Genomic DNA, 57,671 nt, shown 5'->3' on the forward strand with positions numbered 1-57,671 from the left:
GACGCGGTCGAGGAAATTCCCAATGAACTGCCGATTAACTAACCAATTTCCTAAAGACACTTAAAAGTTTTGCTCAAAGCGGCGTGCCGCCGCTGTCAAGACGCGGTGCGTGACCGCACAGGACAAGACACGGAATCGCTCGACAAGTCTCGCTCGTAGTTGATTAGATAAAATAGTTGACGCGGTCGAGGAAATTCCCAATGAACTGCCGATTAACTAACCAATTTCCTAAAAACAGCTAAAAGTTTTGCTCAAGCTTTTTCAAAAGCTTGCAGGGTCGAGGGACGGAGTCCCTCGTGGGTTTTAAGGGCAACGCCCTTAACATTCTTTGCTCTTTGAACGGCGGATAAAATCCGCCGTTTTTCTTTTGTTAGCAATATTATTAAAAAGAGTGAACCTCTTAATTGTTTTAGGGAAATTTATCAATTTATCACATAGGATTTTGGCGAAAATCAAACTTTTGTTTGACACTTTCTCGAACATATGTTATAATTTTAAGGCAATATTGTGCTTATGTATGGTATTGCCTTAATTTATATTTAGGGGTGGCTCTTGAAATGAAGATAAATCACATTATTGTTAATGACTATCTTACTAAATCAAATCTCCCCGAAAGTGACTACGTTATAAATCCATATGTGGGTTGTCCTCATGCGTGTGCATACTGCTATGCCTGTTTTATGAAGCGTTTTACAAATCATAATGAAGACTGGGGAAGCTTTCTTGATGTTAAAGAATGTGAAAAGCCAATCAGCCTATCGAGAATAAAAGGCAAATCTGTATTTTTATCATCAGTTACAGATTGCTATAATCCTTATGAGGAGGATTTTCGTATAACAAGAAAAATTCTCGAACAGCTTATAAACGCTGATTGTCAACTTACGATTTCTACAAAATCAAAACTTATTTTGCGTGATACATATTTGCTCAAACAATGCAAAAATCTCAAAGTAGATATGTCAATTAACACGCTTGATGAAAAATTTCAATCAGATATGGATAATGCAAGCAGTATCTCAGACAGACTTAAAACCTTAAAAGCTCTGCACGAAAACGGAATTTATACTGTTTTGTTTATGTCGCCTATCTTCCCTTATATTACAGACTTTAAGGCTATAATTGAGAAATCTAAGAATTTTATTGACGAATACTGGTTTGAAAATCTTAATCTCAGAGGCAACTACAAATATACTATTCTTAACTACATAAAAAGAAATTATTCTGAATATTATCCTTATTATGAGCAGATTTACATAAAAAATGATTCTTCATATTGGCAAAAGCTTGCTCTTGAAATCAATCAATATTGTGAAGGTCAAGGACTTAATTTTAAAAACTATTTCTATCACGATAAATTGGTTGCTAATAAAAAACAAAAATAAGGTGTGATGTTTATGAAAAAACTTACTAAAAGTCAAGCAAAAGTTTTCGACTTTTTAAAGGAAAGCATAGCAGACGGAATTACTCCTTCTGTGCGCGAAATCTGTTTGGCAACAGGTCTTAGCTCTACTTCAACGGTTCATTCTCATCTTAAATCTCTTGAGGAACTTGGTTATATAACCCGAACAACAGGTCTGAACCGCTCAATTCGCATTGTTGGCGAGGAAAAAGCATCACAGGTTCCGATTCTTGGCAAAGTTACTGCGGGTATTCCTATTCTTGCTTTTGAAGATATTTCCGGATATGTGCCATTTCCTGAAAGTAAACGCAAAGGACGAGAACTTTTTGCACTTAATGTTGTTGGCGAAAGTATGCGAGATATTGGCATACTCGATGGTGATATTGTCATATGTGAAAAAACTCCTGTCGCGGAGAATGGCGAAATCGTAGTTGCAATGATAGACGATGAGGCAACTGTAAAATCTTTTTATAAGGAAAATAATTATATAAGATTGCAGCCACATAATCCTGATTTTGAACCGATTATTACAAATAATGTCACTATCTTGGGCAAAGTTATTGCACTTTCAAGAGATTATGATGCGTAAAACTTTTAATAACTTTTTAAATCTATCAAATTCACATTAAATATATACTCTGGGCGAAATACTTTCGCCCTTTTGTTTTTTGATAATCAGTTAAATTCGACAGAAAAAATTACTTTATTGCCAAAATATTTTTAGAAGTATCAAAATTAAAAAGAAAAAATTGCCTTGATGTATTTAATTCTGAATGATATAATAAAAATGTATGTATCACGACTAAATTTGATAAACTAATCAAAGGAGGTCTGATATAATGAAAAAAAATCAAAAAAATGATGAGCAATATATAAAAAATCCTTCAGAGCCTGACGAAAAGGCTGATGAACTTAATGAAAATGGTCCTACAAGCGAAAAACGTACTGATTCTATCATTGAAACCGGAAGTATAATTGCTTCTAACGGCAAATATACTATCCACTGTCTGACTATTATCGGGCAAATTGAAGGACATTATATTCTCTCATCACAAAACAAAACTACAAAGTATGAGCATGTTATCCCTCAGATTGTTGCTGTTGAAGAAGAACCTCGCATAGACGGACTTCTCATTCTGCTTAATACTGTTGGCGGTGATGTAGAGGCTGGACTTGCTATTGCTGAGCTTCTTGCAGGAATCCGCAAACCAACAGTTTCTATGGTGCTTGGCGGAGGTCATTCAATAGGCGTTCCGCTTGCAGTTGCTGCAAAAAAATCTTTTATAGCAAAATCTGCGTCTATGACTATTCATCCTGTGAGAATGACTGGACTTACTCTTGGAGTTCCTCAAACCTTTGAATATTTTCAGCGTATGCAGGCAAGAATCACAAGATTTGTATGCGAAAACTCAAATATCAAACCCGAAAGGTATAACGAACTTGCTATGAATACCGGAGAACTTGTACTCGATGTTGGAACGGTGCTTGACGGCGAGGACGCAGTTAAAGAGGGATTGATTGATAATCTTGGCAATTTTTCTGACGCTCTTGATGCTCTTTACGCTATGATTGATAAAGAAAAAAAAGCTAAAAAGAAAACTTCTAAAAAAAGTAAAGCCTAAGTAAGCCTGGGCGGACGGAGTTCGCCCTACATATATATTTAAGTTAAATAAACGGAGGTACATAATGAACATATTTGAAGCCATTGTGCTTGGTGCGGTTCAGGGACTTACAGAATTTCTTCCTGTTTCAAGCAGCGGACACCTTGCTATATTTCAGCACTTTTTTGGTTTGAACGACAACAACCTTTTCTTTAATGTTATGCTCCATGTCGGAACACTTACGGCTGTTTGTGCTGTATATTGGAGATTATTTTTAAGGCTTATCAAAAGCTTCTTTATAATATTGAAAAAAATCTTTACGGGAAAGTTCAAATGGGGCGAAATGGACGCTGATGAAAACCTCGTTATGATGCTTATAATCGGTCTATTGCCACTTTTCTTACTTTTCTTACCTATCGGCGGAGGCATGAAAGTTAAAGACCTCGCTGATAAATGGAGTTCTGACGGATATCTGATAATTACAGCTATTTCACTTTTAGTAACAAGTTTCCTTCTTGTTATCGGAATTAACGCAAACCGCAAAACTACCATTCTTTATAAGAGTCATGGAAAACTTCGTGCAGATGGCGCAGGAAGAAGAAAGCTAAACCCTATTGATGCAATTTTTATTGGTCTTTTCCAAGCGGTAGCCGCTATCTTCCCTGGCATATCTCGTTCAGGTTCTACTCTTACTGCCGGTGAACTTAGAAAATTAAACAAACAACGCGCTTTGGATTATTCGTTCGTGCTTGGAACTCCTGCAATTATTGCGGCTGCAATTCTTGAAGGAAAAGATGCTCTCTTCCCTGCTGATGGTTCAGCGGTTGCAATCGAATTTTTCCCTACTTTAATCGGAATTATTACATCTGCGATTGTAGGTTTTCTTGCTATTCGCCTTTTTAAATGGTTGCTTTCTACAAACAGAATGTATTATTTTGTTCTCTATACGGCAGGTGCCGGTATAATTTGCCTTGTTATCAGCATTATAGAGCTTATTTCAGGAGTAAATCTCTTTACACAACAGCCACTTACATTCTGATTATTAAATACTTGTTCTTAAAAATGTCACCGATTTCATCAGTCGGTGACATTGATTTTCAATAGGAGGTATGAATTTTGGCAAATGATTCTAAAAAAAATCCGACTAAAAAAGCTTCATCGAGCAATAAAAATACAAATGCAAAAGCAACTCAAACCACGAAATCCAAAACTAAAAGAATGACCAAGGCTGAAAAAGAAAAAATCCAAGCTGAACTTGAAGCCGACGACAGACGACGTAGGCGTATAAGGTCTATCATAATATCAGGTATTGCTATTTTAATATTCTGCTTATTCATAATTCGCGGTGATATGTTCTGGACAACTATACATTCATTTATCTGGGGACTTTTCGGTATATGCGGAATATTTATTCCCATTGTTATAATATATATTGCATACCAAAGCGGAAAAACTGCTCTCCCATATAGAATGAAATTAAGATTTTTTATTGCAATATCAATAGCTGTACTTTTCACAACTGCTGTATATCTTTTCTCGCACGGCAATGTTGAAAAAAATGTCTTTTTCGCAATGGGCGACGCTTATACAGAGGGTATGAATTATCGTGGAGGTGGACTTCTCAGCTCTCTCCTTGGTGCTCCTATGATGGCATTTCTTGGTGCAACAGGTTCTCGAATTATAATAGCCGTTTTACTTTTTATAGATATTATGATTGCCTCCGGTGCGACAATTATAGGTTTTGTTGATTTCTTCAAAAAGCCTGTGGAGAAAGTTTCTTCCAAGGTTTCATCTAAGGTTTCTGAAAAGAAACAGGAAATCAGTAAACAAAGGGCTGTCCGTCAAGAATATCAACAAGCACAAAAGCAAGAAAAACACTCATTCTATATTTATGGAAGAAGAGCTGATGAATCGAAAAAAAATCATATAGATATACCTCTTGGAAATGATTCGGGAAAACCTAATATGTTACCTGATGATTTTATCAGTGAGCAGTATATCCCTAAACGCTCTAATAACTTTAATGCAAATGATTATGATACTCCACCGATAACATCTCAAAAGCGTAAAAAACGCAAAAAGTCTAATCCTAATATAGAAAATCAAAATAACTCAGAGCCTATTATTTATGAACCTACTCAAAAAGAAGTATATAATACAACATCAGAACCAACTACTGATGAAAACTATGAATCAGGCTCTTTTGAAGAATTAGACGGTATTCTTTCAGAAAATGATAACAAAACTATCGCTGATGCTTTAAAACAGATTGAAAAGAAAAAAGGTAAGAAAAGAACTGATGAAGAAGCTATAAGCTTTGATATACAAAATGATTCTTCTGAATATTTATCAAATGATAGTGTTTATCTCAAACCGCCTATAACCCTTCTGAAACCAACCCCATTTACAAATGAGGGCGATATTGCAACGGAACTAAACCAAAATGGTTCTATGCTTATAGAAACTCTTGCGAGCTTTGGCGTTAAGGCAAGTATAGTAAACATCTGTCGCGGTCCTGCTGTAACAAGATATGAACTTCAGCCTGCCGCTGGTGTTAAAATCAGTAAAATCACAAATCTTGCTGATGACATTGCTATGAATCTTGCCGCTGTCGGTGTAAGAATTGAAGCACCTATCCCAGGAAAAGCCGCCGTTGGTGTTGAGGTTGCTAACAAGGTAGTAAGCGTTGTTAAAATGCGTGAATTGATAGAATCGCCTGAATTTAACAATGCTAAAAGTAAGCTTACTGTTGTGCTTGGCAGAGATATTGAGGGGAATATTACTATTGCTGACCTCGCTAAAATGCCTCATCTGCTTATAGCCGGTTCTACCGGTTCGGGTAAATCGGTATGTATAAACTCTATGCTTATAAGCTTAATTTATAAATCAACTCCGGATGAGGTTAAATTGCTTATGATTGACCCTAAGGTTGTTGAGCTTGGAGTTTATAATGGTATTCCGCACTTACTTGTACCGGTTGTTACTGACCCAAGAAAAGCGGCGGGTGCATTGAACTGGGCTGTAAATCATATGCTTGAAAGATATAAGCTCTTTGCTGAAAATAATGTTCGTGATATAAGAGGTTATAATGCACTTGTTGAAAGAACGAACGCTGAAATCGACAAAGAGGAAACTCAAATAAACGATGATGAAAATTCAGACGAATTTGAAATGCCGCAAACTCCTGAAGAACGACAAATTATGGACGCTGCTATTTCAGAAACAGAAAATAGCGGAAAAGCTCCTAAGAAAGAAAAGCTTAAAAAGCTTGAGCAAATTGTTATAATTATTGATGAGCTTGCTGACCTTATGATGGCTGCTCCTAATGATGTAGAAAACGCTATCTGCCGACTTGCACAAATGGCTCGTGCCGCCGGTATGCACCTTGTCATTGCGACACAAAGACCATCTGTCGATGTCATTACCGGTATTATTAAAGCTAACATTCCAAGCCGAATTGCTTTTGCAGTTAAATCACAGATAGACTCAAGAACTATTCTCGATTCAGGCGGTGCCGATAAGCTTCTCGGCAGAGGTGATATGCTTTTTGCACCTATCGGAGCTTCAAAGCCAAAGCGTGTTCAAGGCTGTTTTGTAGATGACGAAGAAGTCGAAAAAGTTGTAGAGTTTATCAAAAATAACAGAGCTTGTGAATATGATGAAAGCATTGCTCAAGAAATTGAAAACAATGCCATAATTGAAAATAACAATACCAAACCTATTTCAAATGAGGATTCTGACCAAGACCCTATGCTTGAAGAGGCAATTAAGTGTGTAGTTGAAGCCGGACAGGCCTCAACCTCACTTTTGCAAAGAAGGCTTCGTCTTGGATATGCGAGAGCCGGACGACTTATTGATGAAATGGAAACAATGGGAATTGTCGGCCCTCATGAGGGTTCAAAGCCAAGACAGGTACTTCTTACGCAACAACAATATATGGAGCGACAAATGAATAAACCTGATGAAAATTGATTTTAAAAATTATACATAGCATTACAGGCAACCATATTACTAATGGTTGCCTGTTTATTTTGAGTTAGGTATAAAGACATACTGTGTTTGTTCACTTGGCAGTTGGTTGCTAACAAAAGTATTAAGCGATGGATTTCGTCCACCGCTTGAGAAGAAAAGAGATATTGCCCTTAAAAACCACCAAAGGCTCCGCCGTAGGTGACTACCTTTGAAAACCGCAAGCTTTTAAAAAAAGTTTGTGCAAAACTTTTATCTGTCTTAGAAAAGTCTGTTAGCTTATCGGTAGTTTCACCAACCATCTTATGTTACAATAATTTTATATCTGTAAAATTAGCTATAACATTTATTTCAGGAATTTCTATTTTTCTTATTATACCTGTTTTACTCTCTGCATAAATCGTAAAATTTCCTGATTTGCTTGTACCTGTAAATATAGCGTTATCTTTCTCGGATTTCTGATATACTGCACCGTTCTCTTCAGACGCTTTATCGAGAACATTAGTTATAGCCTGTGCAAAACAAGAACTTGGCAAAAATGATTCTTCTGTTTCGCAGATAAGCTCGTTGTATGATATTGCGTATTTACCGCCAAAATTTTTAAAAGACATACCCTTTAGGTTTTCGGGACTTGATAAAGTAATTGAGGACACACCCTTTTCTGTATGCGAAACACTGCATTTAAATTTTGTTTCGCCAAGTTCTATATTGGCATTTCCCGAAAATCCTGTCACAATTTCAGGTATCTTAGGAACTTTTTCTGTACAAGAGCTTATTGAAAGAATAAGTACAATCGCAGCAACAGCAGTAAACATTACTTTAAGAATTCTACGCAATAATATCACCCTCAGTTTCAGAAGCTAATATCCTCAATCATATCAGTAGGAAGCATTGTCGTTTCTGAAAGCCTTTTCGCTGTCCTGTCCCCTGCCAATCCATGTGCATATACTCCGCAAACGGCGGCCCTGAATGGATTCATTCCCTGTGCGGCAAGCGAACCTATCATTCCTGCAAGTACATCACCACTTCCACCTCGTGCCATTCCTGCGTTTCCTGTTCTATTTACGAGCAAAATATTACCATCAGATATAATCGTATTCGCACCTTTAAGAATTAATATTACATTATGTTCTTTGGCAAAATTCAAAGCAATTTCAGTTCGGTTATGCTGAACCTCGGCAACCGTACAACCGAGAAGCCTTGCCATTTCACCTGGGTGAGGAGTAAGTATAATAGGAGCTTTGGCTTTCTTTAATAAATGTATATGCGGAACTACTGAATTTATTCCATCTGCATCAAGAATAATTGGTTTTTCGCAATTTTTAAGTATTTCACAGACTATTTTTTCGGTATCTTCATTATGTCCCATACCACAGCCGAGAACGACCGCATTAGCTTTATTTGCAAGAGAAACAAGCTTATCGCAATTTTCAACGGACGAAATGCCGTCTTTCTCTGATAATGGCGTAAAAACAGCCTCTATCAACTTTCCTGCGACTATAGGATATATTGACTTAGGCAAAGCCATATTTACCAAGCCTGCACCACTTCTTTGTGCCGCTTTTCCACACATAACAGCCGCACCTGCCATACCGTAACTACCCACAACAGCAAGCAAAGTTCCGAAAGTTCCTTTATTTGATGATATTCTACGCTCAGGTAAGAGCCTTTCGCCGAGAAATTCATCTGTTGTTTGCATAATATATTTAGATGAATTTATCAGTTCATCTGAAATTCCAACACTTGCTACTTCTGTTTTTCCGCAATAATCCATTGACGGATATAAAATATGTGCGGGCTTTAATGTTGTGAATGTAACAGTTAAATTAGCTTTAAAACACTCTCCATTTACTGAACCATCATTACAGCCGGCACCACTTGGGACATCAACTGACATTACAAAAGCTTTAGAATCATTGACAGCTTTTGCAATTTCTGCCGTAGTTTCATCTAAAGCTCCACGAAATCCTATACCATAAACTGCATCAACAATATAATCTGCTTTTTTGATAAGTTCAAAAGCAGTTTTTTTATTTTCCGGAAAGTTTATCATGGCTATATTAAGTTCAGCAGCTTTTTCTGCATTAAGCTTAGAATCGGCTGTCCTTGGTTCTCCAAGTTTGATTATATCAACTATACAGTTATATTTTTTTAAAATCCTTGCTATAACATAACCGTCACCGCCATTATTGCCCTTACCACAAATTATTACAACTCTCTTACTCTCTGCACCATAACTGATAAGTGCTTCTGCGGCGGCTGTACCAGCTCTTTCCATAAGTTCGATATAAGTTTCTCCATTATCAACGGCAGCTTGCTCTAAATCTCTCATTTGTTGTGCGGATAAAACCTTCATAAATAAACATCTCCTTACAAAAAAGCCGTCCATATATTCGGACGGCTAAATTTATTATTTACCAAAAATCTTAACCTTGAGTTCTCTCTTAAGAAAAGGTTTCATTGTTTCAAGAGTTTTCTCATTAGGTGCAAAATATAAAAGACAATGTTTTTTCGAGTAAATATCATGCAAAGCTGCATAATATGTATTCTCACTTTCGGTATAATCAGTTGCATGATATACGCAATCTTTGAATTGCTTCTCATCAAAATCAGCAGGCCTTTCACTGAGTTTGCCAAGCATATCAACGCTTTTTACATCGAATTTCAACATTCTCTTACGCTTTTTCATACCGATAATCTTATCAACGGTCATTTCTCCCTGAACTACGATATATTCATACTCAATGCCCTTGTGTGACCAAAGATACCAACCACCATAACAACCAAAGCAAATAATAAGCAAAGCTACTGGAATCATCCAATCAAAGAACTGGGAAAGGTACACTGTAAGAAGTATAAATATAAAAGCAAATACGAAATAAAGTATTAGAAAAGTAAATTTTGCAGGATTTACTCTTTTTTTGACAATCTGTTCGCTATAATTATCCATCATAAAAAATCAACCTCTTTTTCGAACGATTATTGTTATTATAGCACAAACAAATAATAAATTCAAGTTGGAAAGCTTTAATTTGAAAAAATTTCATACCGATTTTTGGTGAAAATAACGATAGAGCATATATGGCTATTTTCTGTTTTGGAATAATTCCGTTTTAACAGATTTTTGCCATTTATGCTCTATTATATAAAATATTATTTATCCTGAGAATAGTCTGCTGTTGATGCAAGAACCTGAACCATATCCTTAGATACTGTCAGAACTCCACCTATGCAGTTCATTTTTTTAATCTCGTTATCGCTTAGATATATCTTAATTTCTCCGTCCTCTAAAGCTGTAACAAAAGGTATATGTCCTGCCATAATTGCAAGGTCACCCATTACGCCCCTTACCGAAAGTCGAACGGCATCTCCATCAAAAATATTTCCCGCAGGAGTTGTTATACGAAGGTGATAGTTTTTCATTATTCACCCACCATTTTTGCCTTTTCTATAGCCTCATCTATTGTTCCTACAAACAGGAAGGCTGATTCCGGCAAATCATCGTGCTTGCCGTCAATGATTTCCGCAAAGCCTCTGATTGTTTCTTTAAGCGGAACATATTTTCCGGGCAAACCTGTAAACTGTTCTGCAACTGAAAATGACTGCGAAAGGAAACGCTGTACCTTTCTTGCTCTTGATACGGTCAGCTTATCTTCTTCGCTGAGTTCATCAATACCCATAATTGCGATAATATCTTGAAGTTCATTATATCTTTGAAGTATCTGTTGAACCGCTCTCGCAACTCTGTAATGTTCCTTGCCAACAACATCAGGCGTGAGTATACGGCTTGTTGATTCAAGCGGGTCAACCGCCGGATAAATACCCTGAGATGCAATATTTCTGCTCAAAACCGTAGTTGCGTCAAGGTGTGCAAAGGTCGTTGCAGGCGCGGGGTCTGTAAGGTCATCAGCAGGAACATAAACAGCCTGAACCGATGTAATCGAACCATGATTTGTAGAAGTAATTCTCTCCTGCAAAGCACCCATTTCTGTTGCAAGTGTCGGCTGGTAACCAACGGCCGACGGCATTCTTCCCAAAAGTGCGGAAACCTCACTACCGGCCTGAGTAAATCTGAATATATTATCTATGAATAAAAGAACATCTTGTCCCTCTTTATCACGGAAATATTCTGCCATTGTCAAGCCTGAAAGTCCTACTCTCATTCTTGCTCCGGGCGGCTCATTCATCTGACCATAGACAAGTGCGGTCTTATTTATAACGCCGGATTCTTTCATCTCGTTATAAAGGTCGTTACCCTCACGGGTTCTCTCGCCTACGCCCGTAAAAACAGATATACCACCATGCTCTTTTGCAATATTGTTGATAAGCTCCATAATGAGAACTGTCTTACCAACACCGGCACCACCAAACAAGCCTATCTTACCACCCTTTGCGTATGGGCAGATAAGGTCAACGACCTTTATGCCTGTTTCGAGAATCTCTGTTGTTGAAGATTGTTCCTCATAGCTTGGCGGGTCACGATGAATATCCCAACGCTCACAATCCTTCGGCGCTGGAAGTTCGTCAATAGGTTCGCCAAGAACATTAAATATTCTGCCAAGTGTTGCATTTCCGACAGGAACATTTATCGCTCTGCCTGTATCAACAACTTCCATACCTCTTACAAGTCCGTCTGTACTACTCATAGCTATACAACGAGCGTCATTGTTTCCTATATGCTGAAAAACTTCTACAACAAGAATTTTATCTCCGTTTTGAATCTCGAGCGCATTAAGGATTTTAGGAAGTTTTCCCTCGCCAAAGCGAACATCAACAACAGGCCCTATAACCTGTATTATTTTTCCGATATTTTTTTCATTTGCCAAGTAAATTTACCTCGCTCTCCGTATGTTGCATTTATGCCTCTGCACCTGCAACAATTTCGGTAATTTCCTGAGTAATTGTGCTTTGTCTTGCACGATTGTATTCTATACTCAGCTTATCCATCATCTCTTCTGCATTTTTAGTTGCACTATCCATAGCGTTTCTTCTCGCTGAAAGCTCACTTGTGAAGCTTTCTCTTGTAGACGCATAAACCATACCCGAAATATAACTTGGAATAATTGAATTAAGAACCGTAATACTATCTGGTTCAAACATAATATATCCGTCAGATTTTTTATTCTCTGATTGCGGAATCGGCAAAAGCTGTGTTTCATGCGGAACCTGAGCCAGCATTGAAACATACTTCGTGGAAATAAGCTCAACCTTATCAAACTCGCACCTTTTAAAGCGTTCTGTAATATCTCTGCCAAGCTCTGCACAATCTGAAAGAGTAAGCTTTTCTGTACTGATATACTTATCTGAAAGAATTTCATATTTATGAGCAATCATATGCTCAACGGTACGCTTTCCTATCGGCAAGATACAGACAGATTTTCCCTCAGCTACTGCATCAGTCTTTTTATAGATATTGCCGTTATAACCGCCCGCAAGTCCCCTATCGCCTGCTATGACAATAAGACAGGTTTTCTTAACCTCACGAGGTTTGATAAATTTCGAGTTTTTGGTTTCGTTAGAGATGAGGTTAGAAACTGTTGCCATAAGTGCGTCAAGATAGCAACGGCTCTGTTCCATAGCCTCTGTTGCACTCTTCATCTTAGATGATGCAACAAGCTGCATAGCCTTAGTAAGATGCATAGTTGAATCTATACTTTTTATACGGGTTTTTATTGCTTTAATATTAGTACCCAAAGCCTTTCGCCCTCCTTAGCTATGCAGACTAATAAATCTTTCAGTAAAGCTTCTGACAGCTTCATCAAGCTCCATTTGGTCGCTTTCCTCATAATAACCGTCCGCAATACGCTTCATAAGATTGTTATGCTCTAAGGTCATATGAGAATACAGCTCTTTTTCGTATTCCTTGATATTCTCAAGTTCTATATCTTTCATAAGGTTGTGAACAGCGGCATATATAATTGCTACCTGACAGCCTACTATAACAGGTGTGTTTTTATCCTGTTTCAGAATTTCAACAATTCTCTCGCCCTGTGCAAGTCTTGCCTTGGTATCTGCATCAAGGTCTGAGCCAAACTGAGAGAAGTTCTGAAGTTCACGATATTGTGAATAAAGAAGCTTCAGCGTACCTGCAACCTTTTTCATAGCCTTAACCTGAGCATTACCTCCAACACGAGAAACCGATATACCAGGGTTTACGGCTGGCATAACTCCTGCGTGGAAAAGCTCACTCTCAAGGAAAATCTGTCCGTCAGTGATAGATATAACATTAGTTGGAATATATGCGGAAACATCTCCCGCTTGAGTTTCGATAATCGGAAGTGCAGTTATACTGCCTCCGCCATATTCATCAGAAACTCTTGCCGCTCTCTCAAGCAATCTTGAATGAAGATAGAAAACATCACCCGGATATGCCTCACGACCTGGTGGTCTTCTGATAAGCAAGGACAATGCACGATATGCGACAGCGTGTTTTGATAAATCGTCATATACGATAAGAACATCTTTGCCCTGTGCCATAAAATATTCTGCAATAGCACAGCCTGTATATGGTGAAATATACTGCAAAGGTGCTGTTTCTGACGCTGATGCTGATACGATTACTGTATAATCTAATGCTCCTGCTGTACGAAGTGTTTCTGTGATTTGTGCAACAGTAGAATTTTTCTGACCGATTGCAACATAAACACAAAGCACACCTGTTGACTTTTGATTAATAATTGCATCTACTGCAATAGAAGTTTTTCCTGTCTGTCTGTCTCCGATGATAAGCTCGCGCTGACCTCTGCCAATAGGAATCATACTATCAATAGCCTTAATACCTGTCTGGAGCGGAACTTTAACGCTTTTACGCTTGATAATTCCGGGTGCCTCGGATTCTATCGGACGGGTTTCGTTACAGAAAATAGCTCCCTTACCGTCAATAGGTTCTCCTAAAGCATTAACAACTCTACCAAGCATTGCTTCGCCGACAGGAACGCTTACAACCTTGCGTGTTCGTCTGACAATATCTCCCTCCTTAATTTCTGAGGTATTTGAGAGAAGTGCGATAGAAACTGAGTTTTCCTCAAGGTTCTGTGCAATACCAAATTCTCCGCCCTCAAATTCAAGAAGTTCATTAGACATACAGTTTTCAAGTCCGTATGCCTTTGCGATACCGTCACCTACCATAACAACAGTTCCAACTTCTGCTTGGTCTATTTTATCTTTATAATGCTTAATCTGCGATTTAATTATACCGCTGATTTCCTCAGGGTGTAGATTCATAGTCCACCTCTCCCGTTTTATAATGTTGCCTTTTGCAGATTAGAACGGATTGTGTCGATTTTGTGTTTTACACTTCCCTCAAGAAGTTTACCATCTATTCTGACACTTATTCCGCCAATAAGCTTTGGCTCAACAGTGCAGTCAAGCTCGACAGTCTTTCCGCTATATACCTGCAATTTTTTGATAAGTGCAGATTTCTGTTCATCAGTAAGGGCAACCGCACTCTTTACATATGCGACAGTGATTTTATGCTCTTTATAGTATAGCTTTTCAAACGCCTTTATACATTCAGGAATCTGAGCAGCATATCCTCTCTCGGTAATAAGCTTTATAAAGGAACAAATATATTCCTCTGCCCTATTCTCAAATACTTCATCAATCACCTTTAATCTTTCACTTAATGGAATATTCAAGGAGCAAAGAAGATGAATAAACTCCGGATTTTCTTCGAGAAGTTTATTTATCTCTCTGAGCTGTTCAAGATAGAGCTTATCTTTATTTTCCTCAAGAGCAAGCTCGAAAATCGCTCTGCCGTATTCAGTGGAAACATCGTACATATCATTCACCTATATTTTCTATAAAGTCATTGATAAGCTCGGTATGGTCTTTTTCATCAATTTCTCGACCAACAACCTGTTCTGCAATATCAATGGATATTTCGGATATTTCGTTTTTAATTTCGTTAATAGCTTTCTTTCTCTCGCTGGCAATCTCTGCATTAGCCTTTCTAACAGCCAAATCGGCTTTATTATGAGCCTCTTGCAAAATTTCATTACTTGACTGCTCCGCCATCTCTCTTGCGTTACGAAGAATATTTGTAGCTTCTTCTTTAGAATGAGAAAGCCTTTCTTCATATGCTTGCTTATTAGCCTGAGCCTGTTCGTTTGCCTCATTTGCTTTATCATAGATATTATCAACTTGAGCCTGACGCTCTGCAAACATCTTTTTAACAGGCTTAAAGAGCAACTTTTTCAAGATAAGGAAAAGTATAAGCAAGTTAAGCAATGAAATAATTATATGCCAGATGTTTATAGAAATAACATCAAGAGTTTGTATCAAATTTAATTCCCCCTTTTCGGGCTGTATTTAATAATAACATAAGTTCGATGATAGAGATTCTATATCTTAAAAGTAAAGTCACTCAGTCAGGGAGCCCCCTGCGAGGGTTCCCTACGAAAAACATTCCATTGGAATGTTTTTCTACCCTCCTGCGCTTTAGGAAGCATAAAGAATTTCGCTCTCTGCGGAAAGCGACAAGGGCGTTGCCCTTGACCTACAAGCCTTTTCAAAGGATTGAGCGAAACTTTTAGGTGTCTTAAAGAAGTATGTCAACTAAGCGATAGTTTAGTCCTCCGCATAGGCAAACTTTCTATACTCACTACGAGCGGGGCAAAGCCGAGCGATTATGCGTCTTGACAGCGGAGGCACTCCGCCTTGAGCAAAACTTTTAAGTGTTTTAGGGAAATCTTTCTATCGAACTAATGTCAATTAAGCAACAGCACCTTGAAGAACACCAACAAGGAAGCTTGGTGCCACAAAAATAAGGAGAATAGCTATAACAAGGGCATAAATACCTGTGGATTCTGCGATAGCACAACCCATAAGCATAGTAGATGTAACTGAACCCTTACACTCAGGCTGACGACCGATAGCCTCACAAGCCTGTCCAACTGCATAACCTTCACCGATACCAGGTCCGATACCTGCAATCATCGCAATACCTGCACCAAGTGCACAACAACCAAGAATAATACCAATAGCAAGTTCCATTTTAAATAATCCTCCTGATAATTTAATATATTTTTAATTTTAATATCAACAATAATTTCTTAAAACTATAAAAAAGCTTATCAAGAAATTATGCTCTACGTTTTTTCAATCGCCTTTTTTCGTAGGCTTCCTCTGGAAAACCATTTGCTATATAAAGCATTGTCAGCATAGCAAAGATAAATGCCTGTAAACAACCGCTGAATATATCAAAATACAAAGACAATACAGCAGGTATTCCTATCTGCAAGAAAGGTATTTCTCCTAATAATCCAGGTAGCCAACCTAAAAGCAAAGATGTTAATCCTTGCAAAGCAGCTGCAACCAATACTGATATAACTGAACCTGAAAGCACATTTCCGAAATGACGGAATGTCATAGAAACAGGCGTTGCAACCTCACTGATAATATTTATCGGTGTGAAAACTGCAATAGGCTCTGTATATCCTTTTAGGTAATTTCCAAGTCCACCCTTTAGCTTATAGTGTGTAATAAGAATAAATACTAATATCGCCCAACCGGCAACTATATTTATATCTGATGTAGGTGGATATAAGCCCAAAAGGCTTGATAAACTTGATAACGCCGACAAACCAAGAATTGCCGCAATAAATGGTGCAAAACCCATAAAGCGTTCACCCATATTGCTCTTGACAAGATTTTCTGCCTTTTCTACGATAAGTTCTGCTAAGAACTGTCTTTTGGAAACAGATTTAATATTCAATCTGCGTGTCAAAAACAGACATATCGCAAGAATAGTAAGTATAACTGCCCAAGAATTCACCTGTGATTCTGTTATCGGCAAATCCATTATCGGCATCGGAATAGTGAAATAAATTATCGCACCTGTTACAGTTATTCCCTCTGCTGCCGGTGAAAATAGAATTTTAAGAACAATACAAGCTGTCAGCGGAAGTATCATCATTGCAATAAGCAGAATATCAATTATTACCGCTTTTGCACTCTTTTTCATTCGTTATCACCTCCCTCATCGTCAGATGATGCGATATCTTTTTCTGATTCTGAAGTTGTTTCAGCATTTGCCTTTGGAGAATCTTTTATTTTCAAGCCTCGAATTGTCATAACAATTCTTGGGAAGAAAAACGGTATTACTACTGCAACAATATTAAAGCATGGCAAAACTCCGCCTATTACTGCAACAATAATTAACATAAGAAATCTAAATGACTGTGATATTTTCATTCTGTTTTCTGCCGTTTTAAGTTCAGTATCAATAAGAGATTTTTGCAGTGTTATTCCCATAAGAAAGAAATTCAGTACCGCAATTCCACCGCCAAGAATATTTCCTAAAATTACGGTATAATCAAATGCACCGCAGATTAAGAATACAGCTTCCATTATTGCACTAAGAATTACAACACCAATCAACAGATACATTGACTCTCGCTTTATAGTTTTATCTACCTTCATAAAAGCCCTCCGTTAATCTCTGTTATATAATTGAGGCTATGCAATATTCGCCATCTACCTTCTCTATCTTAGCTTTAACTATTTTTCCACACATATCCTTATCACCCTCAATTAAAACAGGAGTATAATTCTTTGTATAACCCTCGAGCATACCATTTTTTGTGCGTGTTTCAAGTAGAACTTCTTGAATAAGTCCAACTTGCGATTGCATAAAAGCTTGGCGTGTTTTCTCGGTTACATCAATCATTATATTAGCACGCTCTTTTTTGAGTTCATTTGGGACTTGATTTGGAGCTTTATCCGCAACTGTTCCTTCTCTGCGTGAATATGGGAATATATGTGCCTTTGCAAAAGCTATTCTTTCAGCGAATTTGCAAGACTTTTCAAATTCTTCTTCAGTTTCTCCGGGAAACCCTGTCATAATATCCGTTGTAATAGACGAATTATCGAAGATTGACCTTATGTTATCAACAATTTTTGCGTATTCCTCTGTCGTATACTTTCTGTTCATACGCTTTAAGGTTTCATCACAACCACTTTGCAATGAAAGGTGAAACTGTGGACAGAATTTCGGCTGTTTGTTAAGGCGGTTAAGCACTTCTATACTCATCAGTTCAGGCTCTAACGAGCCAAGTCTTACACGCTCTATTCCGTCAACCTCGCATACAGCGTCAACAGCATCACAAAGTTCTAAACCGATATCAGTTCCATAGCACGAAAGATTTATTCCTACAAGAACTATTTCAGAATAGCCCGATTTTGCAAGAGCAGTAACCTCATTTTTAATATCGTCAAGTTCTCTTGAACGAACTCTGCCTCTTGCATAAGGAATAATGCAATACGAGCAAAAGCGATTACAGCCATCTTCTATCTTTATAAATGCACGAGTTCTTTTCTGATATGACGGAACAGAAAGTTCCTCGTATTTATCATTCTTTTCATACTTATCTATCATTATAAGACGCATATGATTTTTCAGATATTGTTCTATAGCAGGAACTAAAGCTGCACGGCATTTATTTCCGAGAATAATATCAACCTCCGGATATTTATCTCCAATATCAGGAAACGCCTGCGGAACACAACCGGTAAGAACAATAACAGCATTTTCATTTTCTCGTCTTGCTCTACGAACCATTTTTTGTGCCTTATGTTCGCTTACGCTTGTAACGGCGCAGGAATTAACAATAATGATATCTGCATTTTGATTTTCTTCTGCAGTTTTAAATCCCGCAGCATTAAGGTTTCTCATCATAGCCTCGGACTCGTATTGATTAACCTTGCAGCCGAGAGTAATAATCTTAGCTAACATTGAAAAATTCACCTTTTTAATTATTTAAATATCTTACAATATAATATCATATTATAAAAATTTACTCAACCTATTTTATAAAATTAACATTTTAATAATTTTATATGTAGCAATAAATATTTAAAATCACTTTTAAATATACATAAAAAAACTCCGTATCGCAGCTACGATACGGAGAAGCATCTTGGCTTTAAGAGTTTTTATAGACGTATGGCTCAAGGTCAACTAAAAATGACTGAGGAACATCTTCGGAATCAATCTTTAATGTAATTGGCTTAGTAATGTCAAGACTGATTATACCAATTATAGAATGAGCATCTATAACATATTTATCTGACACAAGATTAATTGGCAAAGACTTATACTTAGATGTCATATCCACAAAATTTTTTACATCTTCAAGATTTGGCAGAAAAATATCTGTACAATACATTTTAATTACCCCCAAATAAAAATTTATAATACAGCAATATGCCGAAAAAATTTATTTGCAGAAATTCGCTCTGCTCATATTATAATAGCAGTATTTTTTGATTCGGTCAACCTTAATTCTGAAATTTATCTACATTTTTTTCATACAATCTCTTTGAATTGATGATTAAAAACGCTTATATTTTAAAATACAGACAAAGAATTTCAGGATTCAGCCGATTCAACAATTTCAGAAAGCTCCGCCCATTTATCCATATATTGCTCAAGCTCATCATTCTTTGTTTGAAGTTCTTCTGAAAGCTTTGTTGCAAGCTCATAATCACTTGCCGTTTCAGGTGCTTGAAGCTGTTCCTCAAGTTCAGAAATATTCTCCTCTACTTCTGTAATTTTTGCCTCAAGCCTATTTAAATCAGCTTTTGCCTTGCGTCTTTGAGCATCTCGCTCTTTTTTATTCTTATAATCAAGCTTATTTTCACTTTCTTGTTTTTGCTTTGGCTTTTGAATAATTTCATCTTTATGAGTTTTTTCCATAAACTCATCATAACTGCCACGAAATTCCTCTACTCCTCTATCTGTCAGATAATAAATCCTATCAGCAAGCGAATTTATCAAGTATCTATCGTGAGAAACCGCAAGAAGCGTACCTTCGTAATTCATAAGAGCAGTCTGCAAAGCTTCGCAGGAACTTATATCAAGATGGTTTGTAGGCTCATCGAGCAATAGGAAATTTGCACCCGAAAGCATAAGCTCTGTGAGAAGTACCCTTGCCCTCTCGCCACCGCTTAAATCAGAAACATATTTAAATACATCTTCACCTTTGAACATAAATCTTGCGAGGGTATTGCGTATTTCAGTGTTAGTCATAGCCGGATACTTGTCCGAAATCTCATCAAATATAGTCTTGTTGCTATCAACATTCTGCTGAATCTGGTCATAGTAGCCGATTTTAACACCTTCACCAAGTGTAATTCTACCACTTTGTGCCTCATAAAGTTTCATAAGCGTTTTAAGCAGGGAAGTTTTTCCGCAACCATTAGGTCCAATCAAAAATACACGCTCTCCACGCTTTATATCCATATTAACATTCTCGAAAATAGTGTTGCCATCAAAACCAACTGCAAGGTTTTCAACCAAGAGAACATCATCGCCACTTCTTTCATTTGCAGAAAGAGTGAAGTTAATCTCTCCTGGAGCATTTTCCGGCTTTTCGAGATTCTTTTGAAGTCTGTCAATAACCTTTTGCTTGCTTTCGGCGGTCTTGATATTCTTTTCTCTGTTCCAACGCTTCTGCTGTTCAATAATACCCTCAAGCCTATGAATTTCACGCATAGTATTATCATATTCACGCTGTTTTGTAAGCTCTCTCTCTTGTTTTTGTGGCAGATAAGTTGAATAGTTACCCTTATACATTGTCAGTTTTTTATGCTCAAGGTCAAAGGTTTTATTCGTAACCTTATCAAGAAAATATCTATCATGCGAAATGACTATATAAGAACTATTTGAATTGAGCAAATATTCTTCAAGCCATTCCACCGCCTGAACATCAAGATGGTTAGTAGGTTCATCAAGCAATAAAAGCTTTGCACCACATAAAAGCAACTTAGCAAGCTGAAGCTTTGCTCTTTGACCACCACTGAGTGAACCAACAGGCAAGCTCATACGACTATCGTCAAAACCAAGTCCAAGCAAAGCAGACCTTGCCCTACTGCGATATGTAAGACCGCCATTTCGAGTAAACTCATCGTGCAGCATTGCTTGTCTTTCAACAAGTTTATTTGTATCGCCAATTCCAGCACTAATTTGGGCATTAAGTGTATCAAGCTCCATCTCAATATCGGAAAGATGCGAAAATACAGACACAACCTCATCATATGCTGAACGGTCGAGATTTCGGCAGACATGCTGCTCCATATAGCCGATGGTTGTACCCTTGCCAAGACTTATTGTACCCTTATTAGGTTTATAGTCTCCAACAAGAAGTTTAAAAAGGGTTGTCTTTCCGCTTCCGTTTACGCCGATAAGACCAATGCGGTCACCAGGTTGAATCTCGAAAGACATATTCAAAAAGAGGTCGTCATCGCCAAAGCCCATATCAAGCGAATTAACCGAAAGCAAAGCCATTTTTATCCACTCCTATAACAAATACTTAATCAATATTTTCTAAAGGGACAAAGCCCTTAACGAAAAAAGACTTCCCGAAGGAAGCCTTTTTCTATCGTTAGAGCATTAGACAGCTCTTGTAACCTTTCCCGAACGCAGACAACGGGTGCAGGCATTTATACGCTTAGGACTGCCATTAACAACTGCCTTAACCTTGACAACATTTGGCTTCCAAGCTCTGTTAGATCTTCTGTGTGAGTGAGAAACCTTTATACCAAAGGTAACTCCCTTTCCGCATACATCACACTTTGCCATTGTATGCACCTCCTTATGGTGTCAGCAGGATAAGCCGTGACAAATCGGCTTAATCCGCATAGAAAATCGAAAAATTAAATTATCCGGCAAGAGCCAAATTACTTAATCTCGACTTCTGCTCCAACCTCTGAAAGCTTAGCCTTGATAGCTTCAGCATCGTCCTTAGAAACAGCTTCCTTAAGTGTCTTAGGAGCTTCGTCAACGATAGCCTTTGCTTCCTTAAGACCAAGACCTGTGATCTCACGAACAACCTTGATAACCTTAATCTTCTCGCCACCAGCAGACTTAAGAACAACATCAAACTCTGTCTTCTCTTCTGCAGCAGCACCTGCCTCAGCAGCAGGACCTGCAACAACTGCAGCAGCTGCGGAAACACCGAACTCATCTTCAACAGCGTGTACAAGCTCTGAAAGCTCGAGAACTGTAAGACCCTTTAATTCTTCAACAATAGCAGTAACCTTTTCTGATGCCATGATATTTACCTCCGAAAAATGTAATTTTTAAATAAATTAAGCCTCTGCAGGAGCTTCAGCAGCTTCAGCAGGTTCGCCGTCCTTATCAACAATAGCCTGGACAGCACGAGCAAATGATGCGATAGGAGCGTTGAACGCACCAAGAACATTTGCGAGCAAGACTTCTCTTGAAGGAAGCTTTGCAAGACTATTAATCTTGTCGAGGCTGATAACCTCGCCATCAAGATAGCCTGATTTGATAGCGAACTTCTCGTGTGAATCAGCATACTTAGCAAGGATTCTTGCAGCAGCTACATAATCAGTTTCGCTTGTTGCGATAGCAGTTGTACCGTTAAGTACATCATCAAGACCTGAAAGACCTGCATTATCAGCAGCGAACTTAATAAGTGTGTTCTTAATAACAGTATAATGTACGCCTGCCTCACGAAGCTCTTTACGAAGCTTTGTGTCGTCTGCAACAGAGATACCGTGATAATCAACGACAACACCTGCAACAGAGTTCTTGATTCTATCGGTAAGGTCAGCAACTATTTGCTTCTTTTCCTCCAAAACCTTCTGACTTGGCATAACATTTCACCTCCTTGAAAATTGGCACAAAAAAAGTGCCTTACCCCTTTTCCGGAGAAAGGCACAGAAATATCGTAAATCTGGCTCTTTCCTCGGCAGGTGGGAAAACCCGTTATGCAATACCTGCTGTCTTTGGAACAGCTTGATTATTATAACACAATTTCAAACCGTTGTCAAGAGTTAAATCAGACGTATTTAGCTGTATTAATTCTGACAGATGGTCCCATTGTTGTTGTAACGGCAATGCTCTTAACATACTGACCCTTTGCAGCAGCCGGCTTTGCCTTGATGATAGCATCAAGAAGAGCATCGAAGTTCTCGGAAACCTTTTCAGCACCGAAAGAAACCTTACCGATTGGGCAGTGAATGATGTTTGTCTTATCAAGACGATATTCAATCTTACCTGCCTTAGCTTCCTTGATAGCCTTAGCGATGTCAGGAGTAACTGTGCCAGCCTTTGGGTTAGGCATAAGTCCACGAGGACCAAGAACCTTACCAAGACGACCAACAAGACCCATCATATCAGGAGTTGTGATAAGAACATCGAAATCCATCCAGCCCTCGTTCTGAATCTTTGTTGTGAACTCTTCTGCACCGACATATTCAGCACCTGCTTCTTGTGCGAGAGCAACATTATCGCCCTTGCAGATAGCAAGTACTCGTACAGTCTTACCTGTACCGTTTGGAAGAACTATAGCACCTCTAACCTGCTGGTCAGCGTGACGGTTATCAACACCAAGTCTTACATGAACTTCAACAGTTTCATCAAACTTAGCCTTACCTGTCTGTACGCAAAGTGCGATAGCTTCGTTTGCTTCATAATTCTTTGACTTGTCGATAAGCTTGAGCGAATCGACATATTTTTTACCGTGTTTCATTGGTTTGTCCTCCCTGTAGAGTGGTAAAATCGGATTATTTCCTCCCACCCGGGTTTGATCAATCGACTACTTCTACGCCCATGCTGCGAGCTGTGCCCGCAATCATGCTCATAGCTGTCTCAACGCTTGCTGCGTTAAGGTCTGGCATCTTTTGCTCAGCAATCTTCTTGACCTGCTCACGGGTAATCTTTGCAACCTTTGTTTTGTTCGGAACGCCCGAACCGCTTTCGATTCCACAAGCCTTCTTAATAAGAACGGCAGCAGGTGGAGTCTTTGTTACGAATGTGAATGAACGGTCTGCATAAACTGTGATAACAACAGGAATAATCATTCCTACGTCATTCTTTGTGCGCTCGTTAAATTCCTTCGTAAATGCCATAATGTTGACACCATGCTGTCCAAGTGCAGGACCAACAGGTGGTGCCGGGGTAGCCTTTCCTGCAGGTATCTGAAGCTTAATAAAGCCTGTTACCTTTTGAGCCATTTTCTTTGCACCTCCAAAATTCGTGGTATAAATGCGGAAAACGGATTTGCCGTTTCCTCCCACGAGGGCTTATGCCCTCAATAACAACAGACGCGGTGGCTTAGACCGTTTCTGCTATTGGCTTAATCACTCGACCGGCTCAACCTGATGTAGCTCAAGCTCTACCGGCGTCTCACGCCCGAACATATGAATGATAACTCGGACGCTATTCTTTTCCTTGTTGAGTTCATCTACTATACCGACTGAATCGTCAAACGGTCCGTCAATAATTCTTACAGAATCACCGACATTATAATTGACCTCAACATTTTTAATCTCAACTCCAAGGCGTTCTACTTCTTCATCAGTAAGCGGAACAGGCTTGGAGCTTGGACCTACGAAGCCAGTGCAACCGCGAATATTGCGGACAACATACCAGCTGTCGTCATTCATAATCATTTTAACAATAACATAGCCTGGGAAAACCTTGCGTTCAACCTCACGGCTCTTATTGTCCTTAATCTCTGTTACCTTTTCGGTAGGAACTCTGATTTCCTGAATAAGATGTCCAAGATTTCTGTTCTCTACGGTTGTTTCGAGATTAGAAGCTACTTTGTTTTCGTAGCCCGAATAAGTATGGACAACATACCATCTTGCTTCGTTGTCAGCCATAGTTTCTCCTCCGATCATACTCAGTTAGAAACATGCATAACCAAACCGAGCAGAGCGTAAAGTCCACTGTCGAGTGCGAAAATAAACGCACCGATGATGACAATAGCCAAAAGGACTATACCCATATTTTTAAAGGTAGCCTTTGGAGTCGGCCATGCAATCTTCTTGATCTCGCTTTTTGTGTCACGGAAGAATTTCTTGATTCGCCGACCTGCTCTTACGAAGATATTCGGCTTTTTTTCGTTATCGGTTTTTTTAGCCATAATTTACCTCCGTAGCGTGATCACTTTGTCTCTTTATGAAGAGTGTGCTTCTTGCAGAATCTGCAATACTTGTTCATCTCAAGTCTGTCGGGGTCATTCTTCTTGTTCTTCATTGTGTTGTAGTTTCTCTGTTTGCACTCCGTGCAGGCTAATGTAACTTTTACTCTCATGACGGCACCTCCCGGTATTTCGGAATAATTTAGCCTCCCTCTTGCAGGGAATCCTTTACTCTCTGCAATCATAAAACAGGCAGATTACCGAATCTCAGCCTGCTTTTATTATTGCAAATATTGCTTATGAAAAAGACATTCGCAATAATAAAGGGCAAAAAAATAAGCCCCTTGTGAGGTAAAATAAATATACCACATTACTTATAATTTGTCAATGCCTTTTTTCAATTTTTTGAACATTTTATTTTTTATTGGGGTTTGTATAGCTTAGGGAAATTTTTCCATATAAATACACGCTTTTTAAGACTATTTGGGGCATTTTTAGAAACTTCAAGCATTTCATCACAGCGTTTTATCTTCATAGCCGTTCTTATTGAAGATGGTTTTACACCGTTTTTCAGGAGAGTATCCACACAATTCATAATAACATCAGGAAGTTTTTCGTATCTGAAAAGCTCACAAAGTTCCCTGTTATTTCCAAATCTTGATTCAACGAACTCTGCAATTTCTCGGATAGCATCTACCCTCTCTAAAATATGTAGTTCCTTGTTATCATTGCTTTCCTTAATAGGTGCTTGATTTTCTGTATCCTTTTTAAGCTTAAATTCAGAAAAAGCCGTCTTTGGGTTAGCCAAAGCAATTTTATAAACATACTGCTCCGCATAACCTCTGCGACAATTTTCCGAAAATAAAATTTTATTTTCCTGTACAAAATCATTTCTTAGCATAATTGCAGGAATCTCAACCGAAATAATCGACCTTGCAATCGCTATTGCCAAATCCTCGCCTTTAATATTATTCAAGCCGACAGCCGTTGCCTTGGTTTCCTCATCAGAAAGCTTAGACGATGCGAATACAAAATCTGCCCCATTTTTTTCTGCAAGCTCATAATAACTTGGAATAAAATCGCTATAAAGCGTTCTTGCGAAAACAAAGGATATATACTTTCCCGATGCCTTATAAATTCCGGTATTCAAGGCACTTCCGACAGTGGAACTGCCATTTTGAAGAACAAATCCGTTCAGCTTGTTGGCTTTAATAGCATTAAGTGCATTTCTGACGGTAGAATCTGTCGAATTCATATCAATTATCAAATATTCAACATCAAGACCAACACAGTTTTTGCTTACTGATTTAATAATATTTGCAATATTTTCAGCGACATTTCTTGTTGGAATAATAACCGAAACGCTAACACTGCTCATAAAGTCAACACCCATTCCGCAATACCATATATATTCACAATATTCTCTATAAAATATTATAGCACTTTTTTGGACTTTTTGTTGTAGATTTTCAACAGCTTTTTAGATTAAATTTTATGTATATTTACCAAGTAAAAAATCTTGTATTTTTTAGTCACTTATGGTAATATATACTTGCGACACAATTCAATAGCTCTAATTATAGGATTTTTCTATCTATAATGATTTTCTTTATTCTTGCAAGAAGAATGTTTTTTACATTTGGTAAAAACACATTCTCCTTTCTTTAAGTCTTCTTGCAAGAGTAGAGTTTTAGAATTGTGTCGCAACAATCGGAGTTATGTGCTTTTCGGTGCGTGACTTCGGTTACGCACTTTTTTATTTTCTCGATTTATAAAATTTTAGGAGGAGAATACTAATGAGAAAAAACACTGTAAAAAAGATTTTAGCGGCACTTCTTGCACTTGGAATTATTTCAGCACTAACAGCTTGCAACAATTCGCAAACCACAACACAAAGTACTGCCGAATCGTCTAAATCGGTTTCCGAAAGCTCGACAGAAAGTTCACAAGAATCCTCTGCCGAATCATCAAGCGAGAGTTCTGTTGAGTCTTCTAAGGCAGTTTCTGAAAGTTCGGCTGAAAGCTCAAAAGAATCCTCCACCGAATCATCAAGCGAGAGTTCTGCGGAATCTTCTAAGGCAGTTTCTGAAAGTTCAGTAGAAAGTTCAAAAGAATCTTCCGATGAATCATCAGAAATTCCAGTATATCAAGTTGAGTCCAAGAAAGCTTCTTTCAAAGATGTAACAAGATATGGTAAAATATTAAAGACCGCTAAACTAACATCAAAGTATGGAAATGTTACCCTTCCTAAAGGTTATCTTGTAGCTATTTTGAAAGTTAATGATTCAACTTATGACATTTATTGTGTTAGTTTTTCTATAACTGTTGATGCTTCTTTAATAGAACTATTTGATGAAGATTACGAACCTGATTTTTCTCTTAGATACTGGTTCGGAATTGAAGAAGAATATTTGAATCTCTGATAAAAAATTTAAAAATGTAATAGTAAAAACCGCTTACAGACAACAACTCTGTAAGCGGTTTTTATTGCAAATTGCCATGTTATTTATATTCGAAACACTTGGTCATGAGAATATAGAAACAACTCTTCAAACCTACTCACATTTATACCAAAATTGTTATAGGACAAAGCTCATTTTAACCAAAGGGCAAAAATCACTTTCTCAGTTGCACTCATTCAATTACAATAAAATCAGAATTTTATTGACAAAATCGCTTGTATTTTCAAGGGTTTCTGCGATTCTGGGCGTAAAAAATGACCTTAAAGGAATTGCTCCTTCAAGGTCATTCGAGAATATTAAATTTTACCGATGGTTAAAAATCGGTGTTGCCCAAAAACAATATAAGTTATTCCCACTCGCTCCCTGTAAATCAATCTTAAACACTTTTGTTTATGAAATTTAGTAGGGATTATCTACATTATTTGAATTATCGGTAAAGCATACGCTATCCGATTTTTTGTTGCCATTTCGTTGCCAATACATAAGAAATTTTAATGCCAAGAAGCATAAATAAGTTGTCGCTTATCAAAAGCCTCTTTGCCACCTTCCATAATATCAACAATTTGTTTATGTGTCGAATTCAGGTCAATATTTCCTTGTACTACATCGATTTTTGTTTCTTGATACTCAACTACTAAGACCCTTTCAGAATCGCCAAGCACTGGGATGTTCGCATTATGCGTAGCAAATACGAACTGCATATGCGGTTTCTTCCGCGTAATAGCAGTAATAACCTCATCGTAGATTACCTTATTGTCAAGATCATCTTCTGGTTGATCAATAAAAATGACATCGTTATCATCTTGTGTCAATATAAACAGAATTAGTGCCGAGGCTCGTTGACCAATCGAGTGTTGCCGCAACAGCTTCCCATGATAATAGATATTTACTTTGTTTTCAACTTGCCTGCCCAATAATTCTTCGTATTGATTACGAAGTTTTTCTTCCAATTTAGCATATTCACCGGACGAAACGATTTTTTTCAGTTCGCTGCCATCGCAAATAATCCAGTCTTCTATTATCGCTGTGTAGTCGGTGAACGTATCGCAAATAGCTTGGTATTTGCTATCCGAGATTCCCGTTCCCTTGAAATCACTTTTCAATTGGGATTTGAATCCTTCTCGATCTCCCTTAAATGCGATTTCAATTCGTAGTTCTGTTTGATTCTGATTAATACGTTCAGTTTCGGCCTTATACGCATTATAGGTTGCCAACAGGACATCATTGCGTTCTCTTGCCGCCTTAGTAAATGATGTTTCTATTTTTGATTTGGAGGATGCTTCGTCACTTAGTAACTGTAACTTTTCCTTGGTCTTTTGCAACTCAGCGGTCATTTTGACAAAACTATCAACATCCAAAGTTTCATCTTTAATCTCTCTTTTAATTTCGGCAAATTCATCTGCCAAGCTATCAGTTCGCTCTTTCAAACGGGAAATTATATCACCCACACTGTTGCACTGTTTTTCAATTTCATCAATGCAGGAACCGATTTGCGTGAGTTGAACATCAATTAGAGACAATACCGCTGAAACATCTTCAAAGATGTCTGTATTAAACTCACTACTATATCCGTCCAAAGTACTTGACACAATTGAATTTCTTGAAAATACATTACGAATATCACGCAAAATCGAGTCAATTCTTTTTTTCACCGTATCAAGCTTTGTGGTGTCAGTGGTGTATCCTCTTTGCTTTTTTAGTTTATCTGCTACCCCTTTTTCTTCAAAAATCGAAAGCTTATGCTCAAGTTCTGTTTGCTGTGTAGTAGCTTCTACCATTTGCTGTGGGCATTTGCTGTGGGATTTTACTTACGTCCAGTAAACGTTCTACATTTCCGACTAATTCACTCACAAAACTATCTAAATTAGAGGGTTGACCAATTTTTCCGCTAATTAATTTTTCTAACAAACTATTTTCGTGATCAGTGCTACCGGATAGATCTTTTTGACCGAAATACTGTACCCCATCGAACAAGCTGATTGGATTAATATTTAAGTCATTGCCACTCTCATTGAGAACATTTATTTGTTCTCCAAATATTCGACTGACAAAATAGTGTTTACCATATTTATCTACTACATTCAACGTTGCTTTACCGCCAGAACCGAAAACATTTTTAACAAGTGAATCCTTGTAGTCTTTGTCCATTTGTGCGGTGAGTCCCAAAACATATCGTACCGCTTCTAAAATAGAAGATTTTCCGCTACCTCTTATGCCAATGAGCGTATTCAACTCACGAGAAAACGTAATTGTTTGTCCGTCGAACTTTCCACCTTGGAATGATATTGATTCTATAAACCCATGTTTGTTCTCTGAAACATTTTCACTAACTCTATCTCTGTAATCTTGCAAAGCAAATTTAATTGCGGAATAAGAATATTCGCCAATTTTCAAATAAGTACATTTGTCTCCCTTACCTATATCAGTAATGGATTTCGGATCGGAGCCCTCAACCAAAGCAGGCAAAAAACCGAAGCATCTCTCGAATTGATTAAGATTGTCGCGAGACCTGGATTTCTGCAAACCAAGAACACGATTTTTAAACGAAGTAAGTCCGGCCAATGATTCAAGTAAGCCACCCTTACATTCACTAAATATGCCACTATTTTGGTCTACGTGTGCGAATACCACAAAATAATCACGTCCATAGGCCTCTAACTGTTCAAATACCTTCTTTAGGTCATATATGCTTTTTACATTGCGGTTTTCGGGATTAGGGATAGTGGCAAATGCGGCTGTCAAAAATGTTTGAATATGATTACTACCATTTTCAAGCCATTCACCCGGATTAAACACAATCAGCGTGTGAATTCCGTTTGCACCTTCTTTGATAGTTAATTCCACTCCAGGCAAGATGAATATATCTTGCTTTTTTGCCGCCTTACGAATAGCCTTATATTCATCAATATCAAATTTATTATGATTTGTAATTACGCCAACACTTATATTGGCTTTTTTTTAATACAGCTACATAATCCTTCACGAAAGAATTTTGCTCACCAGTATATGTAAATTCCTTGTCCTTGTTTGTGTGTAGGTGAAAATCAGAACGGACATACTGCAATCCATTTTCAAACATCTAACCACCTCATCAATTTAGTTTTTAGCTTAATCCTATTCAAATATTTCTCGTACTGCGCTATTGAGAGATGTTTCAAGTTCACTAACATTCGCTTTATCATTAGTTTTAAAAGCACAGTGTATATTTTTAGAATACTCAGCTATTTTATTATGTAGCGGAATATTCGAGTCGAATTTTGGAATAGCTAAGTATTTCAATACATCAACTCCTCTATTAGTTGATATAGCATATCCATCAATGATTTTGACAACATCTGTGGCATTAATTACACCACAAACATAGTACGCTTCATCAATATTATTTAAGCCAAGCATAAGTACTTTCGAATCAACAACTATCGTTTTGTCTTCACTAAACAAATTTCTGTCAGCATCTGGAATGGATTCAAGATACGAACTAACTACAACTGCTGACATACTTCCAGTCTGTTCTTTCCACAATACTTTATATGGAGCATAAGTGTATTCACCAACATTGTCTAAACGATAATATGGTTGTGTACTTGCATTAAAGAATTTTCCATTTTGAATTCGACTTGCCAACAATTCATCGTGATAATAATTTAACCATTCATTTGTTTTTGGAGCTGTTTTTACAAGCTCTTTTACAGGAATACCATATTTGTATTTTCCCGAATGAGGTACTAAAATATATTCATTAGATTTCACCTGCCATTTAGCAATATTTCTTCCGCCAAGCATTGGAAATATGTAAGTTTCTTCAACTTTATCTTTATGAACACCCTTTTTAAGAAAATCTTTGCGTCGTTGTCTTTCTATACAGTTTTCTATAAGCATAAGACCATCTCGACATCTGATAGGTTTTTTTAAAAGATATATACCTTTAGCACCAGCAGGTTCTATACCCTTTCTTCCACTGTAATAGCGTGGTTTTGAGGAATCAAGAACCTTATTAGCAAATTCCATGTCGGGCAATGTCAGCCAAGAGGACTGTTTATCATTACCATCAACAGGCTGTGCCGAAAGAGTTTCGAAGTGCAATTTATTTGCTACTTCATTCCATTTTGCATGAGAATCAATCAGTGTCTTTTTTCCTATTTGCTTCCACACTTTATAAGCATTCATTGAATATACCATTTCTACGCCTTTAATAATTTTTATTGCAACAGTAGGAATAGTAAATAACTTTACATTTGAAAAATCATCAACGGCATCAATCCTGAAGGGAACATTTTGCCCAAATCGAGTAATTGAGAGTTTCCTAAAGCCCTCGCCGCCTTTAGTTGATTTTTGTAGCTTTGCAAATAAAATCCAAAAAATTTGCAAATAAAATGCAAAAAGCAATTTGGATATTTATGCGAGTTTAAATACTGCATAAACTATATTTAAAAATCATTTATGAAATAAAAAAACCGCTCTCAAAAATTAAAATTGAGAGCGGTTTTTAAATTTGTAAGGTTTATGATTTTATTTTTGTGTTTAGTTTATTATGTAGATTTTAAATTTTTAGCATATCAGTGTGGATATATTTATCCTGATTGTTATAGTGTATTACAGACCAACCATTATACTTGCCGGACTTGATAGAGCATACAACATTGAACTTATCGCCCTTGTTAATGTACGCACAAGGTTTGGTATCACTTGGCTTACTGTAAATTGGTACACCCAAAGCAGTGCCTTTCTGCCAAGCAGATAACCCTGTTCCATTGATTCTGCTGTTCTGAATATAGCCTGTTGTATTATTTGCATGAACTTTGCTCCAACCATCACCATTGTCAGAAATAAAGTCGCATACAGTTCCGATTTTAAGCGTTGTCAACTTGCGGGAGCTTCCTCCCATATCATCAAAAATTGGCTGAGAGCGAAGGAACGAAGTCTTGTTAATAACCTTTACTTTATCGCCATTTTTTGTTTTAGTTGGTTTTTTAGTTATATAATCTTTAAAAATCCAGTTTACATCAACATTTCCGGAAATGCCAGAAATCAAGCCGTTTTCTGAATACTGCCAAATTGTACATTCAAAAGCAGGTGAAGATACACCCCAGTGAGCCAACCATAAATCATATTTGCTTATTAGCTTATCTTTGTGAAGGTAACTGTTAAGCCAATTGGGGTTACAATATAACATTGGTGTATAACCGGCAGACTTAATCTTATCGCAGAAGGCAATAACAATGCTTGTAAGAGTGTCTTTGCCAAGATGAGTTTGCGAAGAATCCTCAATGTCAAAAGCAACGGGCAAATCTATCTTATAACCTTTAATTGTTTTTAAGCAAAATTCAGCCTCTTTTTTTGCTTCGGCGGCTGATTTTGCATAACTATAATGATAAATACCGCATTTAATGCCTGCCTTGATGGCGTTTTCAATGTTTCTGATAAATTTATTGTCGATTTGATTAGGATTTTCTACGCCAAAACTTGAACGAATCATAGCGTATCTTACGCCTGATTTATAGACTTTATCCCAGTCGATATTACCATTCCAAGTACTTACATCAATAAGCTTCTCTCTCATTGCAAATACCCCATTTCCCTATAATAAGCCTTTTCTGCTTTGATTTCTTCCGCTGTAATGCTGTCAATATCTTCATCAGATACATTCATACACTCTTTAATTTCGTCATTCGTTTTGCCATATGCAAGAGCCTTGATAATTTGTCTTTTAACCTGTTCTGTCATTGTAAATTACCTCACTTTTATATTTTTTGTTTTTTCCATTTGCCATTGTGCTTAATATATAGCTCGCTTGTATCTGTACACAATGCCGTGCTACCGTCTGGTGCTTTCTTTATTGAGTCCAACTTATCTACATCAGTGCTATCTAATAGATATTCTCTTGTATCGTTTTTTCTCAATTCAATACTGCCTAAATCTACTGTTTCATCATCGTTATAAATTTCGTCAGCGATTATTTTCATATTTATCACTCCTCTATTGATGATTTGATTTTAGCCTGTTGATACTCTGTATCGTCAATCTCAATAAAATCACTTGCTTTAAGAGATTTGGCAAGATAAATTTCGCCCTCGTAGACCTCGCCAGTCGAGATATTTTTGAGATGTTTGCCCTCGCTCGGCACGAGCTTAACTACTGTTACTTTTGATGTTGTCATATTATCACCTCCAGTTATGCTAAAGTCCAATTCTTATCTGTGGCGATTGCCTTTTGCTCATCACTGAGCTTTGCGAGATTAGTTGCTCCAAGTGTGAGTGTATACGCTGATTGATTTGACCTGTCTGCCAGAGCTGTCAGCATTGCTACAATCGTGTCTACGCTATATTTTGTGCTTGATGATAAATTGAGAGTGTTAGCATTAAATCCATTGCCAAGAGTAACATTTGTAAGATTTGAGCAACCAGTAAATGCTGTTGCACTAACAGTAGTAACGCCGCTTGGTATTGTAATATCAGTAAGTGCTGAACAAGAATAAAATGCATTATTTTTTATTTCTAGTACACCCGTTGAAATATCGACGCTTTTAAGACCTGAACAGAAAGAAAATGCTGATACTTCTATAGTTTTTATGGTGTTTGGAATAGTTATATTTGTAAGCTTAACACAGGAGTAAAACATACCCTGCCTAATCTTCGTCCAGCTCTTAGGCACAATAAACTCCGTAACAGTACCCGTCAGCACGCTCTCATACAAGTCAGACTGCTGCTTATACTTATCCGCCTCTCGCTCTGACTGCTTGATTTTGCAGTGCATTGCGATTTCTCTTAGTGTCATATATATCAATCATCCTTTTTTATTTGTTTATAAATTTGATTTGCATAAACACTCGCCCCGGCACAAAGTATACCTTGTGTAATTGCGGCGAATATTGCAGCCCAAACATCTTGCATGGATGTTATCTGAGTAATAGACAGTAAATATATTGTAGATAAAATAATGCCAGCACAACCAAGTACAATAGGTATATACTTGTCAGGCATTATACACTTTTTAAGTGCTACGCCAACCAAGTATAATACTGGTATAAGTATCATCAGTTCAGGTTTTATAAAATCAGTTATATTCAATGTAATCTCTCCTTAACTTTAATCAATGTATTAGTGTCAAACGCAAAATATCTTACGCTATCAATCATCAAAATATTTTTTGCTACAACATTCGAGCAATCACATACATTTTTCATATCGTGTTCCGCAATATTGCTTTTAAACAGCACCTTACTCTCTATGATTTCAACATCGTCACCCCTTGAGTAATTCAAGCGGTTCACGCTTATCTTATAAACCTCATTTTTGTTGCTCTCGTCCGTCCTCAAAAGTTCTGCCGATAATGCCGGCTTTGACGCAGCCGGTTCATTTGGAATTAACGATACGACATTAAAACCATTTTCATGATAAGAAAAAACATTGTAACTGTAACTATTTGTCATATCAGAATTATAGTTTCCAAATATCATAGCTATTGCGTTATCATTCGATACGAAAATCATTTTCCAAGTTCTTGTTGCCACAGCATCAATGTTATAAAGTGTATTACTGTAATATACCTTTGCACCGTTTGTAACGGTATCGTTTACAACCTGTTCCATATACCAATAATTTACCGACTGAGATTTTACCTCTCTGGCAAATCTTAGCTTATAGCAACCGTTCACATTAAAAACCACCTTCACCTTGTGTGATGTATCCTCGTTTGCAAACTCTGCGTCAATGTCTGTTTCGCAAACTATCCTGCTGTCTGCTGATGTTAATTCATCGACAACAGCTTTTATGAAGTCTTTTTCTGTGCCGTATATGCTTATTGATTTATTTATGTAACTCATTCTGTTTCCTCGCTTTCATACACAATTGGAGTTATTCTCGATGTTGTTTTGATAAGCTTGTCAAAGTAATTTGCGGTTTTTATGTAGTGGTCTGACTTGCCGCCGCTGGGTTTATTGAGTTTGCCTGATAGATGTTGCACCTGTTTTATTTGTCCTTGCAAAATCATTATGTAACCTCCTTTTGCGTTACCGCTGGAGTTATTATGCATTGACTGCAAGGTATTATCATAAAATAATCACCGTCTGCGGTCTGTAAGCCTATATCATAGCGATAATCCTTAAATTCCATCTTTTGAGTATCTTCAGGTTTAAGCGAAATCAAGTAACCATTTTCTTCTCTGTTTTCTGCTGTAATTACCTTTTTTATAAGATACTCATCACTTTCTATATCAAATTTCACTCCAAAAATAAGATTTTCTCCATCTTCAAGATGATATATCGTCCCATCATCATTTTGAATAATCAGAATAAACGATATCGTTGTACCTCGTGTAATTTCTAATTTCATATTTTCTCCTTAATCTAAAATAAATGCCAAAAAGTGTATCACTAAACCTTACAATTTAACGATACACTATTCGTTCAGAAAGATTATATTTTTTAGCAAGTTCAGAAATATACTGTGATTAAGATTATAATAGGTACTATAAGTGCATCTAAATATGTTACGAGTACAGCAAAGCTGATACAGTCAGTTTTGCTGCTACAATAATTTTGAAATCCATAGCAATCATTCCTTTTCTTCTATTTCATCACCCCAAACAGCAATAATACCGCTGAAATAAGGCTCAGGAACTTCTGCGGCAAGCTCTGTGCGACCATCGTTTGAATTAGCATAAGCCTTGCGTGAAGGCAAGCCGAGAGTGGTTTCTGTACCGTTATCCTCGATGAGTACACGCTGAGTTTTAACTGATACGCTTTCTGTTGTAAGATTATCTACTGTAATAACATTCTTAATTTCCATAATAAAACCTCCAAAATTAAACTAAATATGTGCCTGTGATTATGATTGATTTATTAGCGATAGAATTTTGCGATGAAATCTTTATACAAGTATCAGCACTATCATCAACCATAATAATTGCCTTAGCCATTGTAGTATCATCATTAACATAAACACTCAATGACGCTGTAACTTTTCTTGCGATTGGCAAGCCGTATATATTCGCTGATTTATTAAAATCACTGCCGAATACTATCTGAGTATTAACCATAATAGTATTTCCGTCATAGACATAGCCCGCATTTTTAACTGTTATAGTACCCTCTTTTACAGTTGGAGTCCAAGTTCCCGTTTCTGAAACTGTTGTAGGCTGGGATACTATTTTATTCCAATCGTTCCAGGATTTAGCTGTATAGTCATAATCTCTTATACAGATTTCACCATAGTAGGGTGAAATCGCTATCTGTGTTATGTAAGACTCTGAAGCGCAAGCGATAATATAAAGTTTATATGCTCGACTTGCAAAAGGCGAATTTGTAAGGCTTGCTATAACCGAATTAGGCACATCATATGTACCGGCGGTGAGATAACTATTTAAATTTGCATTTGCCGGAATAGCTGTTGCAAGACTTATTGCCGCTCCACCGAGATTATTGAGAGCTGCAAGTGCCGTTGTTGCGCCCGTACCGCCAAGCTTAATTGGCTGCGTTTGGCTCGAAACCTCATCAATGCGATTGCTCGTGTTTGCAACATCTGCAAGAGCATTTTGCAAGGCACTAAAATCGTTTTCACGCTCGACAACTTCGGTTGAAAGTTTTGCATCAACAACGCAATTAAATCTTGCGGAAGTAAGGATTTCCTTATTTGTGCCATAGACGGTGATTTCACATTCGAGGGTTGTTGCGACAGAAAGAACAGAGGCTGTAAGCTCTGCAACTATAATGCCATCAACGATTGTGCAGTTAGTGACCGCAATGGTTTCTTTAGCCTTTTTGTCGTATGCTGTGAGCGTTACACGCTCCTTGTTGAGTACAATAGGCTTATTATCGGCAGTAAGTACTATGTCAATGTATCTTGACTTGTCGTCGTACTGCTTTGCGATAATCGCCTGAGTGCTGTTCTGTGCATTGACATTCAATGTCAGTGCGTAGTGTGGTATTTGCATAATAATTCCTCCATTTAAGTTTTAGTTTTCCAAGTTCCGCCAATCTTGATTAACACCTTTTTCGCCTTTTTCCATTCACCGTTTATTTTCACAAAAACAGCTTTTGAAGATTTCCACTCACCACCTACCCTAAGCTTGAGATTATCAGTTGTTATAGACGGCACAACCGTATAAACAACCTCGTCCGACCATTCAGAAAAAAGTCCCGAAGTTCCCTTTGCCCTGACAGCGTATTTCAATATACCGGACGCATCATAAACCGTAAAAGCAGTATAATTGCTCGGCGTGGTAGTTTTATTCTGTGCAGTTGTAGGATCGAGTTTCGCCCAAGAAGTCCACGATTTACCGCCATCTGAACTATATCTCACCCTGACCTCATAATAAGAAGTCGTACCAGACCAAGTAAGATTTATCGGGTCAATACGCTTTCCAGATGTGGCTAAAAGCTTGAGATTTGTTGGCACAGTAGGAGCAGAAACACAAGTATACTTAATGCTTCCGCTTGTTGAAGTAAGTCCACGAGCATTAGTCGCACGAACCCTGAAATATACTGAACTACTATTTGAGTAGCCGTTTGAGGAAGGTATGAAACTTACAGATTTTGCTGTTGTAGTGGAGATAGTCTTCCAAGACATATTGTCACTGCTGTGTTGATATGTATATTTTCCTGCTCCGCTGTTGCCCCACGAACACGATGCACTTATTATTAAAGCCTGAGTGCTTAAACCTGCACTCAGGCTAAGACTTGCCTTTACATTGCTTGGAGCTGTGCCTGCTGGTACAGCAAGGGTGCGATCTCCGCTCGATATGCTCGCCGAAATCTGTGTAGAATAGAACTTTATACTTGCTGAAACGGTATGTGCTGATGTAACGCCTGTCACCGAATACCACCCTGTGCTTGAAGGCAGATATTTTACCAATGGTGAAGACCACTGTGAAGGTGAAGCGTCTTTGAGAGTTATACCGTTTGCAACCGTTTTGCCTGCCAGAATGGCGGTGCATTTGAGATTATATCCGAAATAGCTTAAACCTGTAATCGGCGCAATGCTTATCTTAAAGCGGTAATATACGGTTGAGCCGCTGCGTTTTGTTTCTGATGTCGAAACGGTAAATTTAATAGCAGGAGTCGTCAGCAAGGTATATGTTGTTTGTAAGTCTGCCATATCATCACCAACCTTTAATATTGAATATAAATATCACCGTTGTTGCCAACCGCAGAACTCGGTCCGCTTGTGCCATAGCGAATAGGCTTGTTGCTGAGATTTGCGTAATTGCTGTAATATGAACCGTGTTGTCCGTCGAGGAGGTCGGAATCAAGCTTAGAACCCGAGCCACTCACCTCAAGAAGCTTTGAAAGAAGTTCATTAGAGCTTATATCAGCCTTGCCTGTAACCTTTGAGGCTGTGCGCTTGTCAACAACAGCCTTTGCGGTAGTAGAGTTTGCAGCGACCGTTACCTGTGCAAGGGCTATTTCATAAATATCTCCGCTTGTTGCGAGAGCCGTGCCTGATTTATAGTCAACTGTAATATTTCTTGCCTCACTTCCGAGATTAAGTCTGAGAACCACTGTGTCAGTGCGTTCTGATGCGCTTGATGAGATAGTAAGAGTCTTTGCGGAATCGAGCTTATACCAATAACCGTTGACAATTGCTGTCCCTGCACTCACCGAAAGACCACTCGACACCGTGCTAACTTCCAAGCCTGAAATAACTCCGTTTGTAAAAAATGTATTCCAAACCTCCGCCATATCCGCAGCGTCGTAAAGTCGTTCATCGCCTGTCGTACTGTTAAAAAATCTTGATTTTTCTGCCATTTTTATCACTCCTTTCAGCGTACTGTTGGTTTGATTTTCTTAATCACTCGCCAAAGCCTTTCGGGAGAAGTTCCGAGCGTAACGGTTATTTGCGAGGAATCAGTTTCGTAGCTTTCGCTTACCTCGGTAATTCTTAAATCCTGCATAAGTCCGATTTCTCTGTCGCTGACCGTTACTAAATCACCAAGATTCCAATGTTTGAGATATTCGAAAGAACCACCCTGAGCGATTTCAGCTGTAAGCGTTTCCGTAAGTTTATATTCCTTAAGCTTGTGCTTACCCTCGGCGGAAAGCGAAATTGTCGTATCCGTTTCAGCGACTTCAAGACTTCCGCAATCTTCGAAAACTTCAAAGCGGTTCAAGCCTTTTGGAATAGATTTATCGTTTGTGACGGCGAGATAAATTCTATCAAAATCTTCTCCGACACCGCCGCAGTAGGCAAGATTCTTAAAACCGCTTTGGTCGTATGAATAGGTCAGACTGTCAATGCTTTCATAATCCCTCGACAGAATAACACGGCTGTTTGCGCTTTGACTTACAGACCTGTCAATGCCCGGAACATAGTCAAAAATCAGCTTGCTGTTTTTGAGATCAATGTAAATTTCCCAACCGCAATCGCAGTATTCGGATACTGATTGCAGAATTTCGTTAAGAGGGTCGTACCTTGCAAGCCAATTTGTTTTTAAGCCTCTGCCTTTTGTGGAGGCTATATTGATATTGCTTTGGCGAGACTCATCAAGTGCATAATAGGCTGGTCTTGTGGTATCTGAACCAAGACAAGCCCCCGCAAAAATTTTAATAATCGTTTCGGCAGGCAGTGTCTTAGCTGAAGCAGTTGCACTTGGCAGAGCGAGATATCCACCATTTGCCTTAAGCGTACTTGGAATTATGACGCGCTGAGTGGTAAAACCGTCAAGCGTCTGACCGGTTACGGTTGTCGATATACCATTCATATCGACCGTCTTTGTTACTGAACGGATAATCCCTGAACGGTGTCCGTCATTATCAAGCATAATCAAATTTCCGACAGAAATATTCTTCTGATTGCCGAGTATATGCAATTCAAAAGAGCCTACACCTTGCCACGAGCGACTAAGCTGTAAGCTCGTATACAAATCTATTTCATTCAATAATTGCAGGTCCGGCGAAAGAACCTTAATACTTGGTATCTCCATAATCAAACCCCCGAATAAAACTCACTGTAAACTATCTTAACTGCTGTTGATTGACTGTCATCTCCGCTATCATAACTTATGATATTTTCGCCCGGCTGTAGTTCCCAGAAAACTGATGCAGGGTCTATATATTGAAAAGCGTCCTTTGTAGATTTGCCCGTTTCTGCGATTCTCACGCTCTTACTGCCTCGTGTCGTTACAATTACCAGTCTTTGTGTCTCAGTCAAATCCTGCTCTATAGCTATATACCGACCTGTGGTTTTGTTTGTTATTTTAGGCTTAGTTGCCGAGCCATAAATCGTTATTGTTACAGGGGCAGGGACAGAGCCTTGATAATCAATAGTGACCTCGTTTTTCAGACTTGCGAATTTAATTGGAAACACAAACGGATACTTAAAGCCCTCACCTTTGATATATCCGATTTCCTCTGTATGGCTCGATATGCTTCGCCAATACGGTGATGGACACCAGAAAGTTATATCGGCTTTATTGTAATTGCGTATACGTTCTGTGAAATTCGGTGGCAGACGGGGGATTGCCTGGGTGCGGACATAAATATAATCATTGCGATAATAGAGCCAACCGAGCTTACTTGTCGGGGTAAGCTTGCGGATAAGTTCATATCTTTGTGCGTACATATCCTGACGGTCCATTCCGTGAACATACACTGTGCAGGACATTTCTCTTGGTTCAATGCGTATTCCCTGCATATATGCACCATCCATACCGGGGATAGTGCTTGAAATAATACTTGCCTCCACACCGCCGACGCCTGATAGCGTTGAAAGAATATAAGGTTCTGCGGTAGTTAGATGAACATATGTAGACGGTTTTGAGAGACTTCCACCCGGTGGAACATAAATCATTCTTTGCGTTTTAACCACCTCTTTTAAAATTGCAAAAAAATAAGACCGTAAACAGTCTTTAATACTTGTTTATAGATTGATTAAATGCCATTTGAAATTTGTTGCGCGAGAGCCTGATTCGTTCTATCGAGTTGGCGGCGTGTTTCAACCGGGCTCTCAACAGGCTGATTGAAATTAACTGTTTGCTGTACTGTAACCGATTTTGAGGCAGTCGGTTTTTGAGAAGTCTGTGAGGAATTTTGGCTTGCCCAGAACCTATCCGCCGATGCGTTGGCGGTATTCGCCATTTGTCTTTGGTATGCTTCAATTTTTCCGAAAACGCTGTCAACATATGCAGAAATATTATCCATCTTAGCTTTCATACCGTTATAAAGTGCATCGCCAATGGTATTTCCGGCAATCTCATAATCAGAAGCATAGGATTTTATCAAGCTTATAATCTGTTTTTGCGTACTGTCTGCGATAAACTTCTGAGCCTGAGCCTTGAGTGAAAAAGAATCTGTTAGCTTATCATATTTTTCACCAATCTTATCAAGCTGTTTTTTCAAACTTTCCTGAGTTGCTTGAGATTGTCCCTTGACAGCCTCAATTCTTCCCTCAAGGGCTTTCTTCTTAGCCTCACGCTGTTCTTCGGCGAGGCGTTCGGCTTCTTCCTTGTCAAGACGAGCAAGCTCTTTTTGCAACTGGGTACGGTTGTAATCGTCCTTTTCGTAGGCTAATTGCAATTCGGTTTGTTGACGCTTATTTTCGTATTCCTGTCGCTTATTCTCACTTTCTTGTTTATTCGCAAGCTCATCGAGTGCATCAATTTCGCCCTGAATAGCTTCAACTGTTTTATCTTCCCAGTTCTGCCAGCTTTCGATTGAATCATTGATTCTGTCCTCCTCAAGTTTTCGCTGTTCCTCATATTTTTCTTTCAAAGCTTCTGTAACAGCGTCGGCGAGAGTGTTTATACTGCTGATTTCATCGTCCTTGAGCGATTTCTTGAGGTTGTATATTTTAATCTCAAGCTCCATACGCTCATCAGCAGTCATCTTATATTTTTGCCTTATTTGCTCAAGTTGTCTGAGTTCCTGCTGAGATGACATTTTACCAAGTGACTTCTTATTCTCAATGCCCTTATATGCTGCCTGTAAAGCTTTTGTATTAGCAGCTTCCTCATCAGCCTGCATTTGTTTCTTGGCATTATACAAACGCTTTTCCATGTCCATTTGTTCATCGGAATTTTTCCTGTACTTGTTATTTATCCTGACAAGCCAGTTATATTCCTGCTTTGAAGTAAGCTGACCGAGAGCCTTTTTGTGTTCAAGCCTTTTAAGCTCGTTTGCAAGAGCCTGATTAGTGTCAGAACCGCTCCTGCCTGACGAGTTGCCATAAGTGTTCACATTAAGATTTTTTACAGCATTAATACGAGCCTGAGCCTGTTTGATATTTTGCTGAATCTTATTATATTCTTGCTGATTTTTCGCAAGAGTAGCACTCAAAGCATTTGTTGCAAGGTTAGCAATTGCCGACATACCCATAACCTGACCAAGCATTTTATATGCATTTATCTGTGATTGTATATTATTTATAACGCCTTTAGTTTCATCTGCACTTGCTTGAAGATTAGCTATTGTACGCTTTTGAGTGAGAATATAATCACTTTTCTTTGCATCAAAAAGCTGCTTAAGCACATTTGCTTGCTCTTTGCCAAGCTTGCCTTCATTAGCCATAGCAGTAGCAACAGTAGGATACTTGTCGATTAGCTGTATCATTGTATCAACATCAAGTTGTTTGCCTTCGTTGAGTGTTTGATATGCAGAGGCAAGATTCTTGATTTCGCTTGACATACTCGACCAATTCAACTCTTGTTCGCTGGATTCTATCTGTAAATTTTTGTAGATTTCAAGTTCTGCATTGACCTGAGCAAGTTGTTTAGCAATCTTATCTTTTTTGGCGGAATCTTTTTGTTCAAGCTCAAGCTCCTGCTTTTTAATGGTCAGCTTTTTAATCAGTGCCTGCTGTTCTTTCTCATAAACCTCCTTGATTTTTTCTCCGTTTTTAAGAGTTAAGTCGCCAGTTTCGCTGATATAGTTTGCTAATTCTGGATATTGCTTGCAAAGGCTTTGTAATGTGCCATTGTTCAACTGTCCACCTGCAGATACTGTTTTATATACAGACGATAAATTAGACATCTTGTCGGTATATGTATCAATGGTGTCCTGTATGTCAGCCATACCACTTTTGTAAATTGCAATTTCAGCATTTATTTCATTTATGCGGTTCTTAATTTGATTCTGTTCCTCACGGAATACGGACATACCAGCATAGGTATTTGATTTTTTCTCAAGTTCATTTTTTTCATCTTCAAGAGTGGAAATCAAAGCTTTCTTTTGATTCTCAAACGATTCCTTAATTTTTTCACCGTTTGCAAGAGTGAAGTCGCCTGTTTGATTGACATAATCGGCAAGTTCGGGGTATTTTTCCATAAGCTGGCTAAGATTATCAGCGCTGAGCTTTTCACCACTGCTTACACTTTGATATGCTGACGATAAATCAGACATAGAATTAGAATATTCCTCAACCTTATCAATACTATTGCTCATAATATCGTTTAGTGTTTCAAAAAGGCTCTTGTTCTCTTCACCACTGTTTTGGGATATTTCTTGCTGTTTTTCATATTCTTTGATAATGGTATAATAATCGTTTATTTTTTCTTCTTTTTCGCTTTTGTACCAATCAAGAGTTTCACTCAATACAGCTAAATCTGGGGAATCCTCACCTTTTAGATTTTTAATTTCTCTATACAATTCTTCAAGCTTATCTTTAGCTTCTTCATTATTTAGAGTTATTTTTAACTCCTGACCTGGAAGATCTACAATTGAACCCGCAAATTTTTCTTCTATTAACTTTTTTACATCTTCATCAACTAATTTATATTTAGATATTGATTGATACCAACCCATTGCGCCTGATTCGGGAGTTACAGCTCTACTAACACTATATGTTGATGTTTCTTTTAATTTCTTTTGAGCGTTATCATAAGAGCTTTCATTTTCAAGGAGATACTGGTCGGCTTTTTCTTTTGCAAGTTTTTTGATTTCTTTTCTTTGTTCCGATAAACTTCCTGTAACAATATTTATAGATTTTGCTTCTTCACCATATTTTTCAATAAGTTCTTTTTGCAAATCCAACAGATTACTTTTTATCTCAATTTCATCACTGTGAGATAAATTAGCTATATCAAGTTTTGTTTTTAAGGATACATATTCATCAGATAAATCATTTAATCCTTCACGAGTATTTTTTGCTTCTTCTGCTGTTTCCACAGCTTTCTGGCGAGCTTCTTCTTCGGCTTGCTGTACTTTTTCGACTTCATTTATAACAAGGCTTGCCACAACGCCGATACCTGCCACAATAGCAGTACCCCATGCAACTGGTGCGGAAGCTCCAGCTGTCATAGCTTGCTTTGCAGCATTTACTTGTGTAATTATCTCTCCTATACTATCAACTGCATCTGGAGCAATAGAATTAAATGTACGCAAAGATGTTGTTGCAAGATTAATGCTTCCAGCAAAATTTTTACCTGCTTGATTATTTGCTAATTTTTTATTAAGCTCATCTTGCTTTTTAGCAGATTTTTGCACAGCTTCGGTTTGTTTTTCATAATTTTTGACATTCTTTTTGACAACAGTATCCATTTGTGTATAAGTGTTGTCAAACTGGGCTTCAAGAGACTTAATTGTATTTGCTTGTTTATCCATTGAAGCAGTCATTTTATCGACTTCTGATGTATTACCTTGTTTTTCTGCTAACAATTTTGCTTTTGCAAGTTCTTGATATTGCTTTTGAGCTGTTTCAATTTTACTTGATAATACATCAAGGTTATTTTGATACTTTTTAAGATTATCTACGTCTTGAAAACAAGATGATATAATTTGTTCAGCTTTTTCGCCAGATATGCCAAGTTTGTTTAAAACATCTCGTATATAGTCTATTGTATCAGCGTATGATTGTGCATTTAAAGTAACCTCTTCTGTAACTACCTCTGGTAAGGATACACCGGATAAATTATTGATTTCATTTTCTGCTTGTACAACTTTTAACATAGATGATACATAGCTATCAAGCTGAGCTTGAATTTTTGTATACATCTGATTTAGCTGTTCAATAGCATTATTTGTGCGTTCTATACCTTCTGTATCATTAATTGCAGAAAATGTTCTTTTTTGAGTTTCGCAATTTTCTATTTTCTCTGATAAATCCTCTAAAGCTGTACTGTAATGTTGCACTATTGCAACATTAAAAGTATCTTTGTCAATAAGTCCTTTAAAATCATTTTTTATTATATCTGCTGATTTTTCAGCTGATATACCGAGACTTTCAAGCGAACCTTGTAAGTAGCTAATAGACATATCATCAAGTTCTGGTTTTATTTGAGGTTTTGTTACTCTATTTCCAAGAGTTTCAAGCTGTTCTTGAATTTCATCTGCATCTTCACGAGCTTGTTTTGTTTCAAGCACTATTTCGGCAACAATTTTACCTGCATCTATTTCGTCTGCCATTAAATCATCTCCATTTCTTAAAAATAGGCAAACTAAAAGCACCCTCATATGAGAGTGCTTAGATAATTGATAGTTAATTGATATCAATCATAATCATATCCACATAAGTCTCCGTATCGTCAAGTCTCTCTTCATATCGTATTTGATTATACGATGTAAAACCGCCATGAAGCTTATTTTCATCAACATGAAAGCGATTCTTAATTAACCTTTCTGTGATTATTTCACCATCACCATACCTGAATTTTTTATCAAAGGCAGGGACAACAGCGTCTAAAATTGAGGATATGTCAGAACCTTTTTCTAAATCGTATATTACAATATCATCTTTTAGTACAACATCTATATTTTCTTTTTTAAGATTATTGATGTATATAGTATGCGTACGAGTGTCTATGTTAGCATTAGGAAATCCATGGCATTGTAATGAGCTTAAAATATTAGTTTTCATTTCTTCTATTTTTTTCTCATTTTCTGCTTCTGATTCTAATCTTAACTCTTTTTGATGATTTGTATACGCTGCAGAAATAGTTATAAATAAACAAAAAATAATAACTAAACTCCCTATAATATACTTTTTCTTGCTTTTCATAAACAATCACCTCACATATATATTACCATAGGTTCAACTTGTGGTCAATAAATATTTGTCTATGGTAATATAAAAGTTTGGTATGGATTGTTTGTATAAAATGCTATATTTCGTCGGCATAGTATTCCTTGCCGTTCTCGCTATCCTTGTCAATACGGTGCATATCGTTATAGGCATCAAGCATAGCGATAAATTCATCGTAATAATAGTTTAGCATTTCGGTTTTGCTTATTCCGATACTTTGGGCGATTGCGAGCCATCGCTGGAGCCAGTATTCATTTTCGACCGTGTCGGAGTTGCTCTCTTGATCATGCTCTGCACGGTCATTAAAAAATCCGACATATCATTAACTTTCCAAAATGCCTCGATAATTTCGGCGAGTTCTGAAAGCGAAAGTGGATTTTTGCAATTTACATCGAGCAAACGCTCCTCCGGAATATTAAGCAGCTGAGAAAGAATCTTGCAAAATTCCTCAGGAACGACTTTCAGCAATCTGCCACAAAGCGAAAGTATAGTCTTGCGGTCAAAGCTTTGTAGATTTTCAAGCAAATCAACCAGATTACCGTCATCAGGCAATAATTCACCAAGTAGGAGAGATGGAAGGTCGTTAATCTCCCGAAGTACAGCGATATACTTAGCGATAGGAAGCTTTGTAATCGTAACGCCATATAGAGTATATGATTTTGGTATACTCATAGATATGCTCTTATCTTTATGAAACAGCCCTATCATTATGCACCCTCCATATTTGTGATATATGTAAGAGCTGTACCCTTATCAACATCTTTTGTAGAGCGAATAAGATGGTCAATTTCTCTCGGAGTACACTTGAAAGTAAGCTCATAGGTCTGAGCGTCGTTGTTTGTACCCCTTGTATTGTGTGTAACTTTATAGCCTGTACACTTGCAGCAATAGTAACGATAAAGTCTGTAACCGCCATCTCTGCGGAGAGCTGAGAATGTAAGAGCGACTTCATTAGGTTCATCGAAAGTACTTTCCTTGAGTTCCGTATCAAATTCAGCACCGATAAGCTGAGCAAGATTTGCGAGTTCAGCTTCAACAACGGTGATTACAAGGGTTGTATCTGTCCAGTCTGAACCGCTGTCCCATATGCTGTCATCTGCCGGAATAGAGAAATCTGTCTTATTGTCTGTCGGAGCACAAGAACTTGCACCGGTAAGTAGAGTACGCTCAGGCTCGCAGGCATATGCTGCAGATGTATTTGTAGTGATTCCAAAGAATCCGAGATTTGCAAAACCTTTAAGATATTTCTTCATAATAAAAATCCTTTCTTAGTTATCGCCCCATAGAGCAATTTCACAATAGTATGTAGTATACCCCCCTTCACGCTCAAGGATAATCGCTCCTCGGCGTGGACGAGCTACACAAAATTTTTCGTCTGTTAAATTTATAATTCTTTCTTCTGTACCGCTATCGAGCTTTTGAAACAACTCTGAGCATACCCTGTATGCTTCTTGTGCAGTACTTCGACGGACTTGTATCTGTATGTAGGCAAGCCCCGAACCGTCATTGATGTCAGCAACAGTATGGTCCCATTTCGATAGGTTTATTGCTTCAAGCTGTTTTGAAACATCAGGCATAAAGTCGCAGTAAATATTTGTATAACCGCTGGTCAAGAGATAATCTCTTAAAGCATAATGCATTCAATCACCTTCCAATTTAGCAAGTCTGTCTTTGATAACTTCATAATATTCCTCATCCCACTCAAAGCCTGTATAGTTTCTTCCTGTATTTATACACGCAACAGCTGTTGTGCCACTGCCCATACAGTTATCAAGTACAAGTTCGCCAACATTAGTATATGTCTTTATCAAATATTCAAATAACCGAACTGGTTTTTGTGTTGGATGAAGCCCTCGTTCACAAGGAATATTAAGTATTTGACGAGGATAATTCGTTACATAAGTAACTGTATCTTTTTGAAGACTACCTGTACGATATACACACTCTTTATTGCCTTGTTTTCGTCCACGACTTGTAATTGGTTTATCGTGAACAATAATACCTTGAGGATTATAGGTGGGAGCGTGTTTATAAAATACACATATATCCTCAACACAGCGTAAGGGCTGAAATTTGCTGAAAGCAAATCCCGTTACCATATTTTTAATCCAGTACCAGCAATAGCGAAATAATCTTGGCTGACTTGATATTAGCTTTGTCGTGAATGGCTGACAAGCGGTCAAAACTATTGCACCATTATCTTTGATAATGCGTTTATACTGTTTCCATAATAAATCAAAAGGGATAATGCTATCCCATCTGCAATCAGTTACACCATATGGAAGGTCGCAGAGTATCATATCTATACTTTTATCAGAATACATACTCATACCTGCAATACAATCCATGTTAAAAATCTTATTTATAAAATCTGCGATAAATTCTCCTATCTATTTCATAGTTTCATTTATTATACCATCAGCAATAAGCTTTAGTATGCGGTCTTTCTGTTCTATAAGCACTGATTCAAGATACTTTGCCTGACCGCCTCTTGGGTGGTCGTACTCTGTATGTTCGTGCTGATTGGCAGCATACTTGGTATTGTAAGAGACCTCACCCTTTGTCGCTGTATCAGGAAGTGTACCTGTAATTGTTATGCCGCCTCCATTTTCACCGTGTGCGTATTGCTCTCCGTCAATTTTGACCTCGACACTGCCACGCAGATCGCCTGTATCAACGGGAGCTCGTTGTTGGCTTTCTGTCGCTATATTAAAGTAATGCATTAGCAAGCCCGACAACCGAACTATGTTCTAAGTTGTCAACAGCTTCCTGAATGTTATCGACAGCTTCATTAAGACCCTTGAGATATTCACTTTTAGGTATATTCCGCCGTTTAGCCACAGTGACCACCTCACAATGTTATCTCATAATGGTCAAGCTGACCCATAAGATTCATAATCGGCGCACAGGATTTAACTGTGTATTTTATATCGTTTACAAATACTATGCTAAGCGGAGATATTGGTTTATCAGAATATATCACCGCCGTGCTTATGACCTTATTGCCTTTTGAATCAAGGGTTTCCTGCGTTTTATACTCTACTCGGCAAAGCATATCTTTAGTAGAATCATATTGAGTATCTCCAAAATCGTTGACTCCAATATAATTTTGCACAGAAACGCTATCTTTAAAATACTGAGTAAATAAGCTCATATCATCACCGCCGAACCAAGCATATACGGTCGCATAAGCGACATTGCGACCTTACTTTTAAGTTCATTATTTTGCTTAGAAGATGAATTTGAATCATCTGAATAACTTTCACTTGTATTGCCAAGCTTAATTGAAGTTACACCTTGTTCACGCAAAGAAATTCTTTGCATTGCTTGTGTATCAGATAATGTAAGTGCTTCAAGAGCCTGTGCCATAAGTACTGCTCTTGGTACTTCCGAACTTTTTCCTCTTGGAAATTGTAATGGCTGTTCAGCCTTATGTTTTCGAGATGTAAGCATAAGGCTGTCAATATGTATTGTTGCAAGTACGAGATATTGCTTTCGCTCACCGTCTGTAAGCTCACGCCATTTTCCTGTTGTATCAACGCCTTCAATAATCTCATTGGCTTCCTCAAGATTTAAATAGCTGTTAATGCCTTTTTCAAACATAATTAACCGCCCGAATGTTCGGTTGCAGGTACAAGAGCTGCAAACGGATAGCGTGTATCAGTGCCATTGAGTTGAGTAATTGGATTAGGCAGTTGCCAGCCAAGACGCATTACACATCTAAGAGCAACCATATCTTGTTGTGCAAGGTTATATAAAATTTTACCGCTTGCGTCACTGATGACAGCCTGGTCAAGTACCTTATATGTCATATCCTGACGCATTGCATAAACTGCCTGTGACCAGTCACCGGCAATAAGCTTAACCTTACTGCTATCCCAAGAACCATTTTTTACATAGTTGATTGTTTGACCATAAAGAGTTGATGGTGTATCCGCCTGTAAACTTGGAGCAAAGATAAGACCACCATTTTTATCACGCAAACCTCGGAAAGATGATTTAAGAGCAATTTCCGCCGCAAAGCCTGTAACATCAAAGCCGTCAGCTTCAACAAGTCCCATAAGCTCGGAAATATCCTCGGCTGTGTCAATGCCTGTACCATATGTAACAGTCTTTTTCTTTGTAATTGCTGATGTTGCAATACCGTCTGGCCAGCTTGTTGGCTTTTCGGTCGAGAATAATATAGCACCATCAATAACCTTGCCAAAAGCTGAAATAATTGAAGGCTTGAGCTCTGCCCAAATGTCATATTCTGCGTCATCGAGTACAGCTTCAGGAATAGGAATAATCACAGCGATTTCCTCTGCTGTAATGTACTTGTTTTCCCATGATGCACTTGATACAGGCTTTAAACCATTATCTCCATTAATAAAACCGGCAACGGGTAGTGCTGACATAATTGGCATTTTAGTCTGCTTTGAACTCATATTTGGCAGCTTTTTCATAAGCTGCAGGACTGCACTTTCATGCTGAACTGCCTGAATAATTTCTTTGCTTGATTCAACCGGAATAAGAGCTTCTGCGTCTGTTCTTGTAATAATGTTTGCCATTTTAAAATCTCCTTTATCTATGATTTCTGATGAGGTCATTCATTGTTTGTGATGTTGATGTTTGCTGTGCTGGGTTAATTGCTACAAAAGGTTTCTTTGCAGTTTCCTTTTTAACAATTACAGCAGGAAATTCGTCTGAAACAGCTTTTACTGCTTCTTCAAGTCCTGTGATATTGCCATTATCATCAACAGTAATCTTGCTTTTGTCTATAAGTCTTGCAAGTAGTTTTGTGTTGTAACCATCAAGAGCATTAAGACTTGCTGTAATAAGCTTATCCTTCGTGGCTGAGATAAGCTTTTCATGTTCCGCTTCAAGTCCTTTAAGCTTGCTATCAATGTCTCCAAGTTCTTCGCCGTCAGCCACTTTAAAAATTTTTCTTAAAGCAGTTTCATAAGTACTTAGCTTTTCGGCATTTGGGTCAGCTTGGGTCTGTTTTGGCGGTTCTGCTGTCTGCGGTTCCATTTTTGCTGCGGCTGTTGCCGAAGCATTTGTGTTTGGTTCTCCCATAGTAAAAATTCCTTTCATTAAAAAATTTTGCAATATAAAAAAGCGTCCTGCACCATAAAAGTGCAGGTACGCTTACTGCCTGTGTTATATATGCGTTTAAATTCGTTTATAAGCCGTTTAAGAGCGTTTAGAAATTATAGGACTGATAATTTTACCCCTAATAATTAAACACGATTTATGGCGATTATATGGAAATTTTTTATCTTATAATTTTCCAATCTTCACGAGCAATTTTATTTCCGTTTTTCAATTCTTCTAATGCTTTTCCAAAATTCATAATATAAATTCCTTTCTTGATTTTTAGTATAAATAAAAGCACCTTGCTTTTATTTTGCAAGAGTGCTTTTTAAAATAATTAATTTTTTTCAGAATAGATAGATTCAAAATGTATTTTATCCTTGTTAATATTTCTGCAAAGATTACTGCTTCCATCAAAAAATATATTCTTAGGTATTCCGTTGGGATATGAAGAACATTTAAAATTATTATCTTCTTTAAATAAATATTTACAATCCATACATGGTGAAAATACTAACATTATTTATGCCACCTTTCAATATATTCTTTAACAAGGTTTATTGCTTCATCAGGAACTTTTTCATTATTTCTTAATCTTACAAATGCTTCAGCAATAGTTTCAGCACCATCTAAAGAAGCATCTGCATATAACGAAACTCCTGGTACATATAAATTTTGTAATCTTTTATTTTCTAAAAGTAATCCACCCTCAGAATTCAAGTCTTGAAATGTCATTATGTGAGCCATTTCATGTGCAATCAAATCTTCTACAGATTTAGCTGCAAGAACGCCTCTGTTATAATTTCTTAAAATTCGAGCCTGAAATTCATCTTGAGAATCATTAAAGTAATAGCCATTATTTATTACCAATTTATGTTTCAATTTGTCATTTTCAAAATATGGTTGATACTGAAATGGAGTGGTTTTAAAATTATTTCCTAAATCAATAACCTCAACTTTATCTAATCTAACAATATATTGAGAAGTAATCTCATCTATAGCTTTTGAAATCAAATCTTTGGTTTCGGGAGCCATACTTTTTATTTTCTCAATTTCTGGTGGTAATTCTATATTTTTTATTATACCACTTTCCTGCTCTTTTGCAATACCAATTACAGTACGATAATCTTTCAAAAGCTCTTTATAACGCTCTGATTTTGCAGATTTCATCTTAACAAAAGCAGCAAATGTCTTAGGTGCGTCATTTGGCAAAGCTGTTTTGATTTTCTCATACTGCTTGCGACTCTCGTTCCGTTTACGCTTTACTGCTTGTTCTTGAGCATATGCCTTGCGTTCCTTATCCGACCGCATATCTTCAAAGGGCTGCATACTTTTTCGGGAAAATTCCTCCATTTCAGAAGCAGTATAAGCTCCTGCTGGCAATACCGACAGACGGTGACGGCAGTTTGGGTGTATTGTACTGTAACCACTTATCAAAGCTGTATCATAGAGATAAGGGAAATGTAATTCCTGACCTTTAGAGCCTTTGTATTTGCCATTAGCAGCTTCTTTCGTGAGGGCATAAACTCTGCCTTGATACATCGAGCAGACTTCACAGGTAGGACTATGTTCTGTAAACCTCACAAGGTCATAGCCCCAGTCTTGTCCTTGTATAACTTTAGCCTTATTTTGAGTTTCTGCAGTAGTTGAGCGAGCAACAGTTTCAGCATATTTTTCAATCGGCATTTTCGTACCGTTGGCATATTCTACTGCTGTCAGATTTTGCTGTTTAAGTTTATCCTGAAGATTCTTCTGCATTTCTCTGATTGTCTGACCTGTCGTGAGCTTCTCTGCTGTCGCTTCAATGCCAGCTTCTCTGACTGCGTCCTGCATTCTTCGACCAACAATGTTAATTGCCTTGTTCAAGTCAATATTAGCGTTTTGAGTAATAAGTTCAATCTGACTTGTGTTAAGTCCGCTGAACATATTAAACAATCTTGGTGCTGTATCATCTTTTATAAGGTCATCAATCAGACTTTGCAAGCCTGTCTTGTAGTTTTCTTTGACAAGTTGCTCAACAAGTGCTTTTGAAGATTTTTTCAGCTTTTTAAGCTCCTTTTGAATTTGTCTTAAAAGCGACCTTTCATAAGCTGCCGCCGAGCCGTGAGCCTGTTTTCGCTGGATTATTTCAACGAGCTTTTTCTGTGCTTTCTGATATGTTTCAATCAGTTTTTTCTGTGTACTCATCAAATACCCTCGATAGGTTCAAGGGCAGGTTCTTCTAAACCAACGCTTGAATCAATATCATCAGAGCGTATCATAGCAAGCTCCGCATCTGTATCAGCAGCCGACATATCATCAAGCCTTTGTATTGCCGTATATTGCGATAATGTAGCTTTTCCACCTGTACGAAGTGACATAATTTCAGCGTCTTCGGCTGGGTCGGCAGGTAAGCCGTCATGCCAAGTTATAGTGATTTCTTCTGGTGCAATTTCTGTTCCCATAATTTCAGCACTTGCAGATATAATTTTCTTCAAAGTCGGGTCGAAACGATTTGCAAGTCGGCGAGCTTTGGCGAGTGGTGACATCATAAGACGACGCAGGGCAGAGCCGCTTGGAACATCACCTGCCTTATTCGTTAAATCCCCAAACACAGCAGAACCCATTTCAGATATTGTATATAGCTGATTTGTAAGAAGTTCTATCTGCTTGAAATTTGCGTCCATACTTGCGTCCCAGACAAGATATTCAGGTTTTATGGTATCGTTATCGCAAGGAAAATAATCTCCAACCTTTAAACGCCAGGTACCTGTCACTTCGTCCCTTTCAAGTGCAGACTGCGGACCCGTCATACTTGGACTTGCAAATTTATCAAGTACCTTGCTTATTTGAGATACTCTGACAATAATTTCAGCAACAATACTGTCAATCGGTTCATAATCATCGTGACCGTATATGTTGTCACTCGTAAGCAAATTTGATATGTGGTAAACAGGACAGGTATTCATTGAGGTTTCAAGATTAAGTTCCTGCTTTTGGGTAATTTCTCTGCCAATTTTAAAGCTGCCTGGTTTGCCATTAAGCTCGTAATTATGAGCTTCGCACTTTTCAGGCTCATCTGGTTTATGTATCTGCACTTTTAGTCCATATTGTTTTTTTACAGTGTCTATAAGATAAACCCAAGCAAATACATGATATTGAAACTGCCTTATATTATCTTGATTGACAACAGGAAACCACATAGCCGGGCTTACAACATCAATGCTTGGCAGACCTTTATCATTGCATGATAAAAGCATAATAGAGTCACCATAGCGTGACACATCAATACAACTTATATATGCACAACCAAATAAATCTGTATCGAGCAGTATTTTATCAATAACCTTTTGTTTGTTATCATCTGCAACAGTAACCTTTGGCGGTTCACCAAATACAAGGTCAGCAGTTTTCACACTTAGTAACCGTTGATAATTAAAAACCGTACCATAAGATACAACCCTGTCAAAATTACCTATGACTCTTTCAATTCTGCGAAACTGCTCCTTGTAGACTTCTGCGTGGTTATTTTCAAACAATTTTCTGTGGTCAAGATATGTTTCCAACCGATACTTTTCGCTATCCGGCGGAAATGCCTTGCCACGCTCTAAAAATGATAAATTTGTAAGCATATTACCTCCTGAGTTTTACAACGCCTGGCAAGCCGTTCTTCGCAAGTACGGTTGAGCAAAAATAGCGTATATCGTCCATTGCATGGTCATGTTCCTTCAAAGGTTTGTCTTCGCCTGTTTTTTGTGAATGCTGAGTGTCCCATACATAGCTTGCAAATTCTGCGAATGTATTTGTACAGCAATCGTTAAACATAATCAAGCCTTGCTGTATACAAGTGGCAGTTAATCGTATGCCATCAAGTACAGCATTATCGGCTTTATAGACAGTATATCTGCCATGCTTGCGTATAACAGTAATAAAGCTTGCAGCTGACGGGCCAACAATTACAGCTGTTATCGGCAGTCTGTCAATCAGCTTAACAAGCTCGTTATAGTATTCTTCATCTGTTTTCTGTATACGGTTATTTCTTCCGTCATAATAATACTCTCTGATTCTGTACCAAATGTTTCCGGACTTACCCCATAATCCAGCTGAAAACGGATTAAGTGTACCGTAGTCAATACTGACATAGTATTGTGAATAATAGCGATTTTCAGTTTGAACAACACATTTTTCCTTGTTAAACATTGGATAAATCAATCCGTCAGCAGATACCCATCGACCGAGTATATAGCGTTCAAAAAAGTTGCCTGTATACAAGCTGTAATATCGGCTTTTTACTTCCTCTGAAAGAGTCAGGTTATCATCCATAGTAAAATGCAGATACAAGGCTTTTTTCTCATCTGTTTTTTGAATCCATTCTTGGTAGAACCAATGATAAGGATTGTCTGGATTGCAGTTAAACCAAAAACGAGAACCTGTTACGGAACAACGACCTAAAGCCTGTTCAACAAACGAGCGGGGCATAAGAGCAACCTCATCAAGCATAACGCCTGCAAGTGTAATACCTTGAATCAAGTCCTGACTTGATTCGTCCTTACCACCAAAAAGGTAAAAATAATTACAGCGTTCACCTTTCTGAATAACAATAAGGTTTTCCGAGCGTTTATCATGAATAACATATCGCTTTCGTATCATATCCAAAAGTGGCTTTATGACATTTCTGCGGCACGAACCAACTGTTTTACCACAGACAGCAAAGTTACAGCCATCAAAGTTTGTCATAGCCCATAAAACGAACGAAAGCGACATACTCATTGTTTTACCCGAACGAATAGAACCATCAGCTATTACAGCATTATACTTTTTACTTATTGCTTCATTAGCCCACCAAGTCATAACTTTGGCTTGCTTATCGCTGAAAGATTTAATTTTCATCAGCGAATACCTCCTTACCACGAGCAAGGAGTGCAGCCGTTAGACCGTCATCTTCGGTCTCAGCTGATGTCGGTTTAAAGCTGTCGAGATACAATCTTATAGCATTCGTATCTCCAACACGACACTTTTCAATAAGTGCTTTTCTGATTTCTGTAATTTCGCTTGTCTGATATTTTTCTATTAGTTCTTTTAGTTTTCTGCGAAAATCCTTGCGTTTAAGCATATCAAGTGAGCGTTCAAGGCTCTGCAAATCTGCAACAATGTCGTAATCTTGTTTATTGTCAACTGATTCCAATAGCTTGCTGACCTTGTCTATATTCGACATTTAATCACTCCTTAAACATAGTTTAAATAACAGAAACGGCTGACATACTGCAGGACATAGCTTCGCCCCCAGCAACCTGATTTTGTTCGGAAATTAGGTCACTGTGTTCCTGCAATATGTCAGCCGTTCCCTCCGAGGAGACGAATCAATCCTCATTGTTATCGGGCGTTTGTAGCACATAAGACAATTTGATTATCTGTTCCTGTCCTGCGATATGCAGTTTCACAACCGCACGCCTGTGGTGTCTTTCGACTTTGATGATGTTATCTTTTAAGTCGAGCAACACTCCGCTTATAACTTCGTAACTGTTCTCCGTTAGCTTAAGTACTGACGGTTCTTTCAGCAAATCGTTTAAGCTTAATATCCATTCTGTTTCTGATTGTGTGAGCGGTTCAGGCTGATGTCCGCCACCAAGCAAGCGGATAACTCCGTTAATGCCTGAAAGTATGTAATACTGCGACCAAGAGTACATCATCCTAATAAACACATAGCCTGAAAATACGATATACTGCTTGCTTATCCACTGCTTTGCTCTGTGTATCTGCCTGTTTTCAAGTGGCACAACCGCCTCAACACCTCGCCGAAGCAACTCTTTTTGTACATCAAGCTCTGAACCAGTCTGCACCTGCAAGACATACCATTTGTTATTATCCATCATTTGCAGTACCTCCCTTGTTTTTATGCTTGATACGCAAAATTTCCTCCTGAAGCTCCTTATACAGTCGTGGATTGTCACGCTTTAAGGTTTCATACAAAAGAGTTTGATTGCTTTCAAGGGCAATTTCCTCGTCACTTTTCACCTTTGTGTCAATGCCCTTCTTGTAAGCGACCGCCCTTGCAAGTGCCGTTGCTTGACTTAGCAATTTATCTGCCGACACCTCATTCCAATGTTCATCATCAAGTGCAGCTACTGCGTCATAAATCTTTTGGCTTGCTAATCTTAAAATAGCTTCCGCAGGGTCAAGGTCAGGATAACGCTCTGTTTCAGTCAGAATCATTCGGTGGATATATAATAAAAAAGTGGACAAGTATGATAAAATAGAAGACAGAAAAAGGAGGAATAAAAAATGTCTTCAAAAAATCCGAAATACACCCAGGAATATAAGCAAACAATAGTCAATCTGTACCA

General features: G+C 37.9%; 66 protein-coding genes, 1 pseudogene and 1 other annotated feature (1 of these 68 running past the window's edge). Of the genes and pseudogenes, 7 read left to right on the top strand and 60 right to left on the bottom strand.

What is annotated here, in order from left to right:
- Positions 1–557 precede the first annotated feature (557 nt).
- The 5 genes from ACLU24_RS09120 to ACLU24_RS09140 all read left to right on the top strand — a co-directional run bounded on the left by ACLU24_RS09120 (position 558) and on the right by ACLU24_RS09140 (position 6,972).
- On the top strand, positions 558–1,382 hold the full coding sequence (locus ACLU24_RS09120) for a radical SAM protein (RefSeq protein ID WP_412612135.1): 825 nt from the start codon (positions 558–560) through the stop codon (positions 1,380–1,382).
- 12 nt (positions 1,383–1,394) lie between these two features.
- Positions 1,395–1,988: a transcriptional repressor LexA gene (lexA, locus tag ACLU24_RS09125; protein WP_412612136.1), complete on the top strand. Its 594-nt coding sequence runs from the start codon at positions 1,395–1,397 to the stop codon at positions 1,986–1,988.
- Between the two features lie 250 nt (positions 1,989–2,238).
- Positions 2,239–3,021, top strand: coding sequence for a ClpP family protease (locus ACLU24_RS09130; protein ID WP_412612138.1), 783 nt, complete (start codon positions 2,239–2,241; stop codon positions 3,019–3,021).
- A 64-nt stretch (positions 3,022–3,085) separates the two neighbouring features.
- A complete protein-coding gene (locus ACLU24_RS09135; protein ID WP_412612140.1) occupies positions 3,086–4,039 on the top strand; it encodes an undecaprenyl-diphosphate phosphatase in 954 nt (317 codons plus the stop codon).
- Positions 4,040–4,116: 77 nt separating this feature from the next.
- The gene (locus tag ACLU24_RS09140) at positions 4,117–6,972 is read left to right on the top strand and encodes a DNA translocase FtsK (protein WP_412612142.1); all 2,856 of its coding nucleotides are present in this window, start codon (positions 4,117–4,119) and stop codon (positions 6,970–6,972) included.
- Between the two features lie 305 nt (positions 6,973–7,277).
- On the opposite strand, the gene ACLU24_RS09145 is transcribed toward ACLU24_RS09140, so the two are convergent.
- The 24 genes from ACLU24_RS09145 to ACLU24_RS09260 all read right to left on the bottom strand — a co-directional run bounded on the left by ACLU24_RS09145 (position 7,278) and on the right by ACLU24_RS09260 (position 26,241).
- Positions 7,278–7,805, bottom strand: a complete 528-nt coding sequence (locus ACLU24_RS09145) for a hypothetical protein (protein ID WP_412612144.1) — start codon at positions 7,803–7,805, stop codon at positions 7,278–7,280.
- Positions 7,806–7,822: 17 nt separating this feature from the next.
- On the bottom strand, positions 7,823–9,325 hold the full coding sequence (locus ACLU24_RS09150; protein ID WP_412612147.1) for an NAD(P)H-hydrate dehydratase: 1,503 nt from the start codon (positions 9,323–9,325) through the stop codon (positions 7,823–7,825).
- 54 nt (positions 9,326–9,379) lie between these two features.
- Entirely contained in the window at positions 9,380–9,922 is a 543-nt protein-coding gene (locus ACLU24_RS09155; RefSeq protein WP_412612148.1) for a hypothetical protein, read from the bottom strand.
- A gap of 200 nt (positions 9,923–10,122) precedes the next feature.
- Positions 10,123–10,392: a hypothetical protein gene (locus tag ACLU24_RS09160; protein ID WP_412612150.1), complete on the bottom strand. Its 270-nt coding sequence runs from the start codon at positions 10,390–10,392 to the stop codon at positions 10,123–10,125.
- Positions 10,392–11,795: a F0F1 ATP synthase subunit beta gene (gene atpD, locus ACLU24_RS09165; protein ID WP_412612152.1), complete on the bottom strand. Its 1,404-nt coding sequence runs from the start codon at positions 11,793–11,795 to the stop codon at positions 10,392–10,394. The genes ACLU24_RS09160 and atpD overlap by 1 nt, the downstream gene beginning before the upstream one ends.
- Positions 11,796–11,826: 31 nt before the next feature.
- Positions 11,827–12,663: an ATP synthase F1 subunit gamma gene (gene atpG / locus ACLU24_RS09170; protein WP_412612154.1), complete on the bottom strand. Its 837-nt coding sequence runs from the start codon at positions 12,661–12,663 to the stop codon at positions 11,827–11,829.
- A gap of 15 nt (positions 12,664–12,678) precedes the next feature.
- Entirely contained in the window at positions 12,679–14,193 is a 1,515-nt protein-coding gene (gene atpA / locus ACLU24_RS09175; protein ID WP_412612157.1) for a F0F1 ATP synthase subunit alpha, read from the bottom strand.
- 17 nt (positions 14,194–14,210) lie between these two features.
- Complete coding sequence (gene atpH, locus ACLU24_RS09180; RefSeq protein WP_412612160.1) at positions 14,211–14,750, bottom strand: ATP synthase F1 subunit delta; 540 nt, start codon at positions 14,748–14,750, stop codon at positions 14,211–14,213.
- A gap of 1 nt (position 14,751) precedes the next feature.
- Positions 14,752–15,252 (bottom strand): F0F1 ATP synthase subunit B, encoded by a 501-nt coding sequence (atpF, locus tag ACLU24_RS09185; RefSeq protein WP_412612163.1) that lies wholly within the window; start codon positions 15,250–15,252, stop codon positions 14,752–14,754.
- A 429-nt stretch (positions 15,253–15,681) separates the two neighbouring features.
- A complete protein-coding gene (gene atpE, locus ACLU24_RS09190; RefSeq protein ID WP_106765013.1) occupies positions 15,682–15,963 on the bottom strand; it encodes an ATP synthase F0 subunit C in 282 nt (93 codons plus the stop codon).
- An 88-nt stretch (positions 15,964–16,051) separates the two neighbouring features.
- A complete protein-coding gene (locus ACLU24_RS09195; protein ID WP_412612166.1) occupies positions 16,052–16,933 on the bottom strand; it encodes a F0F1 ATP synthase subunit A in 882 nt (293 codons plus the stop codon).
- Positions 16,930–17,391, bottom strand: a complete 462-nt coding sequence (locus ACLU24_RS09200; protein WP_412612167.1) for an ATP synthase subunit I — start codon at positions 17,389–17,391, stop codon at positions 16,930–16,932. The genes ACLU24_RS09195 and ACLU24_RS09200 overlap by 4 nt, the downstream gene beginning before the upstream one ends.
- 22 nt (positions 17,392–17,413) lie before the next feature.
- Positions 17,414–18,703, bottom strand: coding sequence for a tRNA (N(6)-L-threonylcarbamoyladenosine(37)-C(2))-methylthiotransferase MtaB (gene mtaB, locus ACLU24_RS09205; RefSeq protein WP_412612169.1), 1,290 nt, complete (start codon positions 18,701–18,703; stop codon positions 17,414–17,416).
- Positions 18,704–18,893: 190 nt separating this feature from the next.
- Positions 18,894–19,136, bottom strand: coding sequence for an HPr family phosphocarrier protein (locus ACLU24_RS09210; RefSeq protein WP_412612172.1), 243 nt, complete (start codon positions 19,134–19,136; stop codon positions 18,894–18,896).
- A gap of 203 nt (positions 19,137–19,339) precedes the next feature.
- Positions 19,340–21,256 carry a ribosomal protection-like ABC-F family protein gene (gene abc-f, locus ACLU24_RS09215; RefSeq protein ID WP_412612174.1) on the bottom strand — a complete coding sequence of 639 codons (1,917 nt, stop codon included), beginning with the start codon at positions 21,254–21,256 and terminating at the stop codon, positions 19,340–19,342.
- 105 nt (positions 21,257–21,361) lie between these two features.
- Positions 21,362–21,550, bottom strand: coding sequence for a 50S ribosomal protein L28 (rpmB, locus tag ACLU24_RS09220; RefSeq protein ID WP_412612177.1), 189 nt, complete (start codon positions 21,548–21,550; stop codon positions 21,362–21,364).
- A 98-nt stretch (positions 21,551–21,648) separates the two neighbouring features.
- Complete coding sequence (gene rplL, locus ACLU24_RS09225) at positions 21,649–22,023, bottom strand: 50S ribosomal protein L7/L12 (RefSeq protein WP_412612180.1); 375 nt, start codon at positions 22,021–22,023, stop codon at positions 21,649–21,651.
- A gap of 36 nt (positions 22,024–22,059) precedes the next feature.
- On the bottom strand, positions 22,060–22,590 hold the full coding sequence (rplJ, locus tag ACLU24_RS09230) for a 50S ribosomal protein L10 (protein ID WP_412612182.1): 531 nt from the start codon (positions 22,588–22,590) through the stop codon (positions 22,060–22,062).
- A gap of 20 nt (positions 22,591–22,610) precedes the next feature.
- Positions 22,611–22,744, bottom strand: a sequence feature (ribosomal protein L10 leader region).
- A 31-nt stretch (positions 22,745–22,775) separates the two neighbouring features.
- A complete protein-coding gene (rplA, locus tag ACLU24_RS09235) occupies positions 22,776–23,468 on the bottom strand; it encodes a 50S ribosomal protein L1 (protein ID WP_412612185.1) in 693 nt (230 codons plus the stop codon).
- 58 nt (positions 23,469–23,526) lie between these two features.
- Positions 23,527–23,952, bottom strand: coding sequence for a 50S ribosomal protein L11 (gene rplK, locus ACLU24_RS09240; RefSeq protein WP_022264748.1), 426 nt, complete (start codon positions 23,950–23,952; stop codon positions 23,527–23,529).
- A 126-nt stretch (positions 23,953–24,078) separates the two neighbouring features.
- Complete coding sequence (gene nusG / locus ACLU24_RS09245; RefSeq protein WP_412612188.1) at positions 24,079–24,603, bottom strand: transcription termination/antitermination protein NusG; 525 nt, start codon at positions 24,601–24,603, stop codon at positions 24,079–24,081.
- A gap of 20 nt (positions 24,604–24,623) precedes the next feature.
- Complete coding sequence (secE, locus tag ACLU24_RS09250) at positions 24,624–24,866, bottom strand: preprotein translocase subunit SecE (protein WP_412612190.1); 243 nt, start codon at positions 24,864–24,866, stop codon at positions 24,624–24,626.
- Positions 24,867–24,886: 20 nt separating this feature from the next.
- Positions 24,887–25,036, bottom strand: coding sequence for a 50S ribosomal protein L33 (rpmG, locus tag ACLU24_RS09255; RefSeq protein WP_106765055.1), 150 nt, complete (start codon positions 25,034–25,036; stop codon positions 24,887–24,889).
- Positions 25,037–25,284: 248 nt separating this feature from the next.
- Positions 25,285–26,241: a glycosyltransferase family 2 protein gene (locus ACLU24_RS09260; protein ID WP_412612192.1), complete on the bottom strand. Its 957-nt coding sequence runs from the start codon at positions 26,239–26,241 to the stop codon at positions 25,285–25,287.
- Between the two features lie 418 nt (positions 26,242–26,659).
- On the opposite strand from ACLU24_RS09260, the gene ACLU24_RS09265 reads away from it, so the two are divergent.
- Entirely contained in the window at positions 26,660–27,286 is a 627-nt protein-coding gene (locus tag ACLU24_RS09265; protein ID WP_412612195.1) for a hypothetical protein, read from the top strand.
- A gap of 530 nt (positions 27,287–27,816) precedes the next feature.
- Here ACLU24_RS09265 and ACLU24_RS09270 read toward each other — a convergent pair.
- The 36 genes and pseudogenes from ACLU24_RS09270 to ACLU24_RS09440 all read right to left on the bottom strand — a co-directional run bounded on the left by ACLU24_RS09270 (position 27,817) and on the right by ACLU24_RS09440 (position 57,540).
- Positions 27,817–30,404: pseudogene (locus tag ACLU24_RS09270) on the bottom strand (TrlF family AAA-like ATPase).
- A gap of 35 nt (positions 30,405–30,439) precedes the next feature.
- On the bottom strand, positions 30,440–31,711 hold the full coding sequence (locus ACLU24_RS09275) for a hypothetical protein (RefSeq protein WP_412612198.1): 1,272 nt from the start codon (positions 31,709–31,711) through the stop codon (positions 30,440–30,442).
- Between the two features lie 154 nt (positions 31,712–31,865).
- Positions 31,866–32,885, bottom strand: coding sequence for a glycoside hydrolase family 25 protein (locus ACLU24_RS09280; RefSeq protein ID WP_412612200.1), 1,020 nt, complete (start codon positions 32,883–32,885; stop codon positions 31,866–31,868).
- Positions 32,882–33,049, bottom strand: coding sequence for a hypothetical protein (locus ACLU24_RS09285; protein WP_412612203.1), 168 nt, complete (start codon positions 33,047–33,049; stop codon positions 32,882–32,884). The genes ACLU24_RS09280 and ACLU24_RS09285 overlap by 4 nt, the downstream gene beginning before the upstream one ends.
- Before the next feature lie 17 nt (positions 33,050–33,066).
- Complete coding sequence (locus ACLU24_RS09290) at positions 33,067–33,288, bottom strand: hypothetical protein (RefSeq protein ID WP_412612204.1); 222 nt, start codon at positions 33,286–33,288, stop codon at positions 33,067–33,069.
- Between the two features lie 5 nt (positions 33,289–33,293).
- On the bottom strand, positions 33,294–33,482 hold the full coding sequence (locus tag ACLU24_RS09295) for a hypothetical protein (RefSeq protein ID WP_412612207.1): 189 nt from the start codon (positions 33,480–33,482) through the stop codon (positions 33,294–33,296).
- 14 nt (positions 33,483–33,496) lie between these two features.
- Positions 33,497–34,099 carry a leucine-rich repeat domain-containing protein gene (locus tag ACLU24_RS09300; RefSeq protein WP_412612209.1) on the bottom strand — a complete coding sequence of 201 codons (603 nt, stop codon included), beginning with the start codon at positions 34,097–34,099 and terminating at the stop codon, positions 33,497–33,499.
- Between the two features lie 5 nt (positions 34,100–34,104).
- A complete protein-coding gene (locus tag ACLU24_RS09305; protein ID WP_412612210.1) occupies positions 34,105–34,392 on the bottom strand; it encodes a phage holin family protein in 288 nt (95 codons plus the stop codon).
- The gene (locus tag ACLU24_RS09310; RefSeq protein WP_412612211.1) at positions 34,389–35,147 is read right to left on the bottom strand and encodes a hypothetical protein; all 759 of its coding nucleotides are present in this window, start codon (positions 35,145–35,147) and stop codon (positions 34,389–34,391) included. The genes ACLU24_RS09305 and ACLU24_RS09310 overlap by 4 nt, the downstream gene beginning before the upstream one ends.
- A complete protein-coding gene (locus ACLU24_RS09315; protein WP_412612213.1) occupies positions 35,144–35,314 on the bottom strand; it encodes a hypothetical protein in 171 nt (56 codons plus the stop codon). The genes ACLU24_RS09310 and ACLU24_RS09315 overlap by 4 nt, the downstream gene beginning before the upstream one ends.
- Positions 35,314–35,655: a hypothetical protein gene (locus ACLU24_RS09320; RefSeq protein ID WP_412612214.1), complete on the bottom strand. Its 342-nt coding sequence runs from the start codon at positions 35,653–35,655 to the stop codon at positions 35,314–35,316. Before ACLU24_RS09320 ends, ACLU24_RS09315 begins: the two co-directional genes overlap by 1 nt.
- Positions 35,656–35,877: 222 nt before the next feature.
- Positions 35,878–36,111, bottom strand: a complete 234-nt coding sequence (locus ACLU24_RS09325) for a hypothetical protein (protein WP_412612216.1) — start codon at positions 36,109–36,111, stop codon at positions 35,878–35,880.
- Between the two features lie 16 nt (positions 36,112–36,127).
- Positions 36,128–37,255, bottom strand: coding sequence for a BppU family phage baseplate upper protein (locus ACLU24_RS09330; protein ID WP_412612218.1), 1,128 nt, complete (start codon positions 37,253–37,255; stop codon positions 36,128–36,130).
- 14 nt (positions 37,256–37,269) lie between these two features.
- The gene (locus tag ACLU24_RS09335; protein WP_412612219.1) at positions 37,270–38,418 is read right to left on the bottom strand and encodes a phage tail protein; all 1,149 of its coding nucleotides are present in this window, start codon (positions 38,416–38,418) and stop codon (positions 37,270–37,272) included.
- 14 nt (positions 38,419–38,432) lie between these two features.
- Positions 38,433–39,068, bottom strand: coding sequence for a hypothetical protein (locus ACLU24_RS09340; protein WP_412612221.1), 636 nt, complete (start codon positions 39,066–39,068; stop codon positions 38,433–38,435).
- A gap of 14 nt (positions 39,069–39,082) precedes the next feature.
- A complete protein-coding gene (locus tag ACLU24_RS09345; protein WP_412612223.1) occupies positions 39,083–40,243 on the bottom strand; it encodes a siphovirus ReqiPepy6 Gp37-like family protein in 1,161 nt (386 codons plus the stop codon).
- Between the two features lie 2 nt (positions 40,244–40,245).
- A complete protein-coding gene (locus ACLU24_RS09350; RefSeq protein WP_412612225.1) occupies positions 40,246–41,109 on the bottom strand; it encodes a phage tail family protein in 864 nt (287 codons plus the stop codon).
- Between the two features lie 80 nt (positions 41,110–41,189).
- Positions 41,190–45,656 (bottom strand): hypothetical protein, encoded by a 4,467-nt coding sequence (locus ACLU24_RS09355; protein ID WP_412612226.1) that lies wholly within the window; start codon positions 45,654–45,656, stop codon positions 41,190–41,192.
- Positions 45,657–45,729: 73 nt separating this feature from the next.
- Positions 45,730–46,248: a hypothetical protein gene (locus ACLU24_RS09360; protein ID WP_412612228.1), complete on the bottom strand. Its 519-nt coding sequence runs from the start codon at positions 46,246–46,248 to the stop codon at positions 45,730–45,732.
- Positions 46,249–46,476: 228 nt separating this feature from the next.
- Complete coding sequence (locus tag ACLU24_RS09365) at positions 46,477–46,980, bottom strand: hypothetical protein (protein WP_412612229.1); 504 nt, start codon at positions 46,978–46,980, stop codon at positions 46,477–46,479.
- On the bottom strand, positions 46,980–47,525 hold the full coding sequence (locus ACLU24_RS09370; protein ID WP_412612230.1) for a major tail protein: 546 nt from the start codon (positions 47,523–47,525) through the stop codon (positions 46,980–46,982). Before ACLU24_RS09370 ends, ACLU24_RS09365 begins: the two co-directional genes overlap by 1 nt.
- Positions 47,526–47,540: 15 nt before the next feature.
- A complete protein-coding gene (locus ACLU24_RS09375; protein WP_412612232.1) occupies positions 47,541–47,912 on the bottom strand; it encodes a phage tail terminator protein in 372 nt (123 codons plus the stop codon).
- Positions 47,913–48,620 (bottom strand): DNA-methyltransferase, encoded by a 708-nt coding sequence (locus ACLU24_RS09380; RefSeq protein WP_412612234.1) that lies wholly within the window; start codon positions 48,618–48,620, stop codon positions 47,913–47,915.
- 42 nt (positions 48,621–48,662) lie between these two features.
- Positions 48,663–48,995: a hypothetical protein gene (locus ACLU24_RS09385; RefSeq protein WP_412612235.1), complete on the bottom strand. Its 333-nt coding sequence runs from the start codon at positions 48,993–48,995 to the stop codon at positions 48,663–48,665.
- Positions 48,982–49,113: a hypothetical protein gene (locus tag ACLU24_RS09390; protein WP_412612237.1), complete on the bottom strand. Its 132-nt coding sequence runs from the start codon at positions 49,111–49,113 to the stop codon at positions 48,982–48,984. The genes ACLU24_RS09385 and ACLU24_RS09390 overlap by 14 nt, the downstream gene beginning before the upstream one ends.
- Positions 49,114–49,123: 10 nt before the next feature.
- On the bottom strand, positions 49,124–49,426 hold the full coding sequence (locus tag ACLU24_RS09395; RefSeq protein WP_412612239.1) for a putative minor capsid protein: 303 nt from the start codon (positions 49,424–49,426) through the stop codon (positions 49,124–49,126).
- Entirely contained in the window at positions 49,423–49,875 is a 453-nt protein-coding gene (locus ACLU24_RS09400) for a DnaT-like ssDNA-binding protein (RefSeq protein ID WP_412612240.1), read from the bottom strand. Before ACLU24_RS09400 ends, ACLU24_RS09395 begins: the two co-directional genes overlap by 4 nt.
- A 2-nt stretch (positions 49,876–49,877) precedes the next feature.
- On the bottom strand, positions 49,878–50,822 hold the full coding sequence (locus tag ACLU24_RS09405) for a phage major capsid protein (RefSeq protein WP_412612242.1): 945 nt from the start codon (positions 50,820–50,822) through the stop codon (positions 49,878–49,880).
- Positions 50,823–50,835: 13 nt separating this feature from the next.
- The gene (locus ACLU24_RS09410; RefSeq protein WP_412612244.1) at positions 50,836–51,330 is read right to left on the bottom strand and encodes a phage scaffolding protein; all 495 of its coding nucleotides are present in this window, start codon (positions 51,328–51,330) and stop codon (positions 50,836–50,838) included.
- 199 nt (positions 51,331–51,529) lie between these two features.
- Positions 51,530–51,607 (bottom strand): Thoeris anti-defense Tad2 family protein, encoded by a 78-nt coding sequence (locus ACLU24_RS14655; protein ID WP_475495307.1) that lies wholly within the window; start codon positions 51,605–51,607, stop codon positions 51,530–51,532.
- A 260-nt stretch (positions 51,608–51,867) separates the two neighbouring features.
- Positions 51,868–53,535: a phage minor capsid protein gene (locus ACLU24_RS09415; protein ID WP_412612246.1), complete on the bottom strand. Its 1,668-nt coding sequence runs from the start codon at positions 53,533–53,535 to the stop codon at positions 51,868–51,870.
- Complete coding sequence (locus ACLU24_RS09420; RefSeq protein ID WP_412612247.1) at positions 53,535–54,959, bottom strand: phage portal protein; 1,425 nt, start codon at positions 54,957–54,959, stop codon at positions 53,535–53,537. The genes ACLU24_RS09415 and ACLU24_RS09420 overlap by 1 nt, the downstream gene beginning before the upstream one ends.
- Before the next feature lies 1 nt (position 54,960).
- Positions 54,961–56,217, bottom strand: coding sequence for a PBSX family phage terminase large subunit (locus ACLU24_RS09425; RefSeq protein ID WP_412612248.1), 1,257 nt, complete (start codon positions 56,215–56,217; stop codon positions 54,961–54,963).
- Positions 56,207–56,542, bottom strand: coding sequence for a hypothetical protein (locus tag ACLU24_RS09430; RefSeq protein ID WP_412612249.1), 336 nt, complete (start codon positions 56,540–56,542; stop codon positions 56,207–56,209). Before ACLU24_RS09430 ends, ACLU24_RS09425 begins: the two co-directional genes overlap by 11 nt.
- Positions 56,543–56,687: 145 nt before the next feature.
- Entirely contained in the window at positions 56,688–57,200 is a 513-nt protein-coding gene (gene nusG / locus ACLU24_RS09435; RefSeq protein WP_412612251.1) for a transcription termination/antitermination protein NusG, read from the bottom strand.
- Positions 57,190–57,540: a hypothetical protein gene (locus tag ACLU24_RS09440; protein WP_412612252.1), complete on the bottom strand. Its 351-nt coding sequence runs from the start codon at positions 57,538–57,540 to the stop codon at positions 57,190–57,192. The genes nusG (ACLU24_RS09435) and ACLU24_RS09440 overlap by 11 nt, the downstream gene beginning before the upstream one ends.
- A 69-nt stretch (positions 57,541–57,609) precedes the next feature.
- Here ACLU24_RS09440 and ACLU24_RS09445 point away from each other — a divergent pair.
- Positions 57,610–57,671, top strand: a protein-coding gene (locus tag ACLU24_RS09445; protein ID WP_412612253.1) for an IS3 family transposase; it runs 1,074 nt beyond the window's last position. Within the gene, positions 57,610–57,671 belong to an annotated coding region that runs on past the window's edge; the region does not span the whole gene.

Source organism: Pseudoruminococcus sp. (assembly GCF_047012705.1).
Classification (GTDB): domain Bacteria; phylum Bacillota; class Clostridia; order Oscillospirales; family Acutalibacteraceae; genus Pseudoruminococcus.

Excerpts from the sequence above, each read along its gene's own strand:
- ACLU24_RS09195 (WP_412612166.1), bottom strand. The coding sequence starts at position 16,933 with ATGAAAAAGAGTGCAAAAGCGGTAATAATTGATATTCTGCTTATTGCA.
- ACLU24_RS09290 (WP_412612204.1), bottom strand. The coding sequence starts at position 33,288 with ATGAAAATAATCGCTGACGAAATTTATAACGATGATGAAACAGTAGAT.
- ACLU24_RS09425 (WP_412612248.1), bottom strand. The coding sequence starts at position 56,217 with ATGAAAATTAAATCTTTCAGCGATAAGCAAGCCAAAGTTATGACTTGG.
- ACLU24_RS09375 (WP_412612232.1), bottom strand. The coding sequence starts at position 47,912 with ATGCATTATGCTTTAAGAGATTATCTCTTGACCAGCGGTTATACAAAT.
- ACLU24_RS09370 (WP_412612230.1), bottom strand. The coding sequence starts at position 47,525 with ATGAAGAAATATCTTAAAGGTTTTGCAAATCTCGGATTCTTTGGAATC.
- ACLU24_RS09155 (WP_412612148.1), bottom strand. The coding sequence starts at position 9,922 with ATGATGGATAATTATAGCGAACAGATTGTCAAAAAAAGAGTAAATCCT.
- ACLU24_RS09395 (WP_412612239.1), bottom strand. The coding sequence starts at position 49,426 with ATGAGCTTATTTACTCAGTATTTTAAAGATAGCGTTTCTGTGCAAAAT.
- ACLU24_RS09385 (WP_412612235.1), bottom strand. The coding sequence starts at position 48,995 with ATGCATTACTTTAATATAGCGACAGAAAGCCAACAACGAGCTCCCGTT.
- rplA (WP_412612185.1), bottom strand. The coding sequence starts at position 23,468 with ATGAAACACGGTAAAAAATATGTCGATTCGCTCAAGCTTATCGACAAG.
- ACLU24_RS09300 (WP_412612209.1), bottom strand. The coding sequence starts at position 34,099 with ATGACACTAAGAGAAATCGCAATGCACTGCAAAATCAAGCAGTCAGAG.
- ACLU24_RS14655 (WP_475495307.1), bottom strand. The coding sequence starts at position 51,607 with ATGAATTTTGGAAAAGCATTAGAAGAATTGAAAAACGGAAATAAAATT.
- nusG (WP_412612188.1), bottom strand. The coding sequence starts at position 24,603 with ATGGCTGACAACGAAGCAAGATGGTATGTTGTCCATACTTATTCGGGC.
- nusG (WP_412612251.1), bottom strand. The coding sequence starts at position 57,200 with ATGATGGATAATAACAAATGGTATGTCTTGCAGGTGCAGACTGGTTCA.
- ACLU24_RS09310 (WP_412612211.1), bottom strand. The coding sequence starts at position 35,147 with ATGAGTTACATAAATAAATCAATAAGCATATACGGCACAGAAAAAGAC.
- ACLU24_RS09295 (WP_412612207.1), bottom strand. The coding sequence starts at position 33,482 with ATGACAACATCAAAAGTAACAGTAGTTAAGCTCGTGCCGAGCGAGGGC.
- mtaB (WP_412612169.1), bottom strand. The coding sequence starts at position 18,703 with ATGTTAGCTAAGATTATTACTCTCGGCTGCAAGGTTAATCAATACGAG.
- rpmG (WP_106765055.1), bottom strand. The coding sequence starts at position 25,036 with ATGAGAGTAAAAGTTACATTAGCCTGCACGGAGTGCAAACAGAGAAAC.
- rplK (WP_022264748.1), bottom strand. The coding sequence starts at position 23,952 with ATGGCTCAAAAGGTAACAGGCTTTATTAAGCTTCAGATACCTGCAGGA.
- ACLU24_RS09210 (WP_412612172.1), bottom strand. The coding sequence starts at position 19,136 with ATGTATTGTACAGATATTTTTCTGCCAAATCTTGAAGATGTAAAAAAT.
- ACLU24_RS09160 (WP_412612150.1), bottom strand. The coding sequence starts at position 10,392 with ATGAAAAACTATCACCTTCGTATAACAACTCCTGCGGGAAATATTTTT.
- ACLU24_RS09440 (WP_412612252.1), bottom strand. The coding sequence starts at position 57,540 with ATGATTCTGACTGAAACAGAGCGTTATCCTGACCTTGACCCTGCGGAA.
- ACLU24_RS09400 (WP_412612240.1), bottom strand. The coding sequence starts at position 49,875 with ATGTTTGAAAAAGGCATTAACAGCTATTTAAATCTTGAGGAAGCCAAT.
- atpA (WP_412612157.1), bottom strand. The coding sequence starts at position 14,193 with ATGAATCTACACCCTGAGGAAATCAGCGGTATAATTAAATCGCAGATT.
- ACLU24_RS09345 (WP_412612223.1), bottom strand. The coding sequence starts at position 40,243 with ATGGAGATACCAAGTATTAAGGTTCTTTCGCCGGACCTGCAATTATTG.
- ACLU24_RS09130 (WP_412612138.1), top strand. The coding sequence starts at position 2,239 with ATGAAAAAAAATCAAAAAAATGATGAGCAATATATAAAAAATCCTTCA.
- rplL (WP_412612180.1), bottom strand. The coding sequence starts at position 22,023 with ATGGCATCAGAAAAGGTTACTGCTATTGTTGAAGAATTAAAGGGTCTT.
- ACLU24_RS09380 (WP_412612234.1), bottom strand. The coding sequence starts at position 48,620 with ATGGATTGTATTGCAGGTATGAGTATGTATTCTGATAAAAGTATAGAT.
- ACLU24_RS09365 (WP_412612229.1), bottom strand. The coding sequence starts at position 46,980 with ATGATAGGGCTGTTTCATAAAGATAAGAGCATATCTATGAGTATACCA.
- ACLU24_RS09415 (WP_412612246.1), bottom strand. The coding sequence starts at position 53,535 with ATGAGTACACAGAAAAAACTGATTGAAACATATCAGAAAGCACAGAAA.
- abc-f (WP_412612174.1), bottom strand. The coding sequence starts at position 21,256 with ATGGCTTTGCTTTCGGTTAATTCGCTTGATATGGGCTTTGGCGATGAC.
- atpE (WP_106765013.1), bottom strand. The coding sequence starts at position 15,963 with ATGGAACTTGCTATTGGTATTATTCTTGGTTGTTGTGCACTTGGTGCA.
- ACLU24_RS09280 (WP_412612200.1), bottom strand. The coding sequence starts at position 32,885 with ATGAGAGAGAAGCTTATTGATGTAAGTACTTGGAATGGTAATATCGAC.
- ACLU24_RS09405 (WP_412612242.1), bottom strand. The coding sequence starts at position 50,822 with ATGGCAAACATTATTACAAGAACAGACGCAGAAGCTCTTATTCCGGTT.
- ACLU24_RS09265 (WP_412612195.1), top strand. The coding sequence starts at position 26,660 with ATGAGAAAAAACACTGTAAAAAAGATTTTAGCGGCACTTCTTGCACTT.
- ACLU24_RS09325 (WP_412612216.1), bottom strand. The coding sequence starts at position 36,111 with ATGGAAATTAAGAATGTTATTACAGTAGATAATCTTACAACAGAAAGC.
- ACLU24_RS09200 (WP_412612167.1), bottom strand. The coding sequence starts at position 17,391 with ATGAAGGTAGATAAAACTATAAAGCGAGAGTCAATGTATCTGTTGATT.
- ACLU24_RS09355 (WP_412612226.1), bottom strand. The coding sequence starts at position 45,656 with ATGGCAGACGAAATAGATGCAGGTAAAATTGTTGCCGAAATAGTGCTT.
- ACLU24_RS09360 (WP_412612228.1), bottom strand. The coding sequence starts at position 46,248 with ATGAAAAGCAAGAAAAAGTATATTATAGGGAGTTTAGTTATTATTTTT.
- rpmB (WP_412612177.1), bottom strand. The coding sequence starts at position 21,550 with ATGGCAAAGTGTGATGTATGCGGAAAGGGAGTTACCTTTGGTATAAAG.
- ACLU24_RS09420 (WP_412612247.1), bottom strand. The coding sequence starts at position 54,959 with ATGCTTACAAATTTATCATTTTTAGAGCGTGGCAAGGCATTTCCGCCG.
- ACLU24_RS09350 (WP_412612225.1), bottom strand. The coding sequence starts at position 41,109 with ATGATTTATGTTCCACCGGGTGGAAGTCTCTCAAAACCGTCTACATAT.
- ACLU24_RS09340 (WP_412612221.1), bottom strand. The coding sequence starts at position 39,068 with ATGGCAGAAAAATCAAGATTTTTTAACAGTACGACAGGCGATGAACGA.
- ACLU24_RS09150 (WP_412612147.1), bottom strand. The coding sequence starts at position 9,325 with ATGAAGGTTTTATCCGCACAACAAATGAGAGATTTAGAGCAAGCTGCC.
- ACLU24_RS09120 (WP_412612135.1), top strand. The coding sequence starts at position 558 with ATGAAGATAAATCACATTATTGTTAATGACTATCTTACTAAATCAAAT.
- ACLU24_RS09135 (WP_412612140.1), top strand. The coding sequence starts at position 3,086 with ATGAACATATTTGAAGCCATTGTGCTTGGTGCGGTTCAGGGACTTACA.
- rplJ (WP_412612182.1), bottom strand. The coding sequence starts at position 22,590 with ATGCCAAGTCAGAAGGTTTTGGAGGAAAAGAAGCAAATAGTTGCTGAC.
- ACLU24_RS09430 (WP_412612249.1), bottom strand. The coding sequence starts at position 56,542 with ATGTCGAATATAGACAAGGTCAGCAAGCTATTGGAATCAGTTGACAAT.
- secE (WP_412612190.1), bottom strand. The coding sequence starts at position 24,866 with ATGGCTAAAAAAACCGATAACGAAAAAAAGCCGAATATCTTCGTAAGA.
- ACLU24_RS09330 (WP_412612218.1), bottom strand. The coding sequence starts at position 37,255 with ATGCAAATACCACACTACGCACTGACATTGAATGTCAATGCACAGAAC.
- ACLU24_RS09335 (WP_412612219.1), bottom strand. The coding sequence starts at position 38,418 with ATGGCAGACTTACAAACAACATATACCTTGCTGACGACTCCTGCTATT.
- ACLU24_RS09410 (WP_412612244.1), bottom strand. The coding sequence starts at position 51,330 with ATGGGAGAACCAAACACAAATGCTTCGGCAACAGCCGCAGCAAAAATG.
- ACLU24_RS09285 (WP_412612203.1), bottom strand. The coding sequence starts at position 33,049 with ATGACAGAACAGGTTAAAAGACAAATTATCAAGGCTCTTGCATATGGC.
- ACLU24_RS09315 (WP_412612213.1), bottom strand. The coding sequence starts at position 35,314 with ATGATTTTGCAAGGACAAATAAAACAGGTGCAACATCTATCAGGCAAA.
- ACLU24_RS09320 (WP_412612214.1), bottom strand. The coding sequence starts at position 35,655 with ATGAAATTAGAAATTACACGAGGTACAACGATATCGTTTATTCTGATT.
- atpH (WP_412612160.1), bottom strand. The coding sequence starts at position 14,750 with ATGTACGATGTTTCCACTGAATACGGCAGAGCGATTTTCGAGCTTGCT.
- lexA (WP_412612136.1), top strand. The coding sequence starts at position 1,395 with ATGAAAAAACTTACTAAAAGTCAAGCAAAAGTTTTCGACTTTTTAAAG.
- ACLU24_RS09260 (WP_412612192.1), bottom strand. The coding sequence starts at position 26,241 with ATGAGCAGTGTTAGCGTTTCGGTTATTATTCCAACAAGAAATGTCGCT.